56 protein-coding genes and 1 pseudogene (2 of these 57 running past the window's edge) are annotated in these 54831 nt (G+C 68.5%); 25 read left to right on the forward strand and 32 right to left on the reverse strand.

What is annotated here, in order from left to right; genetic code table 11:
• Positions 1-1163, reverse strand: partial view of an aminotransferase-like domain-containing protein gene (locus AC07NN_RS10280; RefSeq protein WP_494640337.1) — the 5' portion only. It extends 202 nt beyond the left edge of the window; only the first 1163 of its 1365 coding nucleotides appear in the window; its start codon is at positions 1161-1163; its stop codon lies beyond the left edge, outside the window.
• A gap of 50 nt (positions 1164-1213) precedes the next feature.
• Between AC07NN_RS10280 and AC07NN_RS10285 the strand changes: the two genes are divergently transcribed.
• Entirely contained in the window at positions 1214-1624 is a 411-nt protein-coding gene (locus AC07NN_RS10285) for a DUF983 domain-containing protein (RefSeq protein WP_494640339.1), read from the forward strand.
• An 11-nt stretch (positions 1625-1635) separates the two neighbouring features.
• Here the strand turns inward: AC07NN_RS10285 and AC07NN_RS10290 are convergent, their stop codons facing one another.
• Positions 1636-2094, reverse strand: a complete 459-nt coding sequence (locus AC07NN_RS10290; RefSeq protein ID WP_494640343.1) for a carboxymuconolactone decarboxylase family protein — start codon at positions 2092-2094, stop codon at positions 1636-1638.
• Between the two features lie 107 nt (positions 2095-2201).
• On the opposite strand from AC07NN_RS10290, the gene AC07NN_RS10295 reads away from it, so the two are divergent.
• Positions 2202-3062, forward strand: coding sequence for a sigma-70 family RNA polymerase sigma factor (locus tag AC07NN_RS10295; RefSeq protein WP_494640346.1), 861 nt, complete (start codon positions 2202-2204; stop codon positions 3060-3062).
• Here the strand turns inward: AC07NN_RS10295 and AC07NN_RS10300 are convergent.
• Positions 3059-3676, reverse strand: coding sequence for a GNAT family N-acetyltransferase (locus tag AC07NN_RS10300; RefSeq protein ID WP_494640348.1), 618 nt, complete (start codon positions 3674-3676; stop codon positions 3059-3061). The two genes, AC07NN_RS10295 and AC07NN_RS10300, sit on opposite strands and share 4 nt — an antisense overlap.
• A 5-nt stretch (positions 3677-3681) precedes the next feature.
• Complete coding sequence (locus AC07NN_RS10305; protein WP_494640350.1) at positions 3682-3990, reverse strand: polyhydroxyalkanoic acid system family protein; 309 nt, start codon at positions 3988-3990, stop codon at positions 3682-3684.
• Between the two features lie 131 nt (positions 3991-4121).
• Here AC07NN_RS10305 and didA point away from each other — a divergent pair, with 131 nt between their 5' ends.
• Together didA and AC07NN_RS10315 are read left to right on the forward strand one after the other, a co-directional pair.
• Entirely contained in the window at positions 4122-4343 is a 222-nt protein-coding gene (gene didA, locus AC07NN_RS10310; protein ID WP_494640352.1) for a DNA damage-induced SOS-independent cell division inhibitor A, read from the forward strand.
• Positions 4344-4389: 46 nt separating this feature from the next.
• Positions 4390-5394, forward strand: coding sequence for a dipeptide epimerase (locus tag AC07NN_RS10315; protein WP_494641838.1), 1005 nt, complete (start codon positions 4390-4392; stop codon positions 5392-5394).
• Positions 5395-5469: 75 nt separating this feature from the next.
• Here the strand turns inward: AC07NN_RS10315 and AC07NN_RS10320 are convergent, their stop codons facing one another.
• Positions 5470-6447, reverse strand: a complete 978-nt coding sequence (locus AC07NN_RS10320; RefSeq protein ID WP_494640354.1) for a winged helix-turn-helix transcriptional regulator — start codon at positions 6445-6447, stop codon at positions 5470-5472.
• A gap of 109 nt (positions 6448-6556) precedes the next feature.
• Between AC07NN_RS10320 and AC07NN_RS10325 the strand changes: the two genes are divergently transcribed.
• Together AC07NN_RS10325 and AC07NN_RS10330 are read left to right on the forward strand one after the other, a co-directional pair.
• Positions 6557-7780, forward strand: coding sequence for an acetyl-CoA acetyltransferase (locus tag AC07NN_RS10325; RefSeq protein WP_494640356.1), 1224 nt, complete (start codon positions 6557-6559; stop codon positions 7778-7780).
• Between the two features lie 84 nt (positions 7781-7864).
• Positions 7865-8665 carry a DUF1295 domain-containing protein gene (locus AC07NN_RS10330; RefSeq protein ID WP_494640358.1) on the forward strand — a complete coding sequence of 267 codons (801 nt, stop codon included), beginning with the start codon at positions 7865-7867 and terminating at the stop codon, positions 8663-8665.
• Here AC07NN_RS10330 and AC07NN_RS10335 read toward each other — a convergent pair.
• The 8 genes from AC07NN_RS10335 to AC07NN_RS10370 all read right to left on the reverse strand — a co-directional run bounded on the left by AC07NN_RS10335 (position 8662) and on the right by AC07NN_RS10370 (position 17421).
• Positions 8662-9828 carry an alpha/beta hydrolase gene (locus AC07NN_RS10335; protein ID WP_494640360.1) on the reverse strand — a complete coding sequence of 389 codons (1167 nt, stop codon included), beginning with the start codon at positions 9826-9828 and terminating at the stop codon, positions 8662-8664. The two genes, AC07NN_RS10330 and AC07NN_RS10335, sit on opposite strands and share 4 nt — an antisense overlap.
• Before the next feature lie 108 nt (positions 9829-9936).
• Positions 9937-10353, reverse strand: a complete 417-nt coding sequence (locus tag AC07NN_RS10340; RefSeq protein ID WP_494640362.1) for a hypothetical protein — start codon at positions 10351-10353, stop codon at positions 9937-9939.
• A gap of 50 nt (positions 10354-10403) precedes the next feature.
• Complete coding sequence (locus AC07NN_RS10345) at positions 10404-11159, reverse strand: DUF72 domain-containing protein (RefSeq protein WP_494640364.1); 756 nt, start codon at positions 11157-11159, stop codon at positions 10404-10406.
• Positions 11160-11219: 60 nt separating this feature from the next.
• Positions 11220-11585: a VOC family protein gene (locus AC07NN_RS10350; protein WP_494640366.1), complete on the reverse strand. Its 366-nt coding sequence runs from the start codon at positions 11583-11585 to the stop codon at positions 11220-11222.
• A gap of 165 nt (positions 11586-11750) precedes the next feature.
• The gene (locus AC07NN_RS10355) at positions 11751-13139 is read right to left on the reverse strand and encodes an L-serine ammonia-lyase (RefSeq protein WP_494640368.1); all 1389 of its coding nucleotides are present in this window, start codon (positions 13137-13139) and stop codon (positions 11751-11753) included.
• Positions 13140-13294: 155 nt separating this feature from the next.
• A complete protein-coding gene (locus AC07NN_RS10360) occupies positions 13295-14968 on the reverse strand; it encodes a M28 family metallopeptidase (protein WP_494640370.1) in 1674 nt (557 codons plus the stop codon).
• A gap of 123 nt (positions 14969-15091) precedes the next feature.
• Positions 15092-16318 carry an alanine racemase gene (locus tag AC07NN_RS10365; protein WP_494640372.1) on the reverse strand — a complete coding sequence of 409 codons (1227 nt, stop codon included), beginning with the start codon at positions 16316-16318 and terminating at the stop codon, positions 15092-15094.
• A 125-nt stretch (positions 16319-16443) separates the two neighbouring features.
• Positions 16444-17421 (reverse strand): threonine ammonia-lyase, encoded by a 978-nt coding sequence (locus tag AC07NN_RS10370; RefSeq protein WP_494640373.1) that lies wholly within the window; start codon positions 17419-17421, stop codon positions 16444-16446.
• A 134-nt stretch (positions 17422-17555) separates the two neighbouring features.
• On the opposite strand from AC07NN_RS10370, the gene AC07NN_RS10375 reads away from it, so the two are divergent.
• The 5 genes from AC07NN_RS10375 (at position 17556) to AC07NN_RS10395 (ending at position 23607) form a co-directional block, all read left to right on the forward strand.
• The gene (locus AC07NN_RS10375) at positions 17556-18164 is read left to right on the forward strand and encodes an acyloxyacyl hydrolase (protein WP_494640376.1); all 609 of its coding nucleotides are present in this window, start codon (positions 17556-17558) and stop codon (positions 18162-18164) included.
• Positions 18165-18299: 135 nt separating this feature from the next.
• On the forward strand, positions 18300-19586 hold the full coding sequence (locus tag AC07NN_RS10380; RefSeq protein WP_494640379.1) for an adenylosuccinate synthase: 1287 nt from the start codon (positions 18300-18302) through the stop codon (positions 19584-19586).
• A gap of 139 nt (positions 19587-19725) precedes the next feature.
• Complete coding sequence (locus AC07NN_RS10385) at positions 19726-21444, forward strand: ATP-binding protein (protein WP_494640381.1); 1719 nt, start codon at positions 19726-19728, stop codon at positions 21442-21444.
• Between the two features lie 182 nt (positions 21445-21626).
• Positions 21627-22721, forward strand: a complete 1095-nt coding sequence (locus tag AC07NN_RS10390; protein ID WP_494641843.1) for a hypothetical protein — start codon at positions 21627-21629, stop codon at positions 22719-22721.
• Positions 22722-22806: 85 nt separating this feature from the next.
• Positions 22807-23607 (forward strand): response regulator, encoded by an 801-nt coding sequence (locus AC07NN_RS10395; RefSeq protein ID WP_494640383.1) that lies wholly within the window; start codon positions 22807-22809, stop codon positions 23605-23607.
• A gap of 78 nt (positions 23608-23685) precedes the next feature.
• Here the strand turns inward: AC07NN_RS10395 and AC07NN_RS10400 are convergent, their stop codons facing one another.
• The 3 genes from AC07NN_RS10400 to rpoH form a co-directional block, all read right to left on the reverse strand.
• Positions 23686-25974: a TonB-dependent receptor plug domain-containing protein gene (locus AC07NN_RS10400; RefSeq protein WP_494640385.1), complete on the reverse strand. Its 2289-nt coding sequence runs from the start codon at positions 25972-25974 to the stop codon at positions 23686-23688.
• Positions 25975-26097: 123 nt separating this feature from the next.
• A complete protein-coding gene (locus AC07NN_RS10405; RefSeq protein ID WP_494640387.1) occupies positions 26098-26817 on the reverse strand; it encodes an alpha/beta fold hydrolase in 720 nt (239 codons plus the stop codon).
• A gap of 202 nt (positions 26818-27019) precedes the next feature.
• Positions 27020-27907 carry an RNA polymerase sigma factor RpoH gene (rpoH, locus tag AC07NN_RS10410; protein ID WP_494640389.1) on the reverse strand — a complete coding sequence of 296 codons (888 nt, stop codon included), beginning with the start codon at positions 27905-27907 and terminating at the stop codon, positions 27020-27022.
• A 217-nt stretch (positions 27908-28124) separates the two neighbouring features.
• On the opposite strand from rpoH, the gene AC07NN_RS10415 reads away from it, so the two are divergent.
• From AC07NN_RS10415 to AC07NN_RS10425, 3 genes are all read left to right on the forward strand, one after another.
• Positions 28125-28484 (forward strand): phage holin family protein, encoded by a 360-nt coding sequence (locus AC07NN_RS10415; protein ID WP_494640391.1) that lies wholly within the window; start codon positions 28125-28127, stop codon positions 28482-28484.
• 68 nt (positions 28485-28552) lie between these two features.
• On the forward strand, positions 28553-29089 hold the full coding sequence (locus AC07NN_RS10420) for a VOC family protein (protein WP_494640393.1): 537 nt from the start codon (positions 28553-28555) through the stop codon (positions 29087-29089).
• Positions 29089-29727, forward strand: coding sequence for a carboxymuconolactone decarboxylase family protein (locus AC07NN_RS10425; protein WP_494640395.1), 639 nt, complete (start codon positions 29089-29091; stop codon positions 29725-29727). The genes AC07NN_RS10420 and AC07NN_RS10425 overlap by 1 nt, the downstream gene beginning before the upstream one ends.
• On the opposite strand, the gene AC07NN_RS10430 is transcribed toward AC07NN_RS10425, so the two are convergent.
• Complete coding sequence (locus AC07NN_RS10430; protein WP_494640397.1) at positions 29724-30131, reverse strand: glyoxalase superfamily protein; 408 nt, start codon at positions 30129-30131, stop codon at positions 29724-29726. The two genes, AC07NN_RS10425 and AC07NN_RS10430, sit on opposite strands and share 4 nt — an antisense overlap.
• 236 nt (positions 30132-30367) lie before the next feature.
• On the opposite strand from AC07NN_RS10430, the gene AC07NN_RS10435 reads away from it, so the two are divergent.
• Entirely contained in the window at positions 30368-32176 is a 1809-nt protein-coding gene (locus AC07NN_RS10435; protein WP_494640399.1) for a putative bifunctional diguanylate cyclase/phosphodiesterase, read from the forward strand.
• Position 32177: 1 nt separating this feature from the next.
• On the opposite strand, the gene AC07NN_RS10440 is transcribed toward AC07NN_RS10435, so the two are convergent.
• The 5 genes from AC07NN_RS10440 to AC07NN_RS10460 all read right to left on the reverse strand — a co-directional run bounded on the left by AC07NN_RS10440 (position 32178) and on the right by AC07NN_RS10460 (position 35530).
• Complete coding sequence (locus AC07NN_RS10440) at positions 32178-32588, reverse strand: DUF2442 domain-containing protein (protein ID WP_494640401.1); 411 nt, start codon at positions 32586-32588, stop codon at positions 32178-32180.
• On the reverse strand, positions 32572-32838 hold the full coding sequence (locus AC07NN_RS10445) for a DUF4160 domain-containing protein (protein WP_494640403.1): 267 nt from the start codon (positions 32836-32838) through the stop codon (positions 32572-32574). Before AC07NN_RS10445 ends, AC07NN_RS10440 begins: the two co-directional genes overlap by 17 nt.
• A 94-nt stretch (positions 32839-32932) precedes the next feature.
• Entirely contained in the window at positions 32933-33955 is a 1023-nt protein-coding gene (locus AC07NN_RS10450) for a threonine aldolase family protein (protein ID WP_494640405.1), read from the reverse strand.
• A 7-nt stretch (positions 33956-33962) separates the two neighbouring features.
• A complete protein-coding gene (locus tag AC07NN_RS10455; protein WP_494640407.1) occupies positions 33963-34370 on the reverse strand; it encodes a GFA family protein in 408 nt (135 codons plus the stop codon).
• Between the two features lie 20 nt (positions 34371-34390).
• Positions 34391-35530, reverse strand: a complete 1140-nt coding sequence (locus tag AC07NN_RS10460) for an epoxide hydrolase family protein (RefSeq protein WP_494640409.1) — start codon at positions 35528-35530, stop codon at positions 34391-34393.
• 93 nt (positions 35531-35623) lie between these two features.
• On the opposite strand from AC07NN_RS10460, the gene AC07NN_RS10465 reads away from it, so the two are divergent.
• Positions 35624-36166 carry an RNA 2'-phosphotransferase gene (locus AC07NN_RS10465; RefSeq protein ID WP_494640411.1) on the forward strand — a complete coding sequence of 181 codons (543 nt, stop codon included), beginning with the start codon at positions 35624-35626 and terminating at the stop codon, positions 36164-36166.
• On the opposite strand, the gene AC07NN_RS10470 is transcribed toward AC07NN_RS10465, so the two are convergent.
• Both AC07NN_RS10470 and AC07NN_RS10475 read right to left on the reverse strand, forming a co-directional pair.
• A complete protein-coding gene (locus tag AC07NN_RS10470; RefSeq protein ID WP_494640413.1) occupies positions 36163-37059 on the reverse strand; it encodes an EamA family transporter in 897 nt (298 codons plus the stop codon). The genes AC07NN_RS10465 and AC07NN_RS10470 overlap by 4 nt on opposite strands.
• A 95-nt stretch (positions 37060-37154) precedes the next feature.
• Complete coding sequence (locus tag AC07NN_RS10475) at positions 37155-37775, reverse strand: TetR/AcrR family transcriptional regulator (protein ID WP_494640415.1); 621 nt, start codon at positions 37773-37775, stop codon at positions 37155-37157.
• A 79-nt stretch (positions 37776-37854) separates the two neighbouring features.
• Between AC07NN_RS10475 and AC07NN_RS10480 the strand changes: the two genes are divergently transcribed.
• Complete coding sequence (locus tag AC07NN_RS10480) at positions 37855-39252, forward strand: carotenoid oxygenase family protein (RefSeq protein ID WP_494640417.1); 1398 nt, start codon at positions 37855-37857, stop codon at positions 39250-39252.
• 206 nt (positions 39253-39458) lie between these two features.
• Positions 39459-40514, forward strand: a complete 1056-nt coding sequence (locus AC07NN_RS10485; RefSeq protein WP_494640419.1) for a DUF2855 family protein — start codon at positions 39459-39461, stop codon at positions 40512-40514.
• A gap of 21 nt (positions 40515-40535) precedes the next feature.
• Here AC07NN_RS10485 and AC07NN_RS10490 read toward each other — a convergent pair.
• Together AC07NN_RS10490 and AC07NN_RS10495 are read right to left on the reverse strand one after the other, a co-directional pair.
• Positions 40536-40668 (reverse strand): annotated as a pseudogene (locus AC07NN_RS10490) (hypothetical protein); the annotation flags it as partial.
• Complete coding sequence (locus AC07NN_RS10495; protein WP_494641848.1) at positions 40664-41368, reverse strand: ArsR/SmtB family transcription factor; 705 nt, start codon at positions 41366-41368, stop codon at positions 40664-40666. The pseudogene AC07NN_RS10490 and the gene AC07NN_RS10495, both read right to left, overlap by 5 nt.
• A gap of 85 nt (positions 41369-41453) precedes the next feature.
• Here AC07NN_RS10495 and AC07NN_RS10500 point away from each other — a divergent pair, with 85 nt between their 5' ends.
• Positions 41454-42815 carry an MFS transporter gene (locus AC07NN_RS10500; protein WP_494640421.1) on the forward strand — a complete coding sequence of 454 codons (1362 nt, stop codon included), beginning with the start codon at positions 41454-41456 and terminating at the stop codon, positions 42813-42815.
• Between the two features lie 93 nt (positions 42816-42908).
• Here AC07NN_RS10500 and AC07NN_RS10505 read toward each other — a convergent pair whose 3' ends face one another.
• From AC07NN_RS10505 to secA, 3 genes are all read right to left on the reverse strand, one after another.
• Positions 42909-43340: a DUF6265 family protein gene (locus tag AC07NN_RS10505; protein ID WP_494640423.1), complete on the reverse strand. Its 432-nt coding sequence runs from the start codon at positions 43338-43340 to the stop codon at positions 42909-42911.
• A 76-nt stretch (positions 43341-43416) separates the two neighbouring features.
• Complete coding sequence (locus AC07NN_RS10510; RefSeq protein WP_494640424.1) at positions 43417-44232, reverse strand: DUF6597 domain-containing transcriptional factor; 816 nt, start codon at positions 44230-44232, stop codon at positions 43417-43419.
• A 78-nt stretch (positions 44233-44310) separates the two neighbouring features.
• Positions 44311-47076, reverse strand: a complete 2766-nt coding sequence (secA, locus tag AC07NN_RS10515; protein WP_494640427.1) for a preprotein translocase subunit SecA — start codon at positions 47074-47076, stop codon at positions 44311-44313.
• A gap of 298 nt (positions 47077-47374) precedes the next feature.
• Here secA and AC07NN_RS10520 point away from each other — a divergent pair, with 298 nt between their 5' ends.
• Both AC07NN_RS10520 and argJ read left to right on the forward strand, forming a co-directional pair.
• Positions 47375-48355, forward strand: coding sequence for a peptidylprolyl isomerase (locus tag AC07NN_RS10520; RefSeq protein ID WP_494640430.1), 981 nt, complete (start codon positions 47375-47377; stop codon positions 48353-48355).
• A 15-nt stretch (positions 48356-48370) separates the two neighbouring features.
• Positions 48371-49831, forward strand: a complete 1461-nt coding sequence (gene argJ / locus AC07NN_RS10525; RefSeq protein ID WP_494640432.1) for a bifunctional glutamate N-acetyltransferase/amino-acid acetyltransferase ArgJ — start codon at positions 48371-48373, stop codon at positions 49829-49831.
• 10 nt (positions 49832-49841) lie between these two features.
• Here the strand turns inward: argJ and AC07NN_RS10530 are convergent, their stop codons facing one another.
• Positions 49842-50165 (reverse strand): type II toxin-antitoxin system RelE/ParE family toxin, encoded by a 324-nt coding sequence (locus AC07NN_RS10530; protein ID WP_494640434.1) that lies wholly within the window; start codon positions 50163-50165, stop codon positions 49842-49844.
• 270 nt (positions 50166-50435) lie between these two features.
• Between AC07NN_RS10530 and AC07NN_RS10535 the strand changes: the two genes are divergently transcribed.
• The 3 genes from AC07NN_RS10535 to AC07NN_RS10545 all read left to right on the forward strand — a co-directional run bounded on the left by AC07NN_RS10535 (position 50436) and on the right by AC07NN_RS10545 (position 52475).
• The gene (locus tag AC07NN_RS10535) at positions 50436-50966 is read left to right on the forward strand and encodes a hypothetical protein (protein ID WP_494640436.1); all 531 of its coding nucleotides are present in this window, start codon (positions 50436-50438) and stop codon (positions 50964-50966) included.
• Between the two features lie 80 nt (positions 50967-51046).
• Positions 51047-51580, forward strand: a complete 534-nt coding sequence (locus tag AC07NN_RS10540) for a hypothetical protein (RefSeq protein WP_494640438.1) — start codon at positions 51047-51049, stop codon at positions 51578-51580.
• Positions 51581-51686: 106 nt separating this feature from the next.
• Positions 51687-52475: a transglutaminase-like domain-containing protein gene (locus AC07NN_RS10545; RefSeq protein WP_494640439.1), complete on the forward strand. Its 789-nt coding sequence runs from the start codon at positions 51687-51689 to the stop codon at positions 52473-52475.
• Position 52476: 1 nt separating this feature from the next.
• Here AC07NN_RS10545 and AC07NN_RS10550 read toward each other — a convergent pair whose 3' ends face one another.
• Together AC07NN_RS10550 and AC07NN_RS10555 are read right to left on the reverse strand one after the other, a co-directional pair.
• On the reverse strand, positions 52477-52866 hold the full coding sequence (locus tag AC07NN_RS10550; RefSeq protein ID WP_494640441.1) for a response regulator transcription factor: 390 nt from the start codon (positions 52864-52866) through the stop codon (positions 52477-52479).
• 90 nt (positions 52867-52956) lie between these two features.
• On the reverse strand, positions 52957-54000 hold the full coding sequence (locus AC07NN_RS10555; RefSeq protein ID WP_494640443.1) for an NAD(P)-dependent alcohol dehydrogenase: 1044 nt from the start codon (positions 53998-54000) through the stop codon (positions 52957-52959).
• Positions 54001-54198: 198 nt separating this feature from the next.
• Between AC07NN_RS10555 and AC07NN_RS10560 the strand changes: the two genes are divergently transcribed.
• Positions 54199-54831 carry the 5' portion of an AraC family transcriptional regulator gene (locus AC07NN_RS10560; protein ID WP_494640445.1) on the forward strand. Its footprint extends 276 nt past the window's final position, so the window shows 633 of its 909 coding nt (coding positions 1-633); the start codon lies at positions 54199-54201; its stop codon lies beyond the right edge, outside the window.

Consider the following 54831-nt stretch of genomic DNA (forward strand, 5'->3'; position numbering starts at 1 on the left):
CCGCCGACCGCCGCCGGCAGCAACTCCTCTGCCAAGGCCCGTCGCGCCATGGCCTCTTCCCGGATCCCCGCCAGCAGTCGCCCCGCGACGCCCTCGCGGATCCAACTGGTCACCACGGCCGCCATCAGAGGCGCGGGCATCTGGGCGATGCTGTGTAGCGTCGCCGCGAGGCCCTCCGCTCGCCCCGGCGGCGCAACGACATAGGCCACCCGCAGGCCGGGCGAGAGCGCCTTGGCGGTGGTGGCGACGTGGAACACACCCTCCGGCCAGAGCGCCGCGAGGGCGGGCTGGGGCGCGGCCGGCAGCAGGCCGTAGGCGTCGTCCTCGATGATCGTCACGCCGGCCCTGCGCGCGATGTTCACGACCGACTCGCGCCGCGCCAGACCCATGGTCGCCGCCGTCGGGTTCTGGAAGGTCGGGGTGCAGCAGATCAGGCGCGGGCGATGCTCGGCGACCCGACGCGCGAGGGCTTCCGGCTCGAGGCCCTCGGCGTCCAGCGGGCACGCCACCACCTTCACGCCGCGCCGGGCGGCCGTGGTCAGGAGACCAGGATAGGCGAAGGCCTCGACCAGGATCGTGTGGCCCGGCGCGGTCAGGTGGTCCAGCAGGGCCGACAGCGCCGTCTGGGCGCCGCTGGCCACGACCACGCGCTCGGGCGCGACCTCGCCCAGCACCGGCGCAAGCCAGGCCGCGCCGGCCGTCCGCTGGGCCAGGGAGCCCGCGCCGGGGTGGTAGGCCATCAGGGTCGCCGGATCGGTCCGCGCCAGGATCGCGCCGGTCGTCTCGCGCAGCAGGGCGGCCAGGTTCAGCCCCAGCGGAGGCGGCGGCAGGTTCATGGAGAGGTCGACCAGGCCGGCCTCATCCTCGTTCGTCCGTGAACGGATGAAAGTGCCGCGCCCAGTCGTTCCCTCGATCAGGCCGCGCTCGCGGGCCAGGGCGTAGGCGCGGGTGACGGTAGTGAAGTCAATCCCGACCAGCCGTGCGACCTCGCGCTGGGCGGGGATCTGGTCGCCGGCCTGCAGCTCGCCCTCGGCCACCGCGTTCTCGAGCGCCTGGGCGATGCGGCGATAGGCCGGGCCGTCCAGGCTCTCGATGCGACGCAACCACGCAGCCGCCGGATTCGGTGATCCCTTAGTTGCGGGCATCGGCTCATTTCCATACATTATTCTCGCAATGTATGGATCAATCCTGCGATTGTAGGAAGGGGTCTTCGATGACCGACTACCAAGTGTACGACAGCCCGACGCCGGTCGAAGCCGGCTTCAAGTGCTGCTGCCCGCGCTGCGGCGAGGGCAAGCTGTTCCGGGGCTTCCTGAAGCTGGCGCCGTCCTGCGAGCGCTGCGGCCTGGACTACGGCTTTGCCGACCCGGCCGACGGACCGGCCTTCTTCGTAATGAGCGGCGTCGGCATTGTCGTCATCGCGTTGTTCGCCTGGGCCGAGGTGGCCTGGCATCCACCGATCTGGATCCACCTGCTGACGACCTTTCCGGCCCTGATCCTGGGCTGCCTGGGGACCTTGCGCCCCGTGAAGAGCTGGCTGGTCGCCGCGCAGTACATCAACAAGGCCGAGGAAGGCCGTTTCGAGAGCCTGGGCCGCCACGACTACGATCCGCGGCGGCTCTGACGGCGCTGGGGTTAGAACCCCAGCGACCCCGCCACCTGGCGCGTCGCCGCGTTCAGGCGGTTCCAGACATTGATCGCCGAGATGCTCATCAGCAGCCCCGCCAGAGCCTTCTCGTCATAGTGACGGGCGGCCTCGTTCCAGACGTCGTCCGGCACGCCGTCGGCCTTGTCGGCGATGCGAGTCACGGCTTCGGCCAGGGCCAGGGCGGCGCGTTCGGCGTCGGTGAAGTAGGGGGTGTCGCGCCAGCCAGCGACGGTGGCCAGGCGCTCGGGGCTCTCGCCCGACTTGGCGGCGTTGCGGGCGTGCATCTCCAGGCAGACGCCGCAGCCGTTGATCTGGCTGACGCGCAGGTGCAGCAGCTCGTGCAGGGTCTCGGGCACGCCCTCGACATGGGCGGACTTGGACAGGGCGATCAGCGCCTTCATGGCGTCGGGCAGCAGGAAGGCGGGCTGTTTCATGCGGGCTTGCATCGGAATCTCCGTGGGCTTTTGTTTCGGTTCGACGCCGGAGCCGGTCACATCCGGCGGTTCGCGTTCGTCGAAGGTGTGACGGAAGCCGACGGAGCGATGTGACCGCCATGAGCGAAAAAAATTATCTGGCCGAGAAATTCGAGGCCGACCGGGCCCGCCTGCGAGGCGTGGCCTATCGCATGCTGGGCTCGCTGCCCGAGGCCGAGGACGCGGTGCAAGAGGCCTGGCTGCGCCTGGCGCGCGCCGACACTAGCGGCGTCGACAACCTGTCGGCCTGGCTGACGACGGTGACCTCGCGCGTATGCCTGGACATGCTGCGCTCCAAGAAGTCGCGTCGCGAGGACGCCCTGCTGGAAGGCGGGCCCGAGCCCTCGGTCAGCGGCGAGGACGCCATCGAGCGCGAGACCATTCTCGCCGACTCCGTCGGCCTGGCTTTGCTGGTCGTGCTGCAGTCGCTGAACCCGGCCGAGCGCATCGCCTTCGTGCTGCACGATCTCTTCGACATGCCGTTCGAGCAGATCGCTCCGATCGTCGAGCGCACGCCCGACGCCGCCCGCCAACTGGCCAGCCGCGCCCGCCGCCGGGTGCGTGGCGGCGAGGCGCCGCTGGACGACGCCCAGGTGGCGCAGAAGAGCGTGGTCGACGCCTTTCTGACCGCCTCGCGTACGGGCGACTTCGCGGGCCTGATGGCTGTGCTCGACCCCAACGTCGTCTTCCGCGCCGACGCCTTCGCCGGTCGCGGCCAGGCCAAGGAGCTGGTCGGCAACGCGGCGGTCGCGACCTACTACGACGGCCTGGCCAAGACGGCCCGCAGCGCCCTCATCGACGGCGTTATCGGCGCTGTCGTGGCCCCGCTGGGCAAGCTGATGCTGGTCATCGACATCAAGGTCGAGAACGGCCGGATCGTCGAGATCTCGGCCGTCGGCGATCCCGAGCGGGTGGGTAAGATGGAGCTCGCGGCCGTCTAGCCGCTGATGACGGAGGTCACTTCGCCGACCTCGGACCAGCCCATGGTCCGATAGAGCGCGCGGCCGTCGGGGGTGGCGATCAGGGCGCCGGTCGTCACGCCCCGCGCCATCGCGGCGGCGGTCAGTCGGTTCATGATCGCCCGGCCGAGGCCCAGGCGACGGTGAGCCTCCTCGGTGACGATGCGGTCGAAGGTGGCGTTCTGGCCATCCAGGCCGCATCGGCCCACGGCGGCCAGGCTGCCGTCGGGGGCGTCGACCTCGATGTTCACCGTCTTCGGCGTCTCGATCAGCCGGGCGACATAGCCGGTCGGCAAGGCGGTCTCGGCGACGGACAGCGTCGTCGACATCAGCCAGTGGGTGTCGCGGAACGTCCAGCTGTCAGGGACCATGGCCTGCACCGCCTCGCGCGAAGCCAGGGCTTCGACATAGACGAACGGCTCGGTGACGCCCGCGACCACGCGTCGATAGAGGTCGGGATCGAAGGCGCTCAGCACATGCCGGCCCACCTGCTCGGGCAGGTCGATCCGCATCCAAAGCCCGGCCGGACCCGGTGTCGGGTCGACATAGCCGCGCGCCCGGCAATAGCCGGTGGCCCAGGTTTCCAGCGTGACCATTGGTATTACTTCAGCAGCGCCTGGCCGCGACGGGTCAGCTCGTCCTTGATCTTGCCGGCCGCCATACCGAGCAGGCCGGGCAGGGAGACGTCGAGGCGCGCGTGGTCATCCAGCACCTGGACGACGCCGTTGATGGTCGAGCCCATGGCCACGGCCGAGAAGTTCAGCACGTCGCCGGCCCAGCTCTGCGAGAAACGGCTGGCGTCGCCGCCGGGGATCTGGCCGGCCAGCTGCGACAGGCCCTCTTCCAGGCGGCGCTTGGCCTCGGCCGCGCCCAGCTGGTGGGGGATGTTGATGCTGACGGTCTTGGCCATGGAATCCTCACGAACACTCACCCGCTGAAATGCGGCTGATGACGGTCCAGTTCAATACGTCCGATTCTGGCGCAGACCCTGGTCAAGGTCGTTTCCATCAGATGAGGCTTTCCTTGGATCAGGGGCGCGACATGACCGACTATGCCATCACCCAGCCGTTCACCGCCCAATCTCGCTTGGCCAATCGCCGCTTCGTTCGCCCGGGCCGTCCCGGTGGTGTGCTCGGCGCGATCCACTATGCCGGCGTGCTGTTGGTCTGGGCCGTGCTGTTCGTCGTCGACCGTCCCCTGGCGCTGAAGGTGATGGCCGAGCGTCGCGCCGACTCGCCGATCCCGCGCCACTGGGGCTGGTGATCTGAGGGGCTAGTCGGATTTCGCGAAACGCGGCATGCCTTCGCGCATGTCGATCGCCGTCTCCGCCCGCCCGGTCTCGCACCTGCTGAAGGCCCCGTTCCGCATTTCGCGCGGCGTCAAGACGGCCGCCGAGGTGGTCGAGGTCATCGCCCAGGCCGACGGCCATGTCGGGCGCGGCGAGAGCGTGCCCTACGGTCGCTATGGCGAGACGGTCGACAGCGTGCTGGCCCAACTGGCGCCGGCCCTGGCCTCGGACGATATGGAAGCCGCCAGCGCCGCCCTGCCGCCCGGCGCGGCCCGCAACGCTCTGGACCTGGCCCTCTGGGATCTGCGCGCCAAGCGCACCGGCGTCAGCGTCGCTGAGGCCACCCGCCTGCCCATTCCGACCGCGCTGGTCACCGCCGTGACGGTCAGCCTGGACACGCCGGCCGCCATGGCCGCCGCGGCCGCCGCCGTCGCCGACGCGGCGCTGATCAAGATCAAGCTCTCGGCCGAGGACCCCGCCGCCCGCCTGCGCGCGGTCGCGGCCGCCGCCCCGAATTCGCGGTTCATCGTCGATCCCAACGAGGGCTGGACCTTCGCCATACTGGACGGTCTGAAGCCGCTGCTGGCCGACCTGCCGATCGCGCTGGTCGAGCAGCCGCTGCCGGCCGACGCCGACCACGAGCTGGAAGGCTGGGACCCGCCGTTCACGGTCTGCGCCGACGAGTCCGTCCATGTCGGCGGCGACCTCGCGGCGCTGAAGGGCCGCTACCAGGCGGTGAACCTGAAGCTCGACAAGACCGGCGGCCTGACCGAGGCGGTCGGCATGCTGAAGGCGGCGCGGAGCCTGGGCTTCCAGGTGATGACAGGCTGCATGGTCGCCTCGTCGCTGGGCGTCGCGCCGGCGCTGCACCTGGGCGGGGCGAGCGACTTCGCGGATCTCGATGGGCCGTGGTGGCTGAAGGTGGATCACCCCGGCGGTTTGCGGGTCGAGCGCGGGCGGATCAGGCCGCCGAAGCCGGGGTTCTGGGGCGATGCGGTCGAGGCAGAAGGGCTGTGGCTAGGTTGAACTTCTCCTCCCCTTCTGGGGGAGGTGGCCCAGAGGGCCGGAGGGGGCAGCTCGGCCTAGGCCGGCGATGCCGCCTCAGTCGCTCCGCGACAGTTCCCCCAGAGGGGGAGCAGGAATGTGTGTATTCTCCATATCCACACCCCCGCCACACGCTCCGCAGCGCACCACCGGCTCCAGCCGCGCCCCGCAGCTGTGTGTCAGGATTTCCGGCGCTCCCTCGTTTTCGGCCAGCCACCGGTCGCCCCAGGCCATCAGCGTCACGACCAGCGGGAACATGTCCCGGCCTTCCTTGGTCAGCCGGTATTCCCAGCGCTCCGGCCGCTCCTGATAGCGCACCCGCTCCAGCACGCCGCGCTCGACCAGGCGGCCCAGGCGGTCGGTCAGGATGTTGCTGGCGACCTTCAGCTCGTCCTGGAAATCCTTGAACCGCCGCAGGCCGTAGAACGCCCCGGCGAGGACGTGGGCCATCCAGCGGTCGCCGAGCACCTCGATCGAGCGCTCCAGCATCGGATGCAGCGCCTGCCCGCCCACGTCGTCGTGGCTGGCGCGGCGCGAGTGGCGGGCGGGGGCGGCGGGCTCGAAGCCGGCGCCGGGGCCGGGTGAGAGCGTGATGTCGCGCACCTTCACCGTCTCGCCACAGGCCTTGCAGGCCAGGACGGGCTTCAGCGGCTGGCCGCAGGGCTCGTGGACGATGCGGTGCGAGGGGGTGTCGGGATCGAAGCGCCAGCGCATCTCCCAGCCCAGCAGCACCAGCGCCGCGTCATGGAGATCGCGGCCCATGGCGGTCAGCCGGTATTCGTAACGAGGCGGGCGATCCTGATAGAGCCTGCGCTCCAGGATACCGCCAGCCTCCAGGCGCTTCAGCCGATCGGTCAGCAGCGAGCGGGCGACGCCCGTCATCTCGACGAAGCCGTCGAAGCGCTTCACGCCCATGAAGGCGGCGTACAGCACCAGCAGGGTCCAGCGGTCGCCGATCAGGTTCAGCGCGCGGGCGGCTGAACTGCGTCTCACAAGCGCAGTCGCTTTGGGGGCTGGGGTCTTCTGCGGGACCATGCGGCTTGGTGGGGCGTTTCGCCTGGAAGTGTCAACGTCGTGGACTCGACGGAGGTCGCTTGTATAATCGAACTAACTAGAACGTACACGCCCATCGGGGAGGTCGCGCATGGTCTATTTACTGGGCGGTTGGCAGAGCGATTTCGCCGCCAACTGGAGCCGTGAAGGCCGAGACCTGGCCGACGCCTTTGCGCAAGGCGTCGGCGAGGGGCTGGCGGCCGTCGACCTGGAGCCCGAGGATGTCGAGACGGGCCACGTCGGCAACTTCGCCGCCGAGCTGTTCGCGGGGCAGGGCCTGTTGGGCGGCATGTTCGGCCTAGTCCACCCGGCCTTCGACGGCCTGCCGACCGCGCGGCACGAGGCGGCCTGCGCCTCGGGCAGCGTGGCGATCCTGGCCGCGACCGCCGAGATCGAGGCCGGGCGCTATGACCTGGCTTGCGTCGTCGGCATCGAGCAGATGCGCAACGTCCCCGGCCAGAAGGCGGCCGAGAACCTGGGCAGCGCCGCCTGGGCCGGTCACGAGTTCCAGGACGCCCGCTTCCTGTGGCCGCGCGCCTTCTCCGACCTCGCCGACGAGTACGACCGGCGCTACGGGCTGAAATACGAGCACCTGATGGGCATCGCCGAGGTCAATTTCGCCAACGGCAAGCGCAATCCCAACGCCCAGACGCGCGGCTGGAACTTCGGCCCGGACGCCTTCACGACCGACGAGGTCGCCAATCCGGTGGTCGAGGGTCGCACGCGCAAGCAGGACTGCGGTCAGGTCACCGACGGGACGGCCGTGGTGTTCCTGGCCTCGGAAAAGCGGGCCAGGGCCTATGCCGATAAGCGCGGCATCGCGCTGGAGAGCATCCCTCGGATCAAGGGCTGGGGCCATCGCTCGGCGCCGCTCAGCTACGCCCGCAAGGTCGAGGCCAGTCAAGGCGGCGAGTACGTCTTCCCGCAGGTGCGCCGCGCCATCCTCGACGCCCGCGCCCGGGCCGGGATCGCGCCGGACGTCTCGGGCATCGACGCGGTCGAGACCCACGACTGCTTCACCGCCACCGAATACATGGCCATCGACCACCTGGGCCTGACCGCGCCGGGCGAAAGCTGGAAAGCCGTCGAGAACGGCGACATCGCCATCGGCGGCAAGCTGCCGATCAACCCGTCCGGCGGGCTGATCGGGACCGGGCATCCGGTCGGCGCGACCGGCGTGCGGATGCTGCTGGACGCGTGGAAACAGACCTCGGGAAGAGCCGAGGACTATCAGGTCGAGGGGGCCAAGACGGTGCAGACGCTGAACATCGGCGGATCGACGACAACGACGGTGAGCTTCGTGGTGGGGACGTAGCAACGCCCACTCTCCTCCCCCAGAGGGGGAGAAGGACGACGATTACCCACTCACTTCAATCCGACCCCTGCTCAAGGTCTCTCGATGCCGCCCATCTTCACCGTTCTCGCCATCAACGCCCTCGTCTCGGTCATCGCCTTCCTGGCGTTGTGGGTCGTCAGTCTACGGACGAGAGACGTCAGCTTCATCGACGCCTGGTGGGGACCCAGCATGGCGCTGCTGGCCTGGAGCACGTTTCTACAAGCCTCGCCGACCCCGCACGGCTTGCTGCTGACGGGCCTCTGCACCCTCTGGGCGGCGCGGTTGGGCGGCTATCTGTTCTGGCGCTGGCGCAAGCACGGGGCCGACCGGCGCTACGTCGCGATGTTCGCCCATTCGCAGAAGACCCGCGGCTGGGGCTTCGCCAAGACGGCGCTGATCATCGTCTTCGGGCTGCAGGGCGTGCTGGGCTACCTGGTCGCCTTGCCGGTGCAGCTGGGCCAGGGCGGCGGCGCGCTCGGGCCGCTGGCCTGGGGCGGCGCGGCGCTGACCATCGTCGGCATCCTGTTCGAGACCATCGGCGACGCCCAGCTGACGCGCTTCAAGGCTGACCCGAGCAACGCCGGCCAGGTTATGGACAAGGGTCTGTGGCGCTACACCCGCCATCCGAACTACTTCGGCGACGCCTGCGTCTGGTGGGGGCTCTGGCTGATCGCCGCCGAGACCGGCCTGGGCGCCTGGAGCCTGCCGGCGCCGGTGCTGATCACCGTGCTGCTGACCCGCTGGAGCGGCGTGCCGACCACCGAGGGACGGATGCGCCGCAGCAAGCCGGGCTATGAGGAATACGTGGCCCGGACCAGCGGCTTCGTGCCGTGGTTCCCGAAGAAGACGCAGGCTGAGGCCTAGTCCAGCTTCCGCTTCGAGAGCCACCCTGCGATCTCGGCGGCGATCTCCGCCGAGTGCTTCTCCAGCATCAGCATGTGGCCGTCGCCATGCAGGCCGACATCCTCTAGGCGCAGCAGGTCGGTCTTCACGCCCGCCTGGGTCAGGTAGCGCGCCGTGCAGTGGTCGTAGCCGGCGTGGTACGAGGCCTCCGAGACCAGGACCAGCACGGGGAAGCGCGAGAGGTTGACCAGCCGTCGAGCCGGCGCGGCCTGCATCCAGCAGCGCACGCGGTCCGGGGTCTCGGGGGCGGCGTCCTGCACGCGGGCCAGATCCTTGGGATCGGCCAGGGGCGGATCATAGGCCAGTGGCGTCGTGGTCAGGCCCCAGGGGCGGGCCAGCTTGTCGGGGCTGCTGTCGCCCCACGGCGGCGGCGCGCCGAAGAAGGGCGGGCCGCTGGGCTCCAGGGCGACGATGGCCTTCACCAGCGCCGGGCGCGCCTCGCCGATCGACCAGCCGAACGCGCCGGCCTGGGAGTGGGTGACGACGATGGCCGGGCCGATCCTGTCCAGCAGGGCCGCGCCGGCCTCGGCGACCAGCTTGGCCGAGACGCCGCCGGCCGCGCTCTCGACCTGCGAGGCGTAGAACTGGTCGAAGGCCGGATCGCCGGGGGCGCCGGTCCCGGGCCACTGGCTGTGCAGTTTCGCCTGCGGCCAGCCGGCGGGTTCGCCGGGCTTGGCGTCGAAGGTCTGGGTGGCCGTGAACCGCTGCATGACGAACGGCGGCGGCCGGCGCTCGGCCGGGCCGTAGGCTTCGCGGTCGTAGCCGGAGGCGCCGCGCCCTGGCTGGTCCATCAGATAGACCGCCCAGCCGCGCTCGACGAACCACTTGGCCCAACCGGGCCGGCCGTCCGGCGTCGAGAGGAAGTTGGTGATCGTCTGGCCGGCGCCGGGAATGAAGACCAGCGGCGTCGGGTGCTTGCGGACCTTAGGCGTCAGGTAGAGCACGTGCGCCTGGCCGGTCATGGCTTGGCCGTCGCGGATGTAGTGGCCGCCGACGAAGAAGGTCGCGACGTCGGCGATGCCGGTGCTGGGCGGGGGCGCCTTGGCGGGAGACTGGGCGGCGACGGGCAGGGCGAGAGCCGCGCCGGCCAGCAGCGCGGCGATGCGGCGGAGCGGGGTGGTCACGGGCGCTTCCTCGCGGGGGTCTGATGATCCCCAGGGTGCTCTTTGGAGATGACGGCGGCTAATGCCGATATCGGCGGGGGCAATGCGCGCCGCGCATACCTGAGGCGGCTAGTAGCCGAAGATCGTCAGAACATTCTCGCGGTCGACGCGCTCTTCGATCCAGTCAGCGACAAGCCCTAAGAAGGCTTCGATCGCCTTGCGAACTTCCGTCGCGTTCACTTGGCGAAGGAAGCTCTCCGTGTCGGTCTCGACGTCGTCGTCGGCGTCATAGCTTAAGATCCATACGACGTCCGAAGCTGCCAGGTGTTCACCGGCTGCAAGACGGTCAGCGGTCGCCCTGAGTTCCAGCGCCGCGCGCCGCCAGACCGACGCTTCGAGTTCCGCGATCCCATATCGGGTGTCGGGATGATAGTTTGGCGCGACGCGAACTAGGATTGGCTCGATAAAGCTGTACGCGGTGTCGGTGAGATGTAGCCGCAGCGCGCCGAGGTTGGACTTAGCCCCTTCAGCGATATCGACCGTCATTCCTCCCACAGACTCTCGACTGGCCTGGACTTCGAACTCTTCGAGTAACTTCACCCCTTCAACTTCTCGATCAGCGCCATCGCCGCCGCCGGGTTGCGGACCTTCGCGCCAGCGATGAAGTAGGCGAAGACGTCGCCGCGTTCGGCCCAGGCTCGGGCCTGTTTCACCACCCCATCCAGATCCTCCGAGCTCATGCCCGTCGGCTCGTCGGGCTTGCTGGACATCAGGCGGGCATAGGTGAAGTCGGCGGTCGGCTGGTCGATGCAGGGCCAGGTCGGCTCCTCGTCGTCGACGGCGTAGACGATGGCCGCGCCGTACTTGGCGGCCAGGTCGTAGAACTCCTGACAGGCGAAGGTCGGGCTGCGGACTTCCAGGGCGTGACGCAGGCGGACGCCCTTCAATTCCTTTGGCAGCAATTTCAGGAAACCCTCGAAATCCGCCGCGTCGAACTTCTTGGTCGCCATGAACTGCCAGTTGATGGGACCCAGCTTCGGGCCGAGTTCCTCCAGCCCCTGGGACAGGAATTTTTCGAGGGAGTCGTTGTTGGCCGACAGCACCTTGCGGTTGGTGCAGAAGCGGCTGGCCTTGACCGCGAACACGAAGTCGTCCGGCGTCTCGTCGCGCCACTTCTGCCAGCTGTTGGGCTTGAAGGTCGAATAGTAGGTGCCGTTGATCTCGATGCTGGTCAGCTTGGACGCGGCGTATTTCAGCTCGTCCTTCTGCTTGACGTCATCGCCATAGAAGGTCCCGCGCCAAGGCTCGAACGTCCAGCCGCCGATACCCGTCCGGATCACGCCCTTGGCCATGTTTGTTCCCTTCCTGTTCTCGCGAAACCTAAGGGAACTTGGCCGCCGCGTCGAGAGGATTCAGGTCACGATCCGTTGGCCGAAAGTGAGCCAGAAACGGTTGCAGTCGCGGATGATGAACTCGCGCATGCCGTACTCGGTGTCGTGGGGCGGCTCGAAGACATCGACGCGGTCCTTGAGGGTCTTGAACAGGGCGTCCAGGCCCTCGTCGAGGGTCAGGTAGAGGTCGGCCTCGCGGCGGTGCGCCATGGAGGCCTGGCCGCCGGCGCTGAACATCACCGCCCCGTCGCCGAAGGCCAGCTGCGCCCAGTCCCAGACCTCGTCGCACTTGTTGAAGCCGGTCAGGGTGAAGCCGAGGTCGCGATGCCAGTCGGCCGTCGCCCGCACGTCGGGCACGTGGATCATCGGGGTGATGGAGCCGGGCATGGGGTGTCCTCCGTGAGAGGAGGCTAACGCGGGAGGCCCCCTCCGTCACGGCGCGTATCCGCGCCGCGCCACCTCCCCCGCAAGCGGGGCAGGAGGAGTTCCCGTCCTCCCCTGCGAAGCGGGGGAGGTGGCCCGAAGGGCCGGAAGGGGCGCTCTACGCCGCCCTCAGCACTCCACCCGGTTGACCGACAGGCCCACAGCCAGACCCCCCATCGAGGTCTCCTTGTAGATCTCGTTCATGTCCTCGCCGGTGCGCTTCATCGTGGCGATGACCTTGTCGAGGCTCACGCTGTGCTGGCCATCCCCCAGCAGCGCCAGGCGCGCTGCGTCGATGGCCTTGATGGCGCCCATGGCGTTGCGTTCGATGCAGGGGATCTGCACCAGGCCGCCGATCGGGTCGCAGGTGAGGCCGAGGTTGTGCTCCATGCCGATCTCGGCGGCGTTCTCGATCTGGGCGTTGGTGGCGCCCAGGGCGGCGGCGAGACCGGCGGCCGCCATCGAGCAGGCGACGCCGACCTCGCCCTGGCAGCCGACCTCGGCGCCGCTGATCGAGGCGTTGCGCTTGTAGAGCGCGCCGATGGCGGCGGCGGTCAGCAGGAAGGTGCGGATCTGCTCGGGCGTGCCCTTGTGGAAGCGGACGAAGAACCGCAGCACGGCCGGCACCAGGCCCGCGGCGCCATTGGTCGGGGCGGTGACGACGCGGCCGCCGGCGGCGTTCTCCTCGTTGACCGCCATGGCCCACAGATTGACGAAGTCCATGGCCGCCAGCGGATCGCTCATCTGGCGCTCCATCCGGCCCAGGATGGTCTGGTGGATCTGTCGGGCGCGGCGCTTGACGGTCAGGCCGCCGGGCAGGACGCCGTCCTGGCGCATGCCGCGATCGATGCAGGCTTCCATGGCGTTGAAGATGCGGTCGAGGCCGGCGTTCATGTCGTCCAGCGACATCCGGGCCAGCTCGTTAGCGCCCATGACCCCGGCGATCGACAGGCCGGCGTCGGCGGCGCGCTGCAAGAGGTCGGCGCCGCTCTCGAACGGGTGGGGGATGGCCGGACCGGCCTCGGGCGGGGCGTTGCTGCCCATCTCGCGCTCGTCGCGGACGAAGCCGCCGCCGATCGAGAAATAGGTGCGCTCGGCCAGCACGGCGCCGACCTTGTCGAAGGCGGTGAAGGTCAGGCCGTTGGGGTGCTGGGGCAGGCGCTCGTGACCCAGCCAGACGATGTCCTTGGCCTCGTCGAAGGCGATGTCGACCTCGCCGCCCAGCTTCAGCGACTGGGTGGCCTGGCTCTCCAGCAGGGCGGCCTCGCCGGCGTCGGGGTCGAGCTCGGCGGGGACGAAGCCCATCAGGCCCAGGATCACGGCGCGGTCGGTGGCGTGGCCGCGACCGGTCAGGGCGAGGGAGGCGTAGAGCCTGGTCTCGACCCGCGCCACGGCGGCCAGCTTCCCGGCGTCGCGCAGGCGGCCGATGAACAGCACCGCGGCCGTCATCGGCCCCATGGTGTGGCTGCTCGACGGGCCGACGCCGAGTTTGAAGAGGTCGAAGACGGAGGCGGTCATGGGGTGTTTCGCACTACTAAACTTGTCATCCCGGAAGCCTCGCAGAGGCTGTCCGGGACCCAGGGGCGGCGCGCACGGCGCTTCGCCACCCCCTGGGTCCCGGCTCTACGCTGCGCTCCGGCCGGGATGACGAGAGAGGGAGCGCGTAACCAATCCTACTTCCGCTGCGCCGACGTCTTGTCGCGCAGGGCCTTGAACTCCGAGCCCGCCTGCCACTTCGGCCAGACGCGCGAATTGGCCAGATCGGCGCCGATCTCGTAGACGAGGCCCAGGTCCATGGCCTGGCCGCTGAGATCCCAGTCCGCCGACCACTCGTCGGCCGGCTGGTGGTAGCGCTTCTCGGTGTAGTCCTCTTCGGCCTTCTCGCCGGCTTCCTTGCCGCCCTTCACGAGGTCGGTGCCCGAGCCGATCGAGATGGCCGGCACGCCGCGCTTGGCGAACGGGAAGTGGTCCGAGCGGTAGAAGTGGCCGGCCTGCGGGGCCGGGTCCGGCGAGAAGTAGCGGCCGTGGGCCTTGGCCTTGGCGACCAGCAGGTCCTGCAGGTCGACCTTGCCGTCGCCCGAGGTGGTCACGTCCTTGGCCGGGCCGGCGGCCGACAGGGCGTCGATGTTGATGTCGCCGACCGTGGTGGCCAGCGGGAACAGCGGGTTGGCGCCGTAATATTCCGAGCCCAGCAGGCCCTTCTCCTCGGCGGTGACCGCCAGGAACAGGATCGAGCGCTGCGGCGCCGGCTTGGACTTGAAGGCGCGGGCCAGCTCGAGAATGCCGGCGATGCCGTCGGCGTTGTCGACGGCGCCGTTGTAGATCTTGTCGCCCTTGGCGTCCGGGGCGCCGACACCCAGGTGGTCCCAGTGGCCGCTGTAGATCACGGTCTCGTTCGGGAACTTCGTGCCGACGATGCGGCCGGCGATGTTCTTGGAGACGATGACCTCGTGCTTGACCTTGTAGTCGGCCGAGAAGGTGACGCCCTTCAGCTCGACCGGCTTGAAGTCGCGGGTCTGGGCCTGCTTCTTCAGGGCGTCGAAGTCGAGGCCGGCGCGCTTGAAGAGGTCGACGGCGACGTCGCGCTGGATCCAGGATTCAAGGGCCGGATGCTGCTTGGCCGGCTCCTTGCGGACGATGTCGAACATCACGTTGGTGTTGGAGTTCTTGACCGTGTTCCAGCCGTACGAGGCGGGAGCCGTCTCGTGGACGATCATCACGCCGGCGGCGCCCAGGCGGGCGGCTTCCTCGAACTTGTAGGTCCAGCGGCCGTAATAGGTCATGGCCTTGCCGCCGAAGTCGCCGGAACCGGTCTCGAAGTCCGGATCGTTGATCAGGACGACGATGATCTTGCCCTTCACGTCCAGGCCCTTGAAGTCGTCCCAATTGCGCTCGGGGGCCTTCACGCCGTAGCCGACGAAGACGATCGGGGCGTTCCTGATCGAGACGGCGTCGACATTGGTCATGGCGGCGCGGACGGCGATCTGCTCGCCCTGCGCCAGGGCGACGTGGTCGCCGCCGGCCATGACGTGGGCCTTCACGTCGCCCTGGATCTGGAACTTGGCCAGCGGCACGTCCTGGGTCCAGGCGCGCTTGCCGTCTTTCTGGACGTCGCCGGCGGGGGAGAGGCCGATGGCCTTCATCTGGCCGACGATATAGGCGACGGCCTTCTTCTCGCCCTCGGTGGCGGGGCCGCGGCCCTCGTACTCGTCCGAGGACAGGACCTTGATGTGGGCCGACAGCTTGGCGGGGTCGATCTTGGGCGCGTTGGCCGCCCCTTGCGCAAAACAAGGAGAGACCAGCATGGGTGCGGCGACCAGGGCGGTAGCGAGCAGCAGGCGTTTCATCTCAGGCCCTCTTTCGGAGCAAATCTTGTCGTTGGGCGCGGACCCTAGAGGGGGTTTTCCGCCGTGGCTAGGTGGTCGGGGGCGGTTTCGCCGAACGGTAGCGATAACGCGACCGGTCGGGCTTCAGGCGGAGACGCGGCGGCCGTCCACGGGCCATCGGTCCAGTCGCTCGCCATCCCAGACATGCAGGGCGTCGTAGAGGTTGATAGTCGGGTCGCAGTGGCCCGGCTGCAGCCAGACGAGGTCGCCGTTCTTCGGCGCATCGGGCAGGAACGCGCGGGCCGGATCGGCGTCGGCGGCGGCCACGGCTCTGTCGAAGCCGAGGGGATCGCGGCCGCCGGCCTTCAGCACGTCGATCATGGCCGGGTGGGCGATCATGCCGTGCTCGTCGCCCATCGGCCGCCAGAGGGAGCCCGGCGCGGCGCCGGCGATCACGCGGGCGGGCGGGCCGTCCATCGACATCGCCTTGAAGCCGGCGTCGCAGGTGACGTGGCTCTTGTGATTGGCCGAGACGACGGTGGCGGCCACGAACAGCGACGGCTCGAACGGCCAGTCGCCGCCGCCGGGCGCGCCGCAGACGTCGTACTCGACGTCCATCACCGCATAGGAGCCGGCCTGGAGCTCGGTGAACACGCCCGAGGCCAGGTCGAAGGCGTGAGTGCCCGTCCCGCCGCCGGTGACGACGCCGGGCGGCAGGCCGGCGGCGGTCAGCTCGGCGACCAGGGCCTTGAGCGTCGCGAAGGCGGCTTCGTCGGCGGTGCGGCGCAGCTCGCCGTCGTCCAGGTGCTGCAGGTGGCCGAGATAGGCCTGGATGCCCGCGAACCGCAGGCCCGGCGAGGCGTCGGCGGCGCGGGCCAGCTTCAGAGCGTCCTGCGGATAGGCGCCGGCGCGGTGGGTGCCGAGGTCGAGGTCGACGACCAGGTCCAGCATGACACCGGCGGCGACGGCCGCGTCCGACAGCCGGTCGATCTGGCGCTCGTCGTCGGCGACGGCGCCGACCTTGACCCCGGTCTGGGCGAGGGCGGCCAGGCGCGCGGCGCCCCAAGGCGGGGAGGGGGCGGTGACAAGAACGTCCTTGATCCCGCCCGCCACATAGGCCTCGGCCTCGCCGACCGTCTGGCAGCACAGGCCGACGGCGCCGCGCTCGACGATCAGGCGGCCGAGCGTGGAGCACTTGTGGGTCTTGCCGTGGGCGCGCAGACGCACGCCGGCGGCGTCGCACAGGGCCTGCATGCGGTCGATGTTGCGCTCGAGCGCGGCGCGGTCGACGACGAGGAGCGGGGTCTGGGGGAGGTGCTCTGCGCTCGGAAAGTTCATCTGATCCCCGCCCCTAATCCCTTCAACCGTCATCCCGCGACTTGTTCGCTGGACCCATTTGTCCGCCGCAGGCGCGGAGCAAGGCTAGCCCTCACGTGCAAGCTGAACCATGGGTCCCGCGCATAAAGCGCGGGATGACGGGTTCTGTGTGGCGAGTCCTACAGCTCGCCCCGCAGCACCTGCGCGAACAGCCCCGGATCGACATTGCCTCCCGAGAGGACAATCGCCACCGTCTTTCCCGCAACATCGATCTTGCCGGTCAGCGCCGCCGTCAGCGCCACGCAGCCGCCGGGCTCGACGACGAGCTTCAGGGTCGAGAAGGCATAGCGCATCGCCTCGGCCACCTCGGCGTCGGTCACCGCCACGATGCCCGACAGCGTCTGGCTGTTGATCGGCCAGGTCAGCTCGCCGGGGATCGGGGTCAGGAGGGCGTCGCAGAACGAGCGGGCGTCCTTGTCGATGGTCTCGCGATTGCCGGAGATCATCGAGCGGCGGGTCTCGTCGAAGCCGGCGGGCTCGGCGCCCCAGACTTCGGTGGAGGGTGACAGGCCCTTCACGGCGGTCGAGGTCCCGGCGATCAGGCCGCCGCCGCCGACGGGCGAGAGCACGCGGTCCAGGGTCACGCCCCTGGCCTTGGCCTGCTCGACGATCTCAAGGCCCAACGTGCCCTGGCCGGCGATGATGTGCGGGTCGTCATAGGAGGGCACGACCACGCAGCCGCGCTCGGCGGCGATCTGATCGGCGATGGCGATCCGGTCCTCGGTGAAGCGGTCGTAGAAGCGGATCTCGGCGCCGAAGCTCTTGGTCCCCGCCACCTTCACGGCCGGCGAGTCCGACGGCATGACGATCAGGGCGGGTATGCCCAGCAGTTGCGCCGCCAGCGCCACGCCCTGGGCGTGGTTGCCGGACGAAAAGGCCACGACGCCGCGCGACTTCTCCGCGTCGCTCAGCTGGCTCAGCCGATTATAGGCGCCGCGGAACTTGAAGGCCCCGGCCCGTTGCAGGGTCTCGGGCTTGAGGAAGATCCGCCCGCCCAGGCGCTCGTTCAGCGCGGGGCTCTCGATCAGCGGGGTCTCGACGGCCAGGCCCTTCAGGCGGCCGGCGGCGGCTTGGATGTCGGCGAGGGAGATGGTCATGGCCTCGGATGTAGGCTCTGCGGCGAAGCTTTTGAAGCGCCCATCCCCTGTTCCAGGGCTAGGCGCGCGAATCCCTTTGCGAGGTCGCAAGTTCAAGCCATAAAAAGCCAAGGGCTCAAGTTCAGGACGACTTCATGAAAACCGCCATGTTCGCCGCCGCGGCTGTTGCTGCGCTGGCCATCGCCGCGCCCGCCATGGCCGGCGAGGTCTTCGTCGGCGTCTACAAGCACGACGTGACGTTCATCGGCAAAGCCGTGGGCTTGGGCGCCGCCGGTCGCGAGGACGGGGTGGACTTCCACCTGGGCTACCGCACCAACAAGCTCGAGAACCTGACCTGGCTGGGCAAGCCGCAGGTCCACACCATGGTGTCGATCAACAGTAAGAACACATCGAACTTCGTGGCCGTGGGCTTCGACTGGAAGGTCGACCTGGGCCAGGAGGGCGGCTTCTACCTGCGTCCGGGCATGGGTCTGGCCTATACCGACGGCAAGGCCGGCCTGCCGCCCGCCAACGCCCCGGGCCTGACCCAGGCCGAGCGTGATCGCCGCACCTGGCTCTACTACAACCGCATCGATTTCGGCTCGAAGGTCCTGTTCGAGCCGGAGCTGGCCCTGGGCTACCAGGTCAACGACCGGGTGTCGGTGGAACTGAGCTACACTCACCTGTCGAACGGCCAGATCTTCCACCAGGGAAAGAACCAGGGGCTTGACGACGCGGGGGTCCGACTGGTTTACGCGTTCTGACTTCGCGCTGAGCCGATTTGACGGTTCGCCCGATGGTGCTTCGGGCGCCGCCCAAAACTGAATAAACGTCTGCGGCCGAGTCCTGTCGAAGGGCCGCTGGACGTCACCGGGCAGGTGACAAGGCATATCTCTACCATGGCCAATGTGACCGTCGTCGGCGCCCAGTGGGGCGATGAAGGCAAGGGCAAGATCGTCGACTGGCTCAGCAATCGAGCCGATGTCGTCGTGCGCTTCCAGGGCGGCCACAACGCCGGCCACACGCTGGTGGTGGACGGCAAGGTCTACAAGCTGGCCCTGCTGCCCTCGGGCGTCGTCCAGGGCAAGCTGTCGGTGATCGGCAACGGCGTCGTCGTCGACCCGTGGCACCTGCTGGGCGAGATCGACAAGATCGCCGACCAGGGCGTCAACATCACCCCCGAGTTGCTGATCCTGGCCGACAACGCCTGCCTGATCCTGCCGCTGCACCGCGACCTGGACCAGGCCCGCGAAGCCGCCTCGACCCAGAAGATCGGCACCACCGGTCGCGGCATCGGCCCGGCCTACGAGGACAAGGTCGGCCGCCGCGCCATCCGCGTCGCCGACCTCGCCGATCCGGAAGCCCTGAAGCCAAAGATCGAGCGCCTGCTCAGCCACCACGGCGCCCTGCGTCGCGGCCTGAATCTGCCGGAGGCGTCGGCCCAGGAGCTGTTCGACGCCCTGATGGAGCTCGCCCCGCGCATCCTGCCCTACGCCCAGCCGGCGTGGCGGGTGCTGGACCAGGCCCACAAGGCCGGCCGCCGCATCCTGTTCGAAGGCGCACAAGGCTCGCTGCTGGACGTCGACCACGGCACCTATCCGTTCGTCACCTCGTCCAACACCGCCGCCGGCCAAGCCTCGGCTGGGTCGGGCATGGGCCCGTCGGCGACCGGCTTCGTGCTGGGCATCGTCAAGGCCTACACCACCCGCGTGGGCGAGGGCCCGTTCCCGGCCGAGCTGTTCGACGACGTGGGCAAGCACCTGTCGACCGTCGGCCGCGAGGTCGGCGTCAACACCGGTCGCGCCCGCCGCTGCGGCTGGTTCGACTCGGTGCTGGTGCGCCAGTCGGTGGCCATCAACGGCATCCACGGCGTGGCCCTGACCAAGCTGGACGTGCTGGACGGCCTGAAGACCCTGAAGATCTGCGTCGGCTACAAGATCGGCGACAAGGTCGTCGACTACCTGCCGGCCGGCCTGCGCGACCAGGCTGCCGCCACGCCGATCTATGAAGAGATCGAGGGCTGGACGGAAAGCACCGCCGGCGCCCGCTCGTTCAAGGACCTCAACGCCCAGGCCATCAAGTATGTGCGCCGCGTCGAGGAACTGATCGGCGCCCCGGTGGCGCTGCTGTCCACCAGCCCCGAGCGGGACGACACCATTTTGATGCGCGACCCCTTCCAGGGCTAAGCGCCTCGAAACGACCTTGGGCGCCGCACCCGATCCCGGGACGCGGCGCCCAAAAAAGGTGCGACAACCGGTCGCACGGTAAATGCTTGTGAACCTTGTTCGGCGAAGCTCCGCGCGATTTCATGCGAAGGGGCGCCCCGTGAGGCTCCGCGATTTCCTGGACGATGGCCGCGACGGCGCGAGCCTGGTGACGAGCCGAAAAGGCCGCACCAGCCGCCTCGTCGCCATGGTCGTGATGGCCGCCCTGCTGGGCGCGGTGTTCAACGCCAAGGCCTCCGCCATTTGGATCGCGGCCAATGTCGGCCTGGAGCTGTGGCTGTTCTGGCTGATGCGCGGCATGCGCTCGCGGACGGAGAAGCCGTTGTCGCTGGTCGCGCGCCTGGCGCCGGCCATGACCTTCAGCGCCGTCTGGTCGGTGGCCGCCCTGTTCAGCTGGATCTATGGCCCACAGGTCGTGCGCTTCGCCGCGATGCTGGTCCTGCTGGGCATGATCGTCGAAGGCCTGAAGTACGCCGCGTTCAGCCGCACCGCGACCGTGTCGCTGCTGCCCTGTCCGGTGCTGGCGATGAGCGCCCTGCCGTTCTTCGTGGGCAAGCCGCTGTGGATGGAGGGCCTTGCCGCCGGTACGGCCCTGGTCTGCCTCGGCGGCTATCTGATCGAGGCCTCGCGCACCCTGCGCGCCAACGCCCTGGCGCTGGAGAAGGCCCAGGCCGAGGCCCTGGACGCGAGCCGCGCCAAGTCCGACTTCCTGGCCATGATGAGCCACGAGCTGCGTACGCCGATGAACGGGGTGCTGGGCCTGGCCCACGCCCTGCGCGGCACCAAGCTGGACAAGCGCCAGGCCGAATATCTCGAGATGATCGAGCAGTCGGGCCATGGCCTGATGACCATCCTCAACGACATCCTGGACCTGTCGAAGATCGAGGCCGGCAAGCTGGAGCTGGAGGTCGCGCCGTTCGATATCCGCAAGCTGGCCGCCCAGATCCGCCTGTTCTGGAGCGAGACGGCTCGCCTGAAGGGCCTCGAACTGCTGCTGGACGTCGATCCGGCGACGCCCGAGTGGCTGGCGGGCGACGTGGCCCGGGTGCGCCAGATCCTGATGAACCTGGTCTCCAACGCCCTGAAGTTTACCGAAGCCGGGCAAGTGACCGTGCGCATCGCGCCGGGCGAGGACGGCATCGTCATCGCCGTGTCGGACACCGGCGTCGGTATGGACGAGGAACAGCGCGCGCGCCTGTTCACGCCGTTCGTGCAGGGCGACCGGACCATTTCGCGTCGCTTCGGCGGCACCGGCCTGGGCCTGGCCATCTGCCGTCAGCTGGTCGAGACCATGGGCGGCGAGATCGGCGTCGCCAGCACGCCGGGCGAGGGCTCGACCTTCACCGCCCGTCTGGCCCTGCCGGCGACGCGCGCGCCGCGTGAGCTGGCCGACGCGGCCCAGGCGCTGGACCTGGCCGGCATGCGGGTGCTGGTCGTGGACGACAACGCCGTGAACCAGATGGTGGCCCGTGCGATCCTGGAGGCCGCCGACGCCTCGGTGGCCACGGTCGGCGACGGCCACACGGCCCTGGCCCGCCTGCGCATCGAGGACTTCGACGTCGTGCTGATGGACGTCCATATGCCGGGGATGGACGGCGTCGAGGCCGTGCGCCGCATCCGCGCCGGCGAGGGCGGCCGGGTCGACCTGCCGGTCGTGGCCCTGACCGCCGACGCCATGGTCGGCGACGCCGAACGCCTGCTCTCGCAGGGCTTCGACGACGCCCACCCCAAGCCGATCCAGCCCGCCGGCCTGCTGGCCACCGTGGCCGGCCTGCGCCGCGTCGTCCCGACCGCGACGCCGCTGCGCAAACGCGCCTAGTTGCTACCCGATTTCGGTAGATCGGGCCCACTTGAGGTTGCGAGAGGGCAATCGAACAGCGTTCGGTTAGCGTTTGTTTAGCAAGCGGCGCCCTAAAAGTCGGGAACCCAACGCCGAGGAAACCCTTGTCCGCTCTCGCTCGCCGCCGTCAGCTGAAGCCGGTCAACAAGGCCGACCGCGTGATGCGCAGCCTGCGTGCGCTGGAACGCACCGCCTCGACCAGTCGTGTCCTGAACCTTTTGGCCATCGAGGCCGAGAGCGCGCATCGCCCGGAATATTTCGAGGCGCCGCTGTTCAAGAACCGCGTGCTGAACACCGCGATCATCCTCAAGCACCGCCTGCGCAACGACGACATCTATCTGTTCGACGACGCCAAGGCGACCGCGACCAAGATCATCATCCCCTTCGACCGCAAGGACCTTGGCCTGGGCGGCCAGTCGGTGTTCGTGGGTCAGCGCGGCTGGGCCGACCTGATCATCGAGGCCTGCAACGCCTCGAGCGACATGAGCCGGGACATCGAGACCCTGCGCCTGATCGACATCCTGCCGTCGCTGGATCCGTTCCTGCTGCGCGAGCACCTGCGCCGCCACGGCCTGATGGTCGGCAACTGCTACTTCGCGCTGTCGCCGGCCGACCTGGACACGATGCAGGGCTTCGTGACCATGGAGCTGGGTCGCCTGATCGAGCTGGCCTACAAGGGCTCGCGCGTCGGCGTCGGCCGCCTGCACACCGCCCGCCTGGTCGAGGCCCTGCTGTCGACCGATGTCGACGAGCGCCTGGAGCCCCTGCGCCAGACCCTGGTCATGGAGGGCGAGAGCTTCAAGGAAGGCGTCTTCAGCTGGAAGGGCTTCCTCTATTACAAGTGGATGCTCACCAAGCTGTGGCCGCAGCTGACCGCCGTGGGCCAGGAGATCAGTCGCCTGGTCGTCACCGGCAACCGCGACGCCGAGACTGGCCGCTATGTCGACGCCGCCCGCATGCGCCTGCAGGGCGCGGTGCTGGTCGAGCGCAACGCCATCATGCGCACGCTTAAGGTCTATGACGACGCGTTCGAGGACCTGATCGACAACGGTCGTCCCACGGCCTTCCGCGACTTCCTGCTGCGTGCGCCGGAGATGTTCCTGTCGCTGGGCGAGCGGGTCGGCGTGATCTCGCATATTTCCAGCTACTGGCGGTATCGCTTCCCGACCGGTTGCCAGCTGACCATCGACGTCGAGGAAGCCATCGACATCCTGCAGGATTTCGAGGCCGGCCTGTCGATGCCCCTGACAAACTGACGCGGGTGACCCGCAGCGCTTATCAAGCGGATTTTTACAATCTGGGCCTAGTGATCAGGGTCTAGTTTCTAGGAGCCACGCGTCCGTGTTCGACGGTAACGTCCGCACAATCCAAAGAGTCGCCGCCAAGGTGCAGCGGATTCTGGTCATCGACCCGAACCCCGCGACCGCGCGCCTGTTGGCCGACCAGATGCGCCCGCTGGGCGCGCAGCTGTTCGCCGCGCCCTCCAGCGAGAAGGGCTATGCGATGGCCCGCGCGACCGATCCGCAGCTGATCTTCGTCGAGCACACCACCGACGGCGTCGACGGCCTGGCCTTCACGCGCAAGATTCGCCGCAGCGACCTGATCTGCCGCGAAGCGCCGGTGATCATGTGCACGGCCGAAGCCACCGCCGAGGCCATCTTCGGCGCGCGAGACGCCGGCGTGCACGAGTTCATGCGCAAGCCGTTCAACATCAAGGATCTCGAGCGCCGCCTCGAGGCCGTGACCTTGAAGCCGCGCGACTGGATCGAGGCCGTGGCCTATGTCGGTCCCGACCGCCGCCGCTTCAACTCGGCCGACTACAAGGGTCCGCGCAAGCGCAAGGCCGACGCCACCGGCACACCCGCCGCGCGTCTGTCGCAGGCCCTGCGCATCGTCAAATCCGCCGCCACCGCCCTGGACACCGATCCGGCCCAGGCGCGCCGCGCCCTGGCCGCCCAGGCCGCGGAGCTCAAGCGCGTGGGCGAGGCGGTCAAGGATGTTCGCCTGGTCCAGGCCGCCGAGGCCCTGGGCGGCTGCATGCAGGCCGATCTGGCCGGAGCGGGCGGTCGCGCCGAACTGGTCAAGCGCATCGACGCCCTGTTGGGCTTCATGGCTGGCGACGAGGCGGGGCGCGCGGCTTAAGGCGCGCGATGTCCAGTCCCACGAAAAAGGCGGCGTCCTCGCGGACGCCGCCTTCGTCGTTTCTGGGCCCGAAGGTCTCTAGAACGCCATGCGGGCGATCAGTTGGAACACCGGACCGGCCTTCTCGCGCTCCAGCTCGTACTCGTCGAAGCTACGACCGCGCTGGTTGGCGATGGTCGTGAACTTGTCGAAGGTCTCCTTCTTGTCGGAGTCGAGCAGGTTCGAGCCGGTCAGGCGCACGGTGGTGTTCTTGCCGATGCGCTTCTCGATGAAGGCCTCCAGGTCGCCGCCGTAGGTAGTGACGACTTCCTCGCCGACCACGCGGCTATAGGCCTGGCCTTGCTTGCGGTAGCTCATGCCGAAGGATACGCCGAAGGTCGGGATGTCCTGGATGAAGCCGAGGTTGAACACCGACTCCGCCTGGCTGTTGAACCGGCGCTTGCCGAACTCGTCGCTGACCTTGGAGTCCAGGTACGAGTAGTTCAGGAACACGCCGGTATTGTCCAGGCCGATGAACGACAGGGGCGTGGAGAGGTCGAACTCGATCCCGTAGACCTTGCCGTCGCCGGTGTTGCGGGCCGAATAGACCCAGGCGATGTCGTTCGGCGGATCGTCGGCCGAACCGCGGACGTTGGTGTTGTAGAGCTCGATCAGGTCCTTGATGTCGCGGTAGAACAGGTTGACCCCGAACACGCCGTCGCGGCCCATGCGGTGCTCGTAGCCGACGTCCAGACCCCAAGCCTTTTCCGGATTGATGTTCGGATTGCCGACGAAGTCGTTGGAGCCCAGCTCTTCCTCCAGCAGCACCGGCGACAGGTGCTGGAAGCTGGGGCGGCGCACCGTGCGGGCGACCGAGGCGTAAACCTGGTCGGCGCCGGTCACGCTGTAGCGCACCGAGGCCGACGGCAGCAGGACGGCGTAGTCCTTGTCTGTCTGTGCGCGCAGGACGAAGTCCTGGATCTTCACGTCGGTGGTCTCGTAGCGCAGGCCGGCTTCCCACTTCAGGCTATCGGCGCGGCCCGACAGCATGACGTACGGGTCGACGCGGGTCTGCTCCAGCCGCGCCTTGCCGACGATGTCGAACGGCTTGTAGGCGGGCGGCGTGGCGGCCGGCAGGTTGTAGCGGTTGCGCGGAACCTCCTGGACGCGGGAGTCGCGGCGCTTGCCTTCGTACTGGACGCCGAACTCCAGGTCGGTCCCGCCGGCCAGTTCGCGCTTGTGCTCCAGCTTGGCCGAGACCTCGTCGTCGCTGACGCGGGTCTTGGCGCGATCGCCGGTGAAGCGGTCGCCGTCCGGGAACGGGGTGGTGTCGCGCAGATATTCGGTCTCGTACTCGAACTCGTACTCGTCGGCCTGGAACGCCGCGTAGCCCAGCTTGATGCTGGTCACGCCGCCGGCCATCGGGAACTTGAACTTGCCGTTCAGCGAGTAGCTGTCCTGCTGGATGTCGACGTCGTTGTCGTTGATCGTCGACAGGTTGGCGTTCGAGACGACGCCCTTGTTGTACTCGATCGAGTCTTCGTTCTGGTAGCGGTCGGTGTGGACGTAGAAGCCGTTCACCGACAGCTGGCCTTCGCCGACCGGCACGTCGTAGGCGACGTTGAACGAGCTGTCGACGCCGTTACGGACGTCGGTCTGGATCTCGTTGTTGTTCAAGGCCGCGCCCGGCTTGTCGTAGCGCAGGCTGAGCTTTTCCTTCGGATTGTGGCGGCCCTGGACGTTGGCGCCGACCAGCAGGCGACCGGGGCCGACTTGGCCGCCCCACACGGCGCCGAGCACGCCGTGGACGCGCTTGTCGTCGAAGTGGAGGGCGCCGACGCGGACATAGCCGCCGTCCAGCGCCAGGGCGTCGCGCAGCACGATGTTCAGGGCGCCGGCGACGGCGTCGCCGCTGCGGTTGGCGCTGTTGCTACGGACGATCTCGATATGGTCGATCAGTTCGGCCGGGATGCGGTCGACGAAGAAGGCCTGGTCGGCGCCGTTGCCGAACGACCCCGAGCTGGAGCCCGAGCCGGGGACCTTCTCGCCGTTGATCAGGATTTGGGTGTAGGCCGGGTCGAGGCCGCGCAGGCGCACGCCGTCCGACTCCAGCACGTCCGACAGGAACGAGACGCTGGGCACGCGCTTGAGGGCGTCGCCGACGGTCAGGGGTTCGAAGCGCTGGAAGTAGTCAAGGCCGTAGTCGAGGACCGGCGCGGCCGACTCGGTACGGTTGCGATAGGCGATCTTGGCCTGGACCACGACTTCAGAGGCCAGGGTCGGCTCGTCGTTGGTGGCGATCGGCGCGTCGTCGGGCGCGGCGTGCGCGGCGGAGGCCAGGGCCAGCGGCGCGAGCGCCGCCAGCGCCAGGAGCGTGGTCTTCTTCATCGATATCCCCTTGTTGTGCCGCGCGCGTTTTGAGCAGGCGCGCTTGGACAGCCGGGGTCGGCATAGTTTCGCGAAGCGATGTTTCGCTGACAGTTTCGTCTCAGTTTTGTGGCGACCGGCCGGTCACCGCTTGCCGGCGGGCCTTTGCAGCCAGTGCCGCAGGGCGCCGTTGACCGGGCCGGGGGCTTCCATCGGCGTCATGTGGCCGGTGTCGGGGATGACCAGCAGGTGCGAGCAGCCGATCGCCTTGGCCATCTCGCGGTGGCCGGGGGCGGGGGTGATCTGGTCGTTCTCGCCGACGATGATGACCAGCGGCACGCGCAGGGCCCGCAGGGCGGCCTCGCCGTCCTCGCGCTCCAGGCTGTTCTGGCGCAGGAAGACCTCGCGGCCCAGGCGCTGGGTCATGTCGACGATGCGGGTGGTGAGATCCGTGTCGGACAGGTGCGAGGCGTCGACATAGGACTTCATGATCGCCTGGCCGATCCCCAGGAACGTCCCGCCCTTGGCGGCGGCCTTGTTCAGCGCCCTGCGCTGGGCGGCGCGCTCGGGGGTGTCGACGCGGATCGAGGTGTCCAGCAGGGCCAGGCGTTCGATGCGCTCCGGCGCGATCCGGGCGATCTCCTGGGCCACGTAGCCGCCCATCGAGAACCCGGCCAGGGCGAAGGTCGGCTCGGCCTGGGCGAGGACGCTGTCGGCCATCTCCTCCAGGGTGGCGTAGGGCGCGAGGTCGGGGACCCAGGGACGGGCGACGTCGGCCAGGCCGCTGACCTGGTCGCGCCACAGCTCGGCGTCGTTGAGCAGGCCGGGGAGCAGGATCAGTTGGGGCAGGGGGGCGGTGGTCATCTCGACCCTTCTAATCCCTTCTCCCCTTGCGGGAGAAGGTGTCAGCGTAGCTGACGGATGAGGGGTTGAAAGGCTCGTCCGGATAGCGGAGCGCGACCCCTCACCCGGCCTTCGGCCACCCTCTCCCGCAAGGGGAGAGGGAAAACGAAAAAAGGCGCTCCGAAGAGCGCCCCTTCCGTCTCACTCACGTGAGCGGTGTGCCTTAGGCATCCACCATGTTCTTGGCCACGGCGGCCTCGCGCATGGTCTTCTGCAGCTTCTCGAACGCCCGGACCTCGATCTGGCGCACGCGCTCGCGGCTGACGCCGTATTGGGCGGCCAGTTCTTCCAGGGTGGTCGGGTCGTCCTTCAGGCGGCGCTCGGTCAGGATGTGACGTTCGCGGTCGGTCAGCTCGACCATCGCTTCTTCCAGAAGCGACATCCGCAGCGACTTCTCCTCGTTCTCGGCGACGACGGTCTCTTGGCTGACCTGGTCGTCGTCGGCCAGCCAGTCCTGCCACTCGCTCTCGCCGTCCGTGCGCAGCGGCGCGTTCAGCGAGGCGTCGGGGCCCGACAGGCGGCGGTTCATCGAGATGACTTCGCTGTCCAGCACGCCCAGCTTGGTGGCGATCTGGCTGACCTGGTCAGGATGCAGGTCGCCTTCCTGGAAGGCGGCGATCTGGCTCTTGGCCTTGCGTAGGTTGAAGAACAGCTTCTTCTGCGCGGCGGTCGTGCCCATCTTCACCAGCGACCACGAGCGCAGGATGTATTCCTGGATCGAGGCGCGGATCCACCACATGGCGTAGGTCGCCAGGCGGAAGCCCTTCTCGGGTTCGAACTTCTTGACGGCCTGCATCAGGCCGACATTGCCTTCCGAGATCACTTCGCCGATCGGCAGGCCGTAGCCGCGATAGCCCATGGCGATCTTGGCCACGAGACGCAGGTGCGACGTCACCATCTTGTGGGCGGCGGCGGAGTCCTGATGCTCTTTCCAGCGTTGGGCGAGCATGAACTCCTCGTCCTTCGGCAGCATCGGGAACTTGCGGATCTCGGTGAGATAACGCGACAGGCCGCCGTCCGGCGACATCACCGATAGAGAATTCACGGCCATACTTCTTACATCCCCTTGCGTGCGGATCCGCTGCTCAAGTGCGCGCGATCATCCCTCACACGAGGGACTAGATAGGTCGCGAAGCTGCGGTTTGAAGAGCGGTAACGCATTTGTAATGTCCGAGTTGCCGGCTGGGATATTGTACGAATGAGGCGTCACTTTGCTCGGGCCCGCGCTTAGGCCACTCTCCGGTGAAATCCGAGGGGAGTCGCGCCGCATGATCCGTTTCATTCTCCGCATCCTGATCGCCGCTGGCGGCCTGTGGCTGGCCGCCCGTATCGTGCCCGGGGTGACGGCCGATGGCTTCACCACCCTGCTGATCGCGGGCTTCCTGCTGGGGATCGTCAACGCGATCGTCCGGCCGGTGGTCACCATCCTGACCTTCCCGCTGACCTTGATCACCCTGGGCCTGTTCCTGCTGGTGGTGAACGCGGCCATGATCGGCCTCGTGGCCTGGTTCCTGAAGGGACTGACGATTGATGGTCTCTGGGCGGGCATCCAGGTGGCGGTGGTCACCGGCATCGTCAGCTGGATTGGCCAGGCGCTGCTGGGCGACGCGAAACGGGAGCGGGAATAGGGCGACGTCGCGGCACGCTCGACGCCCCGCGCCATTGGCGTAACCTCGGTCTTCGGGAGGAAGCCGAGATGAAGATCACCGGCGTCAATCACCTGGCTCTGGTCTGCCGCGACATGGCCGAGACGGTGAAGTTCTATACCGAGGTGCTGCAGATGCCCCTCGTGAAGACCGTGGCCTTGCCCGACGGCGGCCAGCACTTTTTCTTCGACTGCGGGGGCGGGTCGTGCCTGGCCTTCTTCTGGTGGCCGGAAACGCCGCCGGCCGCGCCGGGCATCGCCTCGGTCAGGTCGTTCCCGGCGGATTCCAAGACCGCCGTCGGCTCGATGAACCACATCGCCTTCAATGTCGACGAGGCCGACCTCGAGGCCTGCCTGGAGCGTCTGCAGGCGGCGGGCGTGCCGGCCTTCCCGATGGTGGTCAATCACGACGACAGCGAGATGGGCGTGGCGCGCAAGCTTCACCCCGGCGTCTTCGTCCGCTCAGTCTATTTCACCGACCCCAACGGGGTGATGATGGAGCTGGCCGCCTTCACCCGCGACTTCGGTCCCGAGGACGTCAAGCACGCGCCGGCCGGCGCCTCGAAACCCGTGGCGGTGGACGCCTGATGCCGCGCCTTCGCGAGATCCCCCGCGCCGAGGTCACCGATGAGCGGACGCTGAAGCTCTACCAACTGCTGTTCGGCGACCGCGATCCGGTGGCCGAGCCTGGCACCGACACCGGCACTCGGGGCGACTGGTGGACGGTGTTCGCGGGCAGCCCCGACGTGCTGAAGCACGCCGCCCAGGGCTTCGCCCTCTATCGCGACCCGGCCCGCAAGATCGATCCGGTGCTGCGCGAGCTGGCCCAGACCCGGGCCGGCTGGACGCGGGGCAGCCAGTTCGTGTTCTCCCAGCACTGCAAGTCGCTGCGTGGCCTGGGCGTGGCCGAGGCCAAGATCGCCGCTGTGCCGCACTGGCAGGTGTCCGAGGTCTTCGACGCCCACGAGCGCGCGGTGCTGGCCTATGCCGATGGTCTGGTGCTGGACGGCGGCCGGATCGCCGACGGGGTGTTCGCGGCGCTGAAGGCGTTCCTGTCGGACGAGCAGATCCTGGAGCTGACCTACATCACCTGCCTCTACGAGATGCATGCGGTGATGAGCCGGGCGCTGCGCACCGAGTTCGACGATCGCGACGAGCCGATCGTCGAGGTCGCCGCGCCGGAGAATTTCAAGGCGCGGGACTTCATGGATACGGGCCGCAGCTAGGCGGCGCTGAACTCCACGAACGAGATCACGTTGCCGTCGGGGTCGCGGACGTGAAAATCCAGCCCACCCCAGGTCTGGCGCCTCAGGCGTTGCGGGAAGTCGACGCCGCGCGCCTCGAACTCGGCGAACAGCGCCTCGACCCCGGCGACCTGGAGCGTGGCCAGGATCAGGGACTCTTCACTCCGAGCCAGCGCGACGAAGTTGGGTGCGTGCACGAAACGCAGATGCAGGCAGGCGCCGCCACGCGACACCGCGCCATAGAACGGCGGCTGGCCGTGCAGGAAGTCGACCGTGAAGGCCAACTTGTCGCGATAGAAGGCCGCGGCGGCGGGCACGTCGCGACTGAACAGGATCGGCGTGGCGGCGCCGACCTCGGGCGCCGTGGATGTCTTCGCGTCGGCCATGCTTGCAGGATAGGGCGCGGGCGCCCGCCGGTGTCAACGAATGGCCGCCGGCGACATCGTTCCAGTGACTTCCTAGGTCAAGGATTTCACGCGCTGAACGTTAGCGAAGTAAACGTCCCAGAAAACACTGTGACAGCGCCATGAAGTTTTCGCGAAATGAAGCGTCGCAAGCGCGGCTATTAGCACGTCGTTAGCGCTGGAAATGATCCCTCCCTTCCGCGAGTGGAGGCGTAATCATGTTGACCCTGCGAGACACCGTCTCGTCCCTGGCGCCGGCGCGCCAAGACGACCTGGGCAAGGCCCTGTATGAGCGGTTCCGCGAGGAGCCCGACACGCTGATCGTGCCGGTGCTCGATAACGAGGACCGCCCGATCGGCATCGTCGAGCGCAACGCCTTCTTCCTGCGGATGGCCGCCGAGTATGGCCGCGCCCTCTACGCCAACCGCCCGATCTCGACCCTGATGGACCGCGAGCCGCTGGTCGTCGACGCCGACACCGAGCTGGCCGCGTTCACCACCGACAGCCTGTCCTACCGGGCCTCGGACCTGCTGCGCGGCTTCATTGTCACCGAGGACGAGCGCTATCTGGGCGTCGGCACGGTGCTGGGGCTGTTGCAGGCGTCGAACGAGACCAATCGCCGGGGCGTGGCCCAGATCGCGCGCCTGGCCCACTACGATCCGCTGACCGAGCTGCCCAACCGCGTACTGTTCCAGCAGCACCTGTCCGAGGCGCTGGCCCGCCGGGCGCGCAAGGGCGACCAGCTGGCGGTGCACTTCATCGACCTGGATCGCTTCAAGACCGTCAACGACACCCTGGGCCACCCGCTGGGCGACGCCCTGCTGCGCGAGGCCGGCGAGCGCCTGCGTGGCTGCGTGCGCGAAGGCGACACCGTCGCCCGCCTGGGCGGCGACGAGTTCGCGGTGGTCCAGGCCGGCCTGTCGGACATGACCGGGGCTACGCGCCTGGCCGCCCGCATCGTCGAGGCGATGGCCGCGCCGTTCGACCTGCAAGGCCATCACGTGGTGATCGGCGCCAGCGTCGGCGTCTCGGCCGCCCCCTCGGACGGGGAGGACGCCGACGAGCTTCTGAAGAAGGCCGACATGGCCCTCTATCGCGCCAAGGCCGACGGTCGCGGCGCCTTCCACTTCTTCGAACGCGCCATGGACGAGCAGCTCCAGGCCCGTCGCGCCCTGGAGCTGGACCTGCGCCGCGCCCTGCAGGCCGGCGAGTTCGAGCTGTTCTATCAGCCGCTCTACAATCTCGGCGACGAACGGGTCACGGGCTGCGAGGCCCTGCTGCGCTGGCGTCACCCCGACCGGGGCATGGTTTCGCCGGCGGACTTCATCCCGCTGGCCGAGGAAATCGGCCTGATCGTCCCGCTGGGCGAATGGGTGCTGCGCAACGCCTGCGCCGAGGCGGCCCAGTGGCCCGATCACGTGCGCTTGGCCGTGAACCTGTCGCCGGCCCAGTTCCGCGACCGGGGCCTGGTGCGCACCGTCGTCTCGGCCCTGGCCGCCTCGGGCCTGCCGGCCCAGCGCCTGGAGCTGGAGATCACCGAGTCGGTGCTGCTCCAGGACAGCCAGGCCAACATGCAGATGCTGCACGACCTGAAGGCCCTGGGCGTGCGCATCTCGATGGACGACTTCGGCACGGGCTACAGCTCGCTGAGCTATCTGCGCAGCTTCCCGTTCGACAAGATCAAGATCGACCAGACCTTCGTCCGCGACATCCTGGAAGACAGCGACGCCATGGCCATCATCAAGGCCGTTCTGGACCTGGGCTCGTCGATGGGCATCGTCACCACGGCCGAGGGCGTCGAGACCCTGGAGCAGCTCAACGCCTTGCGCGGCCAGGGCTGCGCCGAGATCCAGGGCTATTTCATCAGCCGGCCGGCGCCTGCGGCGGAGATCGCCCGGCTGCTTGGAATTACCGAGACGTCGGCGAGCGCGGCGGCGGCGCCTGTGATCACCTTCTCCCATGGGGAGAAGGTGGGACCCGCGCCGCAGGCGTGGGAGAGCGAGGGGTTACAGCGGCTGGAGGCCTAGCTCAGCTGGCCTTCCTGGGGCGGCCGCCTAGCTTGCCATTGGTTCGGGCGGCTGCCGACTTGCGTTCGCTGCGCGCTAGGCCGCCTTCGCGTCCCAGACTGGCCGCCATCCAGACCTTCGAGCCGAACACGCCCTCGACCAGGGCGGGGATGTAGAGATCGGCGTCGATCATCGGGAAATAGAGGCCCGTTCCGCCGCCGACGACCTCGATCTCCTTCAGCTGAACCGAGGTCGCGCCCTGCAATGCCTGCGCGAGGCGAGGCGGGAAACTGAAGATGGCGCCATTCGCGAGCGCGATTTCGACCAGGCCTCGGGCGGAATCGTAGCGAGCGGCCACGGCCTGCGGCTGCTCAGCCTTCAGGGCCTTGCCGCGTATGGTGGCCGCGTCGATGTCCTCATCGGTAATCGCCATGGATACGCCTCCACTCCGCGCAGAGCAGGGCGAGGCTGGCCTCGACCTGCTCGATGATCGGCCTCAACTCGCGCCCCGTGAAGCCGTGGTTCTCGCGAATGGCCACGGGGCCATGCGCGGGAGCGTCATCGTTGCAGTTCAACAGCAAGACCGCAGCTTGATCTGCCCCGACAACGTGGACGTGGCTTGGCCGGTGGTCTTCCGAATAGATGACGATCCGGTTCGCACCGTGACGCAGCAGAGTGACCATAGGAGACTATCAAAAACCCAAGGGTTTGGGAATTGAATGACGGCCTCAACTTATGGGTGATAATTTCGCGACACAAGCGCTTTGGGGGAGTGCCCTAAGCCACCCGCTTCAGCGCCGCGCCCAGGTCCTCGACCATCTCCGGCGTCGTGGCCCAGGAGCACATGAAGCGCACGGTCCCGTCGAGGAAGCGGTAGACGAACCAGCCTTCGCCGCGCAGGCGTTCCAGGGTGGGTTCGTCCATCTCGACGAAGATGCCGTTGGCCTCGACTGGGTGCTTGATTTCGAAGGGCATCAGCGCCGCCAGTTTCTGCGCCATGGCGTTGGCGTGCGCGGCGCGAGCGGCCCACGGCCCAGTCGAACCGTCATCGCCCAGCAGGCCCAACCACGGAGCGGCCAGGAAGCGGCCCTTGGAGATCAGCTGGCCGGCATGCTTAAGCCGCGCGTCCAGGCGGCGGGCGTGGTCGGGATTGAGGAACACCACGGCCTCGGTCGGGGTCGAGCCGGCCTTGGTGCCGCCCACGACTAGGATATCGACGCCCATCTTGTGGACGCTCTTCAGGTCGAAGCCGGCGGCCACGGCGTTGGCCAGGCGCGCGCCGTCCAGGTGGACGCCGTAGCCCTTGGCCTTCACCGGCGCGATCAGGCTCTCCAGCTGGGCTTGCGAATAAACCGTGCCGTATTCGGTGGCGGTGGTCAGCGACAGGGCGTTGGCCGGCTGGTTGTAGGAGACCTCCGGCCGGGCCAGGGCCGCTTCAAGCGCCGAAAGCTCGATCCGCCCCGACGCGCCCGGCAGGCCGATCAGGCCGACGCCCTGGCCGAAGAAGCCGGGGGCGCCGGTCTCGTCGGTGCAGATGTGGGCGTGCTCGTGGGCCAGAACCGCCTCGTGCGGTTGGGCCAGCAAGGTCAGGGCGAAGGCGTTGGCGGCCGTGCCCGAGGCGGTGAACCGCACCTCGGCGTCGGCGTCCAGCAGGGCGCGGATGCGGTCGGCCGCCGCCTTGCTGACATGGTCGGTCCCGTAGCCGGAGGCCGTGCCCGCATTGGCGGCGACCAGGGCCTCGATCACCTCGGGCATGGCGCCCGCCACGTTGTCGGAAGCGAAGTCGTAGCGGGCGGCCATCAAGTCCTCAGCGCGGCGGATTCTCGGGGAAGGCCGGACGGCCAGGCTCGATGCGATGCCACGGCTGGGCCGCGCTCGTCCAGAGATGGATTTGCGGCTCCAGGAACGACGGATCGTCCAGGCTGCCCGCCTTGACCGGCAGGAAGGGCAGGGCCGCTTCCGACCACAGCGGCGTGCCGCAGTCGCCGCAGAAGGCGCGGGCCACGTCGGCGCCGCTGCCGCCCGGGCTGACATAGCGCTTGGGTTCGCCCTTGGTGATCGTGAAGCCCGCCTTAGAGGCCAGGGCCACGTAGTTGGGACCGCCGCCGGTCGAGTACTGGCACGCCCGACAGTGGCAGGCGCCCGAGCCCATCAGGTCCTCGGTGATCTCATAGCGGATGGCGCCGCACTGGCAGCCGCCTTCGAGCTTGCTCATGTCTCTCTCCCCGGTGGGCTTCAGGTCTGGCGAGCCCACTCGCGCACATCCTGCACGAAGAGCGCCGGCTCCTCCATCGCCGCGAAGTGACCGCCGCGAGGCTGGTCGGTCCAGCGGACGATATTGTAGGCGCGATCGGCCCACGAGCGGGGCGGGGGCTTGTAGATGCTCTCGCCCGGGAAGTTGGCGAAGGCGGTCGGGGTCTCACAGCGCTGGCCCTGCGCCAGGACCGGGCCGCCTTCCTCCAGCAGGGCGCGGTAGTACCAGGCGCCGGTCGTGAAACTGCCGGTCATCACGTAGAGCATCAGGTTGGTCAGCAGCTGGTCGCGGGTGAACACCTGCTCGAAGGGCCTGGCCGACAGGTCCGCCCAGTCGTGGAAGCGCTCCAGGATCCATGCGGCCTGGCCGAGGGGGTTGTTGGCGCCGAGCCAGGCGACCGACTGGGGCTTGCTGGCCTGCAGCCGGAAATAGGCGCCCCACAGATCCATCTGGGCGCCGAAGCCGGTGATCCAGGCGACCTCCTCGGGCGTGGTCGGCGAGCCGGCCGGGCGCAGGCCGATCATGTTGAGATGGATGGCCTTCACATGCGCGGCGTGGTCCAGGCCCAGCCAAGAGGTGACCAGCCCGCCCCAGTCGCCGCCCTGGGCCAGGTAGGTCGGATAGCCCAGCACCTCGACCATCAACTTGTCGAACAGCCGCGCGGTGGCCCGCTGGCCCAGCGGCCGCTTCGGTTTTCCGGAGAAGCCGAAGCCCGGCAGTGACGGGATCACCAGGTCGAAGGCGTCGGCTGGATCGCCGCCGTGGCGCGACGGGAAAGCCAGGGGTTCGATGGCGTCCCAGAACTCGAAGTGACTGCCGGGCCAGCCGTGGCTGATCAGCAGCGGTCGCTTGCCTTGCGCCTCGCCGACGACGTGGACGAAGTGGATTTCGAGGTCGTCGATGGTCGCTGTGAACTGCGGGAAGCGATTGAGGTTCGCCTGCGCCGCCGCGATGTCGAAACCGTCGGTCCAGTAGGCGCAGAGATCCTTCAGGTAATCGGCGTCGCAGCCATAGGCCCAACCGCCGCCTTCGGGCGCGGGCGGGAACTCATAGGCGCGGATCTGGGCCAGGACCTTGTCGATCTGCTCGCGGGTCCAGTTCACCTCGAACGGCGTCGGCATGCGGGCCTCCCTTGTTGTTGGGGCGAGCGTCGGTCGGGTTACGCGAGGGCGGTCAAGTCTTGGTCGCGGCTGCCGTTCTGGTAGAGCTGCGGCATGAGCAAGCTTCACGACGAAACAAGCAAGTTCCTCAGCTACGTGCTGCGCCACGCGCCCGAGACGATCGGCCTGTCCCTGGATCGCGAGGGCTGGGCCGAGGTCGAGGCCCTGATCGCCGGCGCGGCGGGCGAGGGGCGAGCCCTGGACGCCGAGCTGATCCGCGCGGTGGTGGACGGCAACGCCAAGAAGCGGTTCGCGCTGTCGGAGGACGGCCTCAGGATCCGCGCGGTCCAGGGACACTCGACGGAAACGGTTGCGATCGCCCGTGAGGCCGTGACGCCGCCGGACGTTCTGTTCCACGGGACCGCTACGCGCTTCCTGGACACCATCCTGGCGGAGGGGCTCAAGCCCGGTTCACGTCATCAGGTCCACCTCTCGGCGGACGAGGCGACGGCCGTCGCGGTCGGTCAGCGCCACGGCAAGCCCGTCGTCTTGAAGGTCGATGCGGGCGCCATGCACCGACAGGGGCGAGTCTTCCACCAGGCGGACAACGGCGTGTGGCTGACCGACGCCGTGCCGCCGGAGTTCCTGAGCCGCTAGGCCGCCACGGCGAACCGCGCCCGCACCTTCGGCCACAGCATGTTCACCGCCAGGCCGGTCAGCACCAGGGCCGCGGCGATCAGCTTCCAGGCCGGCAGGCCCTCGCCCAGCAGCAGGGCCGAGGCGCCCATGCCGAACACGGGCACCAGCAGCGCCATCGGCGTCACCGTGGCGGCCGGGTGCCTCGCCAGCAGCCAGCCCCAGGCGGCGTAGCCGAACATGGTGTTGCCCACGGCCTGCCAGGCGACGGCGGCCCAGGTCACGGCGTCGGCGCTGGTGACGCCCTTGACGATGGCCGGCCAGCCTTCCAGCCACAGCGACATGAGAAACAGCGGCGGGATCGAGAACAGGCTGGCCCAGACGACATAGCCCAGCATGTTCACCGCCCCGGCCTGGCGCGCGACGATGTTGCCGCCCGACCAGCTGGCCGCCGCCAGCAGCACCAGCAGTACGCCCAGCGGCGTCGCCGCGCCGCCGCCGTGCGCGGCGATCAGCACGATGCCCGAGGCGGCCAGCAGCAGGGCGGCGATCTGGAACCCTTGGATCCGTTCCTTGCTGATCTGCATGGCCATGCCGATGGTGAAGAACACCTGGGTCTGCACGACCAGTGAGGCCAGGCCCGGCGAGATGTGGCCTTTCATGGCCACGAACAGCAGGCCGAACTGCCCCGCCCCGATCAGCACGCCATAGGCCGCCAGATTGGCCCAGGACACCGCCGGCTTCTTCACGAAGAAGGCCATCGGGACCAGCACCAGGCAGAAGCGCAAGGTGGCGAACAGCAGCGGCGGCAGGTGGTTCAGGCCGATGCGGATGACCACGAAATTGGTGCCCCACACCGCCACCACGGCCAGGGCCAGCAGGAAGTGGCGCAAGGGCAGGGGGGCGTTGGTCATGACCGTTCCGATCGCAAGCGGGACTGATCATCTGGACTTGAGCCCTCGGGTCGGCGCTCGCAACGGAAACATTGTTCCCATGACAATACAGGGACCTAGCGGCCCCCGGTCGCCGGGACCCCAATCCCCAGACCCTTGACCACGGTCTGGAAGAGGAGCGCCCGCAGCCTGGTCGGGTCGACGGTGGGCGAGAGCTTGTCGGTCAGCTGCAGCATCAGCGTCCCGTGCAGCACCGACCAGAAGAGGTGGCCGATCAGCTCGGCGTCGCCTTCCAGCAGGCCCGCCTTGATCATCGCCTCGACGTGAATGGTCATGGTGCGGCGAGCGCGGACGATGGCGTCCTGCAGCTCTGGATAGTCGCCCTCGGTCGGCTGGTTGAGGTCGAACATCAGGCGGTAGGCCTGGGGCTCGGCCAGGGCGAAGGCGATATAGGCCTCGCCGGCGTTGCGCGAGCGGTGCAGCGGATCGGCGGGCTCGGCCAGGGCGCTTTCCAGCTTGGCGGCGAAGCGGGCGAAGGCCGCCGCGCGCACGGCCGCCAGGATCGCGTCCTTGTCCTTGAAGTAGCGGTAGGGGGTCATCGGGCTGACGCCCAGGGCCTGGGCCAGCTCTCGCATGGTCACCGCCTCGATGCCGTGCTGGGCGAACAGCTTTTCGGCCGCCTCGCACAGGCGATTGCGGAACGCTTCGACATCTTCGGACGACAGGACGCGGGGCACTCGAGAATCCCGGTTGACTCGACAAATCGCTTACAGCATAAATTTACAACGTAAACAATCGGCCATTGAGGAAGCGATCATGGACGGCGATGTGCGGATCAATCCGTTTCTCTCGGGCAATTTCGCGCCGGTGCGCAGCGAGGACGATTTCGCGCTGGAGGTCTGGGGCGAGCTGCCGGCGGGCCTGAAGGGCACGCTCTATCGCAACGGCCCCAACCCGCAGTTCGACCCGCGCGACGCCAACTACCACTGGTTCGTCGGCGATGGCATGCTGCACGCCTTCACCGTGGCGGACGGCAAGGTCGGCTATCGCAACCGCTGGGTCCGCACCAACAAGTGGACGCTGGAGAACACCGCCGGCCAGGCTCTGTTCGGCAGCTGGGGCAATCCGATGACTACCGACCCGTCGGTGCTGGGCGTGGTCAGCGAGGGCGCGGCCAACACTAACATCATCCAGCACGGCGGCCACCTGCTGGCGCTGGAAGAGGCCCACGCGCCGTTCGAGATGAGCGGTCCCGGCCTCGACACGCTGGGCCAGTACGACCTGGGCGGCAAGGTCACGGCCCACCCCAAGACCTGCGCGATCACCGGCGAGCTCGTCTTCTTCGCCTATGCCGACGACCCGATGCCGCTGTCGAACAAGGTCAGCTGGGGCTTGGCTGACAAGGACGGCAAGCTGCTCAAGCGCGAGACCTTCGAGGCGCCGTACTGCTCGATGATCCACGACTGCATCGTCACCGAGCACTACATCGTCATCCCGGTCCTGCCACTGACCGGCAGCCTGCAGCGGGCGATGAGCGGCAAGCCCGCCTTCGCCTGGGAGCCTGAGCTGAGCGGTCACCTGGCGGTGATCCCGCGCGCCCAGGGCGTGGCCGGTCTGCGCTGGATCGAGATTCCGGCCTGCTACATCTTCCACGTCATGAACGCCTTCGAGCAGGCCCATGGGGAGAACGTCGCCATCGTCGCGGACGTCATGCGCTATGCGTCCGCGCCGCTGTTCCCCAACGCTGACGGGACCAAGGGCGAGAACGCCGCCGCCTATCTGACGCGCTGGACCATCGACCTGGAGGCCGGCGCGGTCACCGAGGTCGCGCTCGACGACACCGCCGGCGAGTTCCCGCGCTTCGACGAGCGCTTCGCCAGCATGCCCTATCGCCACGGCTGGTTCGTCGGCCAGAGCCTGAAGCCGGGCGACTTCCGCTCGAACATCGTCGCCCATGTCGATCTGGCCGACGGGACCCGCAAGACCTGGACCGTGCCGCAAGGCGACGCGCTCGGCGAGGCCGTGTTCATCCACGCCGGCCCGGACGCCGCCGAGGGTGAGGGCTGGCTGATGGCGGTGATCTACCGCCAGGCCGAGGACGTCTCGGAGTTCGTGGTCTTCGACGCCCAGAAGGTGGAGCAGGGTCCGATCGCCGGCGCCAAGGTTCCTCGGCGGGTGCCGTTCGGGTTCCACGGGCAGTGGGTGAACGGCTGAGGGCTTCCTTCTCCCCTTGCGGGAGAAGGTGTCAGCAAAGCTGACGGATGAGGGGTTGAAAAGCCTGTCGGTAAGGCCCGTGCGACCCCTCACCCGACCCACTCCGTGGGCCACCCTCTCCCGCAAGGGGAGAGGGGTAAAACGCTCGTTTGACTTCGAGCCGCCGCTCACGCCTACTCCCGCCCAATCAACCTAGGGAGCCGCCCATGGCCTGGGATTTCGTCGTCGCTCGCAACGACCTGCGCAGCTCGGAATTCCTCGACGCGGAACTCCCGCCGCTGAACGACGGCGAGGTGCGGCTGGCGATCGAGAGCTTCGCCCTGACGGCCAACAACATCACCTACGCGGTGTTCGGCGAGATGATGCGGTACTGGGACTTCTTCCCCGGGCCGGACGGCTTCGGGCGCGTGCCGGTCTGGGGCCATGCGCGGGTCGAGGCCTCGGCGCATCCGGACATCGCGGTGGGGCAGCGGTTCTATGGCTACTGGCCGATGTCGACCCACCTGACCGTGCAGGCCAAGCCCGGCCGCAGCGGCTTCGTCGATATCGCGCCGCATCGCCAGCACCTGGCGGTGGTCTACAACCAGTATCTGGCGGTCGGGGCTGATGACGGCCTCGAAGCCCATCGCGCGCTGCTGCAACCGCTGTTCATCACCGCTTTCCTGATCGACGACCAGTTCGACGAGAACGGCTTCTACGGCGCGGCGAGCGTGATCCTGTCCAGCGCCTCGTCCAAGACGGCCATCGCCCTGGCGGCGCTGCTGAAGAAGCGGGGCGGGGTGAAGGTCGTGGGGCTGACCTCGCCGAGGAACAAGGCGTTCGTCGAGGCGCTCGGGTTCTACGATCAGGTGGTGCTCTACGACGACCTGGCGACCGCGCCGATCGAGGGGCCGGCGGCGTTCGTGGACTTCGCGGGCGACGCGGCGGTGCTGGGCGGCGTGCACAACCGGTTCGGTGATGAGCTCAAGGCCTCGATCCTGGTCGGCGGCACCCACTGGGAGGCCCCGCGCGGCGGTGGCGAACTGCCCGGGCCGAAGCCGGCCTTCTTCTTCGCCCCGGACCGTCGGGCCAAGCGCCTGCAGGATTGGGCGCCGGGCGAGTTCGAGGCGCGGTATGGCGCGGCCTGGGACGCGTTCGTGGCCGATGCGCCGCGGTGGCTGAAGGTCGAGGAAAGCCAGGGGCAGGCGGCCATGCAGGTGGCATATCTGGCGCAGGTGGATGGCGGCACGGCGGCGGATGTGGGCGTCGTGCTGCGGCCTTAGGGCCTAAGAGCGCCCCCTTCGTCACGGCGCGTATCCGCGCCGCGCCACCTCCCCCGTTTCACGGGGCAGGAGGGAGCAGCTGAACCTTCCTGCCCCGCTTGCGGGGGAGGTGGATCGCTGCGTTACGCAGCGAGACGGAGGGGGCGCTTTTACGCCGCCACGCGCCCCTCATCCTCCAGGCTCACCCCCAACCGGTCTCGCAGCGCCTTGGCGCCCTCGATGGTCAGCCGCACCGCGCGGCCTTTCGCCTCCAGCGCCAGCCACCCCCGCGCGCTCATGGCCTCCAGCAGCTTCACGCCCAGCGGTCCGGCCAGGTGATGCCGCCGCTCGGTCCAGTCCAGGCATTGCCTTGCGACCCCGCGTGGCGAGCGCAGGGCCGACACCTCGACGCCGAGGTCCTCGAACCAGCGACCACCCTCCGGCGTCACGTCGTAGAGCTTGCCTTCCACCGGCCGGATCAGGTCGCGGTCGACGAGGGCCTCGCAGACCTTGACCCCCAACCGTCCCGCCAGATGCCCGTAGCAACACCGCGCATCGCGCAAGGCCCGCGCCTTGGGTGATCTCGGAACCTCCAGCGAGCGCACCGGCGTCGCCAGCACCGACAGGGCTTCGATGGCGTGGGAGACCTCGGCCGAGGCCAGGCGGTAGTAGCGGTGCCGCCCCTCGCGCTCGACCGCCAGCAGGCCGCCGTCGACCAGCTTGGCCAGGTGGTTGCTGGCGGCCTGGGCTGTGACGCCGGCCGCCCAGGCCAGTGCGCTGGCGGGCTGGGCGCGGCCGTCCTGCAGGGCCTGCAGCATGGCCGCGCGGGTCGGGTCGCCGATCAGGGCGGCGGGGGTGGCGATATTGGCGTCCATGGTCCACATCCTAGCCCAGGCGGCGGCAGAATGGTTCAGCGGCGCGTGTAGCATCGCGACGTCGAGGCGGGGCAAGTCGAAGACCATGAGCACCGCATCCTCCGCTTCCCGATTGCCGTTGATCACGGCCGCCGCCAGCTTCGGCTTCTTCGTCACCCAACTGGATGTGACCATCGTCAATGTCGCGCTGGACGCGATCGGCAAGGCGTTCGACGCCCCCACCGCCCAGCTGCAATGGGTGGTCGACGCCTACATCCTCGCGCTCGCGGCCATGTTGCTATCGGCGGGGGCCATTGGCGATCGAGTCGGACCGCGCCGGGCCTTCGTGGCCGGGCTGGCGCTGTTCGGCCTGACCTCCGCTGCCTGCGGCTTCGCGGACAGTCCGCTGGCCCTGATCCTGGCCCGCGCGGCGCAAGGGGCGGCCGGGGCGTTGCTAATCCCGCCGTCGCTCGCCTTGATCGCCCACGCGGCGCACGGCGACGACCGCAAGCGCGCCTCGGCCGTGGGCTGGTGGACGGCGGCCGGCGGGGTGTCGATCGCCGCCGGCCCGATCCTGGGCGGCCTGCTGGTCGAGACCCTGGGCTGGCGCTGGGTGTTCTTCGTCAACCTGCCGGTCTGCGCGCTGGGCGCTGTGCTGACCCTGCTGGTGGTTCCGCCCACCCAGGCCAAGCCCAAGGTGCCGTTCGACATTCCCGGCCAGCTTCTCGCCGTCGCCGCCGTCACCCTGGTGGTCGGCGGGCTGATCGAGGGCGCGCATCGCAGCTGGAGCGCTGGAACCCTGGCGGCCCTGGTCGCGGGCCTCGTCCTGGCCGTCGCCTTCGTGCAGTTCGAGCGCCGCGCAGCGCATCCGGCCATGCCGCTGGACGCCTTCGAGCGCCGTCCGGCCTGGACGGCGGTGGTCGTCGGCTCGGCGCTGAACTTCGCCTATTACGGCATGATCTTCGTGCTCAGCCTCTACATGCTGCGGGTCCTGCACTGGACGCCGGGCAAGGCCGGGATCGCGTTCCTGCCGCTGACGGCGACCTTCATCGTCTCGAACTTGACGAGCGGCGGCCTGGTGGCGCGGTTCGGGGCCAAGGCCGTGACGACGGCCGGCGTGCTGATCGCCGCCAGCGGCTACGCGCTGACGGCGCGGCTGGGCGTGGGCAGTGGGCTGGCCGAGATGATCCCGGGCTTTGCCCTGATCCCCGCCGGCATGGGCCTGGCGGTTCCGGCCCTGACCAGCGGCCTGCTGGCCAGCGTCGATCGCCATGACGCCGGCGCGGCCTCCGGAACCCTCAACGCCTGTCGCCAGGCGGCCGGCGCGGCCGGGGTGGCGATCTGCGGGGCGGTGGCCGGGCTGGACATCGTGACCGGGCTACTGGTGTCCGGGCTCGGCGCGGCGATGCTGCTGGTGGGGATGGTTCTGATCATCCTTCTCCCCTTGCGGGAGAAGGTGTCAGCGTAGCTGACGGATGAGGGGTTGCACGGCGCCGCCAGCGCGACCCCTCACCCGACCCGCTTCGCGGGCCACCCTCTCCCGCAAGGGGAGAGGGAGTTTTCAGCACCCCGCCTTGGCCGCCGGCAGGAAGCGCCAGCTGGGACCCTTGCCGGCTTCGTCGCTGATCTGGGCGACCAGGGCCTCACCGTCGCGGCGGTAGGTGATGCGCTTGGGGAAGTCGTGCTTGAGGTTCTCGAACACCACTTCGCTCGGACCCGTCGACTTGATCAGGAAGGTCGTGGCCGGTCGGCCGTCGGGGCTGGCGATGTAGGCCCAACCCTCCGGCGTCGCCGCCACGCGCAGGTGCTCGAAGCTGGCGCGCTTGGCCGTGCGGGTCAGGTTGACGCCGACCATCAGGCCGTTGGCCGGGCCCAGCCAGTGTTCCTCGATGACATTCTTGCCGGCGCACAGCTTCCAGTCGCCCGCCATCCAGGCGAGGTCGGGCGCGGGCGTGGCGGTCGAGAGCAGGGCGGCTGTGAGGACGGCGATCATCGGGGTCTCCTTGGCGGTCCGGTAGCCTAGCCAGGCGCCCCAAGCCCCCGCTTGTAGGTTTGCGACAGCCGACCGCTCAGGCCGTGGCTAGGCTCAGGGCCAGGCCCTCGTCGCCGGACAGGAAGGCGGCCGGCGAGATGCCGACGAAGCGGCGAAACTCGCGGCTCATCTGGGCCTGGTCGAAATAGCCGGCGGCCAGCGAGGCCTCCGCCAGGTCCTCCGCGCCCTCGCGCAGCGCGGCCGTGATCCGGCGCACCCGCATCACGCCGCGCAGCAGCCGGGGCGAGACCCCGACCACGTCCAGGAACTGACGCTGCAGCATCCGCAGCGGCAGGCCCGAGGCCTCGGCCAGCTGCTCGGCCTCGACGCGACCTTCCTGGCGGTCCAGCAGTTCGACGGCGGCGGTGATGGCCGGCAGGACGGGCAGCGCCGGCGCACCGGACAGGACCTCGGCGACATAGGCCTCGACCACGGCCAGCGGATCGTCGGCCGTCTCGACGGCGGCCAGCAGGGCGCGAGCGCGGTCCTCGCCGTGCAGGTCCGAGAGCGCCACGCGGCGGTCGGTCAGCAGATGTATCGGCCGGCCCACAAACCGCCGCGCGCCCGCCGGGTGGAACCGCACCGCCACCAGCCGTCCCGCGCCGCGCGAGCGCAGGTGCAGCGGTCGGGTCAGCTGGCCGGCGAACAGGGGCGTGGGCTGGGCGGTCCAGACTTGGCCGGAACCAAGTTCGGCGTGCGAGGCGCCCAAGTGGACAACCAGTTCGGGGCAGCCGTCGGGGACGATGCGCTGGACCTCTTCTGGCCCATCCTCGCGGTCATAGCGCCAGAGACAGGCGACCTCTCCGGCCAGCTCGGCGCGTGGCGCGCGCTCGACATAGGGCGACTGGTCCATCGTTCCCCCGATACGACGACGCCCGCCCCGGGCGGACCGGAGCGGGCGTTCTGAAACGTCAGCGATCCAGGTGAAATTCTAGACCAGCGAGCCGTGGCACTGCTTGAACTTCTTGCCCGAGCCGCAGGGGCAGGGGCTGTTGCGGTTCGTGCGGTCCCAGTCTTCCGGCAAGGCCGAAACGGGAAGAGCCTCGCGCTGCTGCGGCGACAGGCCGTCGGGAATCGCGCCGGCGACGGCGGCGTTCTCGCCGGTCAGCGGGTCCAGGTGGACCTCGACCAGATTGTCCGGGACCTCCAGCGGCTCCGGCTCGGCATAGGCGATCTCGACCGTCATCAGCCAGCGGGTGGTGTTGGTGCGCAGGTCGCCCAGCAGCTTCTCGAACAGCGAGAAGGCTTCGGTCTTGTACTCGTTCAGCGGATCGCGCTGGCCGTAGCCGCGCAGGCCGATGACGTTGCGCAGGTGGTCCAGGTGCATCAGGTGCTCGCGCCACTGCAGATCGATCATCTGCAGCAGGAAGTTCTTCTCGACCGAGCGCATCTGCTCGGGCGTGATGATCTCTTCGCGCTGGGCGGCGTAGACGTCGGCCGCCTTCTGGATGCGCTCCTGGATCTCTTCGTCGGCGATGCCCTCTTCCGAGGCCCATTCGGCGATCGGCAGGTCCAGGCCCAGGATCGACTTCACGCGCTCCGTCAGGCCCTCGATGTCCCACTGCTCGGCATAGGCCTTGGGCGGCAGGTGGCGACGGACCAGGTCCTCGATGGTGTCCTGGCGCATCTCGGTGATGATTTCCGAGAGGTCGTTCGACTCCATGAACTCCTGGCGCTGCTCGAACACGGCCTTGCGCTGGTCGTTGACGACGTCGTCGTACTTCAGGAGGTTCTTGCGGATCTCGTAGTTGCGCTGCTCGACGCGCTTCTGGGCGGTGGCGATGGCGTTGTTCAGCCACTTGTGGGTGATCGCCTCGCCTTCCTGGACGCCGAAGGTGCGCATGATCGCGTCCAGGCGCTCGCCGGCGAAGATGCGCAGCAGGTCGTCCTCGCACGACAAGAAGAACTTCGAGCGACCCGGGTCGCCCTGACGGCCGGTGCGGCCGCGCAGCTGGTTGTCGATGCGGCGGCTTTCGTGGCGCTCGGTGCCCAGCACGAACAGGCCGCCGGCCGCGAGGGCCTTTTCCTTGGACTCGGCGATGTCGGCCTCGAGACGCGCACGCTCGGCGACTTCGTCCTCGTGGCTGATCTCCAGGCCCATGCCGCGCTGCTGCTGGCGCCAGTTGAACATGCGCATGTCGATGCTGCCGCCCAACTGGATGTCGGTGCCGCGGCCGGCCATGTTGGTGGCGATGGTCACCGCGCCGGGCACGCCCGCGTCGGCGACGATCACGGCTTCCTGCTCGTGGAAGCGGGCGTTCAGCACCTGGTGCGGGATGCCCTTGACCTTCTTGCCGTTGTTCTCGAAGGCGAAGCTGCCGAGCAGCTTGGACAGCTCTTCGGACTTCTCGATCGAGACGGTGCCGACCAGGATCGGCTGGCCGCGCACGTGGCAGTCGGCGATCTGCTTGAGGATGGCCTCGTTCTTCTCGCGCTCGGTGCGATAGACCTCGTCGTCGTCGTCGATGCGCTTGATGGTGCGGTTGGTCGGAATTTCCGAGACGCCCATCTTGTAGATGTCGTCGAATTCCTGGGCCTCGGTGGAGGCCGTGCCGGTCATGCCCGACAGCTTGCTGTAGAGGCGGAAATAGTTCTGGATCGTCACCGAGGCCAGGGTCTGGTTCTCGGGCTGGATGTCGGCGCCTTCCTTGGCCTCGATGGCCTGGTGCAGGCCTTCCGACAGGCGGCGACCGGTCATCATGCGGCCGGTGAACTCGTCGATCAGGATGATCTCGCCGCCCTTGACGATGTAGTCCTTGTCGCGCGTGTACAGCACGTTGGCGCGCAGGGCCTGGTTGACGTGGTGCACCACTGAGACGTTGGCGGCGTCGTAGAGGCCAGCCGAGTCCTCGGCCAGGTGCCCGCCCGACATCAGGATCTCTTCGATGCGCTCCTGGCCGTCCTCGGTCAGGATGACCTGCTTCTGCTTCTCGTCGTGATCGTAGTTGGTCTTGTCGAGGATCAACTGCTTAATCAGCACGTCGATCGTCTTGTAGAACTCGCTGCGGTCCTCGGTCGGACCCGAGATGATCAGCGGCGTGCGGGCTTCATCGATCAGGATCGAGTCCACTTCGTCGACGATGACGAAGTTGTGGCCGCGCTGGACCATTTCCTCGACGCTGTAGACGAGGTTGTCGCGCAGGTAGTCGAAGCCGAATTCGTTGTTCGTGCCGTAGGTGATGTCGCTGCGGTACGCGCGCTGACGCTCGCCTTGGGACAGGCCGTTGACGATGACGCCGTAGGTCAGGCCCAGGAAGGTGTAGATCTGACCCATCCAGTCGGCGTCGCGGCGGGCCAGGTAGTCGTTGACGGTGATGACGTGGACGCCCTTGCCCTCAAGGGCGTTCAGGTACGTCGGCAGGGTGGCGACCAGGGTCTTGCCTTCACCCGTGCGCATTTCCGAGATGCCCGAGAAGTGCAGCACCATGCCGCCGACCATCTGGACGTCGAAGTGGCGCATGCCCAGCACGCGCTTGGACGCCTCGCGCACGACGGCGAAGGCTTCGTGCAGCAGGTCGTCGACGCTCTCGCCCTTTTCCAGGCGCGCCTTGAACTCGGCGGTCTTGCCCTTCAGCGCCTCGTCGGAGAGCGCGGCGTACTCGGTCTCATAGGCGTTGATCTTCGCGACACGCGAGGTCAGCGTCTTGACCTTGCGTTCGTTGGAAGAGCCGAAGAGCTTTTTGGCGAAACCAAGCATGCAGTGGGAATCCGGAGGGGACGGTTGGCGAGGAGGCCGGCGCTAAGGCTTAGGGCCTCGACTACGGAAGATGGAGCGGCGCTGGAATAATGGACAAATCCGCCATTCCAGCTGCGGCCGGAGACTTAAGCACCGGCCCTCTTGGTGTCAACGCGAAGACCCCGGTGCAAGTAAGGCTTTCGACCCCTTTAGTGGCCGTCCTGCCTCAGTTTTCGCTAGGCCGAACGCTTTCGATGGCGAAGCCGTTTCCTCTGGACGAAAAACCACGCTAGAGCGCTCTGTAACAAAGCCGGAGATCTTGGCCTTGAAGACCACTTTCCGCCTCGCGAGTCTGATCACCGCCGTGACCTGCGCCCTGCTGGTGGCGGCGTGCGGACAGAACAAGGTCGCTGAACGCCCGCCCGAGCCCGGCGATACGGCGGTGGCGCGGGTCAACGGCCAGGTGATCTGGGCGTCCGACGTCAAGCGCGAGGCCGTGGCCCAGGGCCTGATCAGCGAAGGCGAGCCGCTGGACATCTCCAGCGAAGTCTTCCGCCAGCGCCTGGACGAGGTCATCGACCAGAAGCTGCTGGCCGCCGAGGCCATCAAGCGCAAGATCGACAAGGAGCCGGTGGCCCAGCGCCGCCTGGCCGCCGCCCGCGAGCGCATCCTGGGCGACATGCTGGTCGAGGGCGTGGTCGAGAAGGCCGTCACCGAGGACGCCATCCGCAAGCTCTATGCCGAGCAGCAGAAGCTTTCGAAGCGCTCGGAGGAGATCCGCGCCCGCCAGATCGTGGTCGGCAGCCAGGCCGAGGCCGACAGCATCAAGAAGCTGCTGTCGACCGGCGCCTCGTTCGACGCCCTGGCCATGGAGCGCTCGACCGACCAGGCCACGCGCTTCAACGGCGGCGACATGGGCGACTACTTCACCCTGGACGTCATGCCCGAGCCCTATGGCGTGGCCCTGAAGGACGCCCAGAAGGGCGCGGTCGTCGGTCCGTTCGCGGCCGAGGGCGGCTGGGTCATCGTCAAGGTCGAGGACAAGCGCACCGAGGAGCCGATCGCCCTGGAGGCCGCCCGGCCGCAGATCGTTCGCTTCCTGACCTATGACCAGGTGCGCGACATCCTGGAGAAGCTGCGCGGCTCGGCCAAGGTCGAGATGCTGATCGGCAAGACCGCCGACGCCCCGCCGGTCAACGCCCAGGAACCGGCTTCGGCGCCGGTCGAAGCCCCGGCCAGCGCGCCGGCCTCGGCTCCGCCGCCGCCGCCTGCCCAACCCGCCCAACCCGCGAAGAAATAAGTAGTAGAGCGGCTCATGACCAAGACTCCCAAAGCTTCCGGCAAGAAGATCGCCGCGAAGACCTCCGAGAGCACGCCCAACCCCGTGGAGCGCGCCGGCATCGCCATCGAGCGCGCCCTGGTCGATCCGCTGACCTCGGCCCTGAAGCGCGCCGGCCTGCGCCGCGCCCAGAAGTCGGCCGGCGAAGCCTCGCCCGCTTCGACGCCCGCCGCGCCGGCCCCGACCGGCGCCGGCAAGCCCGGGCTGGCGATCTCGCCCCTGGCTGTGCCGTTCCCGACGATCCCGCCGATCGCCGGCGTCGAGATCGCGACCGGCCGCGCGGGCTTCTACAAGCACGAGCGCGAGGACCTGCTGCTGATGCGCTTCGCCGAGGGCACCTCGGCGGCGGGCGTCTTCACCCGTCACGGTGTCGGCTCGGCGCCGGTCGACTGGTGCAAGCGCCAACTGGCGGCCAGCGGCGGCGCGGACGTGCGCGCCCTGGTGGTCAACGCCGGCTGCGCCAACAGCTTCACCGGCAAGCCCGGCGCCGACGCGGTCCGCCGCGTGGCCACGGCCGTCGGCAAGCGCCTGGACTGCCGCCAGCGCGACGTGATGATGGCCTCGACCGGCGTCATCGGCGTCATCCTGGACGACAGCAAGATCACCGCCCGCCTGCCCGAGGTCGAGGCGCGCCTGAAGACCGACGCCTGGGCCGAGGCCGGCCGGGCGATCATGACCACCGACACCTTCCCGAAAGGCGCCTACGCCACGGCGATGATCGACGGGCATGAAGTCAGGATCGCCGGCATCGCCAAGGGCTCGGGCATGATCGCGCCGGACATGGCGACCATGCTGGCCTTCGTGGCCACCGACGCGGCCATCGCCCCGGCGGCGCTGCAGACCCTGGTCAGCCTCTACACCCGCACGACCTTCAACTGCGTGACGGTGGACGGCGACCGCTCGACCAACGACACCCTGCTGCTGTTCGCGACGGGCCAGTCGGGCGCGCCCAAGATCCACCGGGCCGGCGACAAGCGTCTGGCCGACTTCCGCGACAAGCTGGAGCACGTGCTGCTGGACCTGGCCCTGCAGCTGGTCAAGGACGGCGAGGGCGCCACCAAGTTCGTCAAGATCACCGTCAACGGCGCCGAGAGCCCGGCGTCCGCCCGCAAGATCGCCCGGACCATCGCCGAGAGCCCGCTGGTCAAGACCGCCTTCGCCGGCGAGGACGCCAACTGGGGCCGCATCGTCATGGCCGTCGGCCGCGCCGACGAGCCGGTCGCCCGCGAGAAGATCAACGTCAAGTTCGGCGAACTCTACGCCGCCCGCGACGGCCTGATCTCGCCGGACTACGACGAGGCCAAGATGAGCGCCTACGTGAAGAACCAGGAGTTCGAGGTCAGCGTCGATGTCGGCGTCGGCAAGGGCTCGGCCACGGTCTGGACCTGCGACCTGACCAAGCAGTACGTGGCCATCAACGGCGACTACCGGAGCTAGGTCCGGTCGTTCAGGACGGTTCCTGCATCCAGGCCGGTATGTCGGTCGCCGAGTGCAGGATCCGCCAGACGTCAATGTGATCTACGCGCGGCACGTAGAAGACGATGTACGGAAACCCGCGCAGCCCCCAACTGCGCAGGTCAGGCAAGTCGAGTTCGTGAGCGTAGCGGCCAGACCCAGCTTGGGGTTGTTCCGCGATCAGTTGATAAGCGCGCTCGAGTGCGTCGATGAACCCAAGAGCGATCTTCTCATTGGCTTCAACGAGATAGAAATCGATGGCGTCGAGAACGTCCTGTTCGGCCTGAGCCCGCGGAACGACGCATCGAACACTCACGGTCGAGTGCGTGCCCGGGCGCGTAGGGTTTCGAAGTAGCTCGCATCGGCGGGCGTTCCCGCCGGAGAGCTCGCCCCGTCAAGCAGCAGGCGTCGAAGGTGCTGACGGTCCTGGTCTTTCCGGATCAGTTCGCGAACATACTCGCTGCTGGTCCCGAAACCTCGTCCGGACACCTGCTCGTCAACAAACGCTTTCAAACTCTCGGGCAGTGAGATGTTCATCGTCGTCATTGGGCGAGGATGCTGCTCTTGGCAAAAATTGGCAAGCCGCATGTCCGGCGTGCTAGAGACGCTTCACCCTTTTCCTCGGAGCTGCCCCATGGCCGACCTGACCCCCGATCAAGAAGCCGCCCTGCTCGAGACGCTCACCGTGACGTGCCGCTCGGCCGGCTATGTCGTCGAGGCCATCGATCGCGGCCTGGAAGTGTCCGGCGCCGACGAGGAAGACGGCGCCTACTACTTGCTGCCCGATCATGGCTGGCTGCAGGTGCGCTGCCTGGTGCTGGATCCCGAGGACCTGAACGAGGCCCGAGACCTGACGGCGCTGTTCGAAACCATGGCCCGCGCCCAGTTCCGCCTGATCGGCTGCCGCTTCGGCTACGACGCCGAGAGCGGGCTGTGGCTGGTCGAGGACCTCTATCCGGGCTTCGACCCCGCCCGGGTGCCGGCCGTGCTGGAGCAGCTGACCTTCATCTGGGAGGCGCTGGAGGACCTGTTCATCGGCGCCCTGGAAGGGACCGTGCCCAGCGACGACGCCTTCGACGCGGCGTTCGATCTGGAAGCCGCGACGCCGCCGAACTAGACTGCGCGAGCCCTTGTGGGACAGGGGAACCGGCGCGCCGGCCCATCGTTCCTGATCAAGGTTCAGTCGAGGGGAAGACGATGTCTCGGAAGCTTTGCGTGATGATCGGCGTGGCGCTGCTGGTCACCTCCGCCGCCCAGGTCCCCTCGGCTCAGGCCCAGGTCAAGCCGCCGGCCACGCCGGACGAGCCGGGCGGCCGCTGGGGCGAGGCCAAGAAGAAGGCGACCGAGATCGGCAGCCAGCCGGTCCGCGACGTCGGCATCTCCAAGCGCGAGATCCCGCCGATCCTGGAGAAGGCCTTTAACGACCCCTACAGCCTGAAGGGGTTGAAGACCTGCGTCTCGCTGTCCAACGAGGTCAAGGCGCTGAACGGCGTGCTGGGTCCCGACTACGTGGTCGGCAACGAGTACACCGAGAACCGCAAGGGCAAGCTGGCCGAGGCCGGCGGCAAGGCGATCATCAACAGCATCATCCCGTTCCGCGGCCTGGTCCGCGAGGTCTCGGGCGCGGCGCCCGCCGACCGGCACATGAACGCGGTGGTCGATGCCGGGCTGGCCCGTCGCGGCTTCCTGCGCGGCGTGCACCTGAAGCAGGGCTGCAAGACGAAGTTCTGAGGCCTGAAGCGCCAAGACGCGCGCGGAACCGAGGCGCATCTGGTAGGGTTACCCAGGGGGCGCGCGCCATCGCGCGAAGCCTTCTTCCTTACAAAGAAAGACGCCGATGGACCTCGAGATCGGCTGCCGCCTGCGCTACGACGTGCGCGCGCCCACGACCTTCGTCCTGGCGATCCAGGTCGCCGACGGCGCGGGCCAGGCCCTGCGCAGCGAGCGCATCGGCCTGCCCGACGGGATCGAGGCCGACTTCTTCGTCGACGAGTTCGCGGGGAACCGCTTCATCCGCTTCCTGGCTCAGCCCGGAAGCCTGGAGATCGACTACCAGGCCACCGTCCGCAAGACCCGCAGCGTCGACCATCGGCGCCGGATCGGCGGGTCGGTGGTCAAGGACCTGCCGCCGAACGTGATGCCGTACCTGGCCCCCAGCCGGTACAGCCAGTCCGACCGGCTGACCAAGTTCGCCATCAAGACCTTCGGCGACGGACCGCACGGCCTGGAGCAGGCCCAGGCCATCGCAGACTGGATCAAGGCCAATATCGACTATGTGGCCGGCTCGACCCACGGCTCCTCCTCGGCGATCGACACCCTGATCGATCGCGAGGGCGTATGCCGCGACTTCGCCCACCTGGGCGTGGCGCTGGCCCGGGCGCTGGACATGCCGGCCCGCTTCGTCGCGTGCTACGCGCTGGACCTGTCGCCGCCGGATTTCCATGCGGTGTTCGAGGTCTTCCTCGACGGCGCCTGGCGGATGTTCGACGCGACCGGCCATGCGGCGATCGACGGCATCGTGCCGGTCGCCTTCGGCCGAGACGCCGGAGACGTGCCGTTCGTCGCCACGTTCGGCGACGCCCGGTTCGAGGACAAGGCCATCCACATCGCCCGCGGAAAGGCCTGACCTAGCCCGTCGGCCTCAGCCACGAATGCGCCTTTTCGACCAGCTCCTGCGGCGAGAAGGGCTTGGCCATGTAGTCGCTGGCCCCAGCCGCCATGGCTTCCAGCACGCGATCCAGCCGGCCGCTGCCGGTCAGCATGACCACCGGTGTGTCCTTGTGCGCGTCCGACACCCGCAGCTGTTTCAGCAGCGCCACGCCGTCCAGCCCGGGCATCCGCACGTCGACCAGCCACAGGGCGGGCGGATGGTCGTCGGCGCGGGCGAGGGCGGCCTCCGCGCCGTCGAACGCCTGAACGACATAGCCGCTCCGGGACAGGGCCGCTTCCAGAAACGCCAGCAGAACCGGATCGTCGTCGACGACGAAGACGTGGGACTGCGGCCGGGTTTCAAGCATGGACGACTCCGCGTTCGGCCGAACGTCGAACGCGGAGTTGGCGCTGTCAAAAGCCTTCGCCCTTGACTGGCGCCTCGGTTCGGTTCGCGCCTAGAGCGTCGCCATGTCGATCACGAAGCGGTAGCGCACGTCGCTCTTCTGCATGCGGGCGTAGGCTTCGTTGATCTGATCGATCGCGATGATCTCGATGTCGGCGACGATGTTGTTCGCGCCGCAGAAGTCGAGCATCTCCTGGGTCTCCTTGATCGAACCGATCATCGAGCCGGCCAGGGTGCGGCGGCCGGGGATCAGGGCGAAGGCGTTCAGCTGGGCCGGCTCTTCCGGCGCGCCGACCAGCACCATGGTCCCGTCGATTTTCAGCAGGCTCAGATACGCGCCCCAGTCCAGCGGCGCCGAGACGGTGCAGATGATCAGGTCGAACGTGTCGGCCAGGGTTTCGAAGGTCTTGGGGTCGTTGGTGGCGTAGTAGTGGTCCGCGCCCATCGCCAGGCCGTCGGCCTGCTTGGACAGGGTCTGGCTCAGCACCGTGACCTCCGCGCCCATGGCGTGGGCCAGCTTGACGCCCATGTGGCCAAGGCCGCCCATGCCCAGGATCGCGACCTTCTTGCCGGGACCGGCGTTCCAGTGGCGCAGCGGCGAATAGAGGGTGATGCCGGCGCACAGCAGCGGCGCGGCGGCGTCCAGGGCTAGGTTCTTCGGGATCGACAGGACGTAGTCTTCCTTGACCACCATGTGATCGGAATAGCCGCCATAGGTCGGGGTGTCGGAACCCGGCTCGAAGCCGCTGTAGGTCAGGACGAGACCCGGCTGGTACTGCTCGCGGTCCAGGTCGCGGGCTTCCTTGCAGGTGACGCAGCTGTCGACGAAGCAGCCCACGCCGACGGGATCGCCTTCCTTGAACCTGGTGACGTTCGAGCCGACGGCGGTGACGACGCCCGCGACCTCGTGGCCGGGCACGATCGGATAGACGCTCTGGCCCCAGCCGTTGTCGACCATGTGGATGTCGGAGTGGCAGACGCCGCAGTACTTGATCGAGATGACGACGTCGTCGGGATTGGGCTCGCGGCGTTCGAAGCTGAACGGAGCCAGGGGCGCGCCGGCGGCGGGCGCCGCGTAGCCTTTTGCGGTGGCCATTCGGATTTTTCCTTGGGTAGCGGGGAGGCCGGTCGGGGAGGACCGGATGGCCGGATGTTTGCCACGCACCGGCGGAGCGGCGTTACGCCGATCCTGCAAAGCTCATGCACGATCCTGCAAAAGAGGTTCGGGGCGGTTTTCGCGCCGCACGGGGAGGCGTAGAGGTTCGCTGTCCCGAACGCCTGGAAAACCAAGCCGTTGAGCTCGACCGACCACGCCGCCGTCTATGCCGAAATCGCCCAGCTGGTCGCCCGTTACGCCAAGGACGACAGCCCCGAGTCGGCGATCGGCGGCCTTTTCCTCACGCGTCGCTGCACGCCCAGCGGCCGGCTGCATGTCGATCAGCGGCCCTCGTTCTGGTTGGTGGCGGGCGGGCGCAAGTGCCTGACCGTCGGTGACGAGGAGCTGCACTACGGCGTCGGTGACTGCCTGCTGGTGGCCCTGGACCTGCCCGCGACCGCGCGGATCACCCAGGCCAGCGACGCCGAGCCGCACCTCTGCGTCGGAGTGGCGATCAACCCGGCGCGCCTGGCCGAGCTGATCGGGCGGCTGCCTGACCAGGCCTCGGCCACGCCCAGCGGCGTGCGCGGCGTGGCGGTGAACCCGGCCTCGTCGGAACTGCTGGACGCCACCGTGCGGCTGCTGCGCCTGCTGGATCGGCCACAGGACATCCCGGCCATGGCCCCGCTGATCGAGCAGGAGATCCTCTATCGCCTGCTGAGCGGTCCGCACGGCGCGCGGCTGATCCACATCGCCATGGCCGAAGGGCAGGGGCAGCGCGTGACCCGCGCCGTGGCGTGGCTGCGCGAGCATTTCGCCGAGCCGCTGCGG

The sequence above is a fragment of the Caulobacter sp. GW821-FHT09H08 genome (assembly GCF_059415885.1).

Coding starts and splice junctions, on each gene's coding strand:
- AC07NN_RS10455 (WP_494640407.1), bottom strand. CDS start 34,370: ATGAGCAAGCTCGAAGGCGGCTGCCAGTGCGGCGCCATCCGCTATGAG.
- AC07NN_RS10445 (WP_494640403.1), bottom strand. CDS start 32,838: ATGGTCACTCTGCTGCGTCACGGTGCGAACCGGATCGTCATCTATTCG.
- AC07NN_RS10415 (WP_494640391.1), top strand. CDS start 28,125: ATGATCCGTTTCATTCTCCGCATCCTGATCGCCGCTGGCGGCCTGTGG.
- AC07NN_RS10290 (WP_494640343.1), bottom strand. CDS start 2,094: ATGCAAGCCCGCATGAAACAGCCCGCCTTCCTGCTGCCCGACGCCATG.
- AC07NN_RS10470 (WP_494640413.1), bottom strand. CDS start 37,059: ATGACCAACGCCCCCCTGCCCTTGCGCCACTTCCTGCTGGCCCTGGCC.
- AC07NN_RS10400 (WP_494640385.1), bottom strand. CDS start 25,974: ATGAAGAAGACCACGCTCCTGGCGCTGGCGGCGCTCGCGCCGCTGGCC.
- AC07NN_RS10510 (WP_494640424.1), bottom strand. CDS start 44,232: ATGGACCAGTCGCCCTATGTCGAGCGCGCGCCACGCGCCGAGCTGGCC.
- AC07NN_RS10465 (WP_494640411.1), top strand. CDS start 35,624: ATGAGCAAGCTTCACGACGAAACAAGCAAGTTCCTCAGCTACGTGCTG.
- secA (WP_494640427.1), bottom strand. CDS start 47,076: ATGCTTGGTTTCGCCAAAAAGCTCTTCGGCTCTTCCAACGAACGCAAG.
- AC07NN_RS10300 (WP_494640348.1), bottom strand. CDS start 3,676: ATGGTCACGCTGGAAACCTGGGCCACCGGCTATTGCCGGGCGCGCGGC.
- AC07NN_RS10315 (WP_494641838.1), top strand. CDS start 4,390: ATGTCGATCGCCGTCTCCGCCCGCCCGGTCTCGCACCTGCTGAAGGCC.
- AC07NN_RS10330 (WP_494640358.1), top strand. CDS start 7,865: ATGCCGCCCATCTTCACCGTTCTCGCCATCAACGCCCTCGTCTCGGTC.
- AC07NN_RS10485 (WP_494640419.1), top strand. CDS start 39,459: ATGGCCTGGGATTTCGTCGTCGCTCGCAACGACCTGCGCAGCTCGGAA.
- AC07NN_RS10375 (WP_494640376.1), top strand. CDS start 17,556: ATGAAAACCGCCATGTTCGCCGCCGCGGCTGTTGCTGCGCTGGCCATC.
- AC07NN_RS10480 (WP_494640417.1), top strand. CDS start 37,855: ATGGACGGCGATGTGCGGATCAATCCGTTTCTCTCGGGCAATTTCGCG.
- AC07NN_RS10295 (WP_494640346.1), top strand. CDS start 2,202: ATGAGCGAAAAAAATTATCTGGCCGAGAAATTCGAGGCCGACCGGGCC.
- AC07NN_RS10355 (WP_494640368.1), bottom strand. CDS start 13,139: ATGACCGCCTCCGTCTTCGACCTCTTCAAACTCGGCGTCGGCCCGTCG.
- argJ (WP_494640432.1), top strand. CDS start 48,371: ATGACCAAGACTCCCAAAGCTTCCGGCAAGAAGATCGCCGCGAAGACC.
- AC07NN_RS10390 (WP_494641843.1), top strand. CDS start 21,627: ATGCGCAGCCTGCGTGCGCTGGAACGCACCGCCTCGACCAGTCGTGTC.
- AC07NN_RS10425 (WP_494640395.1), top strand. CDS start 29,089: ATGCCGCGCCTTCGCGAGATCCCCCGCGCCGAGGTCACCGATGAGCGG.
- AC07NN_RS10320 (WP_494640354.1), bottom strand. CDS start 6,447: ATGGTCCCGCAGAAGACCCCAGCCCCCAAAGCGACTGCGCTTGTGAGA.
- AC07NN_RS10460 (WP_494640409.1), bottom strand. CDS start 35,530: ATGCCGACGCCGTTCGAGGTGAACTGGACCCGCGAGCAGATCGACAAG.
- AC07NN_RS10505 (WP_494640423.1), bottom strand. CDS start 43,340: ATGATCGCCGTCCTCACAGCCGCCCTGCTCTCGACCGCCACGCCCGCG.
- AC07NN_RS10500 (WP_494640421.1), top strand. CDS start 41,454: ATGAGCACCGCATCCTCCGCTTCCCGATTGCCGTTGATCACGGCCGCC.
- AC07NN_RS10430 (WP_494640397.1), bottom strand. CDS start 30,131: ATGGCCGACGCGAAGACATCCACGGCGCCCGAGGTCGGCGCCGCCACG.
- AC07NN_RS10345 (WP_494640364.1), bottom strand. CDS start 11,159: ATGGCCAAGGGCGTGATCCGGACGGGTATCGGCGGCTGGACGTTCGAG.
- AC07NN_RS10535 (WP_494640436.1), top strand. CDS start 50,436: ATGTCCGGCGTGCTAGAGACGCTTCACCCTTTTCCTCGGAGCTGCCCC.
- AC07NN_RS10305 (WP_494640350.1), bottom strand. CDS start 3,990: ATGGCCAAGACCGTCAGCATCAACATCCCCCACCAGCTGGGCGCGGCC.
- AC07NN_RS10405 (WP_494640387.1), bottom strand. CDS start 26,817: ATGACCACCGCCCCCCTGCCCCAACTGATCCTGCTCCCCGGCCTGCTC.
- AC07NN_RS10545 (WP_494640439.1), top strand. CDS start 51,687: ATGGACCTCGAGATCGGCTGCCGCCTGCGCTACGACGTGCGCGCGCCC.
- rpoH (WP_494640389.1), bottom strand. CDS start 27,907: ATGGCCGTGAATTCTCTATCGGTGATGTCGCCGGACGGCGGCCTGTCG.
- AC07NN_RS10540 (WP_494640438.1), top strand. CDS start 51,047: ATGTCTCGGAAGCTTTGCGTGATGATCGGCGTGGCGCTGCTGGTCACC.
- AC07NN_RS10550 (WP_494640441.1), bottom strand. CDS start 52,866: ATGCTTGAAACCCGGCCGCAGTCCCACGTCTTCGTCGTCGACGACGAT.
- AC07NN_RS10420 (WP_494640393.1), top strand. CDS start 28,553: ATGAAGATCACCGGCGTCAATCACCTGGCTCTGGTCTGCCGCGACATG.
- AC07NN_RS10325 (WP_494640356.1), top strand. CDS start 6,557: ATGGTCTATTTACTGGGCGGTTGGCAGAGCGATTTCGCCGCCAACTGG.
- AC07NN_RS10360 (WP_494640370.1), bottom strand. CDS start 14,968: ATGAAACGCCTGCTGCTCGCTACCGCCCTGGTCGCCGCACCCATGCTG.
- AC07NN_RS10365 (WP_494640372.1), bottom strand. CDS start 16,318: ATGACGGTTGAAGGGATTAGGGGCGGGGATCAGATGAACTTTCCGAGC.
- AC07NN_RS10435 (WP_494640399.1), top strand. CDS start 30,368: ATGTTGACCCTGCGAGACACCGTCTCGTCCCTGGCGCCGGCGCGCCAA.
- didA (WP_494640352.1), top strand. CDS start 4,122: ATGACCGACTATGCCATCACCCAGCCGTTCACCGCCCAATCTCGCTTG.
- AC07NN_RS10370 (WP_494640373.1), bottom strand. CDS start 17,421: ATGACCATCTCCCTCGCCGACATCCAAGCCGCCGCCGGCCGCCTGAAG.
- AC07NN_RS10555 (WP_494640443.1), bottom strand. CDS start 54,000: ATGGCCACCGCAAAAGGCTACGCGGCGCCCGCCGCCGGCGCGCCCCTG.
- AC07NN_RS10450 (WP_494640405.1), bottom strand. CDS start 33,955: ATGGCCGCCCGCTACGACTTCGCTTCCGACAACGTGGCGGGCGCCATG.
- AC07NN_RS10495 (WP_494641848.1), bottom strand. CDS start 41,368: ATGGACGCCAATATCGCCACCCCCGCCGCCCTGATCGGCGACCCGACC.
- AC07NN_RS10285 (WP_494640339.1), top strand. CDS start 1,214: ATGACCGACTACCAAGTGTACGACAGCCCGACGCCGGTCGAAGCCGGC.
- AC07NN_RS10350 (WP_494640366.1), bottom strand. CDS start 11,585: ATGCCCGGCTCCATCACCCCGATGATCCACGTGCCCGACGTGCGGGCG.
- AC07NN_RS10440 (WP_494640401.1), bottom strand. CDS start 32,588: ATGGCGATTACCGATGAGGACATCGACGCGGCCACCATACGCGGCAAG.
- AC07NN_RS10380 (WP_494640379.1), top strand. CDS start 18,300: ATGGCCAATGTGACCGTCGTCGGCGCCCAGTGGGGCGATGAAGGCAAG.
- AC07NN_RS10340 (WP_494640362.1), bottom strand. CDS start 10,353: ATGACGGTCGATATCGCTGAAGGGGCTAAGTCCAACCTCGGCGCGCTG.